Origin of the sequence: Amycolatopsis marina (assembly GCF_900111885.1) — a bacterium.
In the GTDB taxonomy this organism is placed as follows: Bacteria; Actinomycetota; Actinomycetes; order Mycobacteriales; family Pseudonocardiaceae; genus Amycolatopsis; species Amycolatopsis marina.
The window spans coordinates 55,016-102,989 of the sequence record NZ_FOKG01000021.1; the positions used below are offsets into that span (position 1 = coordinate 55,016).

At 70.2% G+C, this 47,974-nt stretch carries 41 protein-coding genes (1 of these 41 only partly in view); 25 read left to right on the plus strand and 16 right to left on the minus strand.

Features of this window, described 5'->3' with window-relative positions:
* The 5 genes from egtC to BM199_RS27160 all read left to right on the plus strand — a co-directional run.
* Nucleotides 1–493, plus strand: partial view of an ergothioneine biosynthesis protein EgtC gene (egtC, locus tag BM199_RS27140; protein WP_091677266.1) — the 3' portion only. The gene continues 272 nt to the left of window position 1, outside the view; only the last 493 of its 765 coding nucleotides appear in the window; its start codon lies off the left edge, out of view; its stop codon occupies nt 491–493.
* The gene (gene egtD / locus BM199_RS27145; RefSeq protein WP_091677268.1) at nt 490–1,473 is read left to right on the plus strand and encodes an L-histidine N(alpha)-methyltransferase; all 984 of its coding nucleotides are present in this window, start codon (nt 490–492) and stop codon (nt 1,471–1,473) included. Before egtC ends, egtD begins: the two co-directional genes overlap by 4 nt.
* Before the next feature lie 4 nt (nt 1,474–1,477).
* The gene (locus tag BM199_RS27150) at nt 1,478–1,951 is read left to right on the plus strand and encodes a nitroreductase family deazaflavin-dependent oxidoreductase (RefSeq protein ID WP_245788773.1); all 474 of its coding nucleotides are present in this window, start codon (nt 1,478–1,480) and stop codon (nt 1,949–1,951) included.
* Nucleotides 1,952–2,085: 134 nt separating this feature from the next.
* Entirely contained in the window at nt 2,086–3,714 is a 1,629-nt protein-coding gene (locus tag BM199_RS27155; RefSeq protein ID WP_425425600.1) for an alpha/beta hydrolase, read from the plus strand.
* Nucleotides 3,715–3,816: 102 nt separating this feature from the next.
* Nucleotides 3,817–4,719, plus strand: coding sequence for a GNAT family N-acetyltransferase (locus tag BM199_RS27160; RefSeq protein WP_091677271.1), 903 nt, complete (start codon nt 3,817–3,819; stop codon nt 4,717–4,719).
* Between the two features lie 140 nt (nt 4,720–4,859).
* On the opposite strand, the gene BM199_RS27165 is transcribed toward BM199_RS27160, so the two are convergent.
* The 4 genes from BM199_RS27165 to BM199_RS27180 form a co-directional block, all read right to left on the minus strand.
* Nucleotides 4,860–5,579, minus strand: coding sequence for a sulfite exporter TauE/SafE family protein (locus tag BM199_RS27165; RefSeq protein WP_091677377.1), 720 nt, complete (start codon nt 5,577–5,579; stop codon nt 4,860–4,862).
* Nucleotides 5,580–5,664: 85 nt separating this feature from the next.
* Nucleotides 5,665–8,532: an aconitate hydratase gene (locus BM199_RS27170; RefSeq protein ID WP_091677274.1), complete on the minus strand. Its 2,868-nt coding sequence runs from the start codon at nt 8,530–8,532 to the stop codon at nt 5,665–5,667.
* 227 nt (nt 8,533–8,759) lie between these two features.
* Entirely contained in the window at nt 8,760–10,262 is a 1,503-nt protein-coding gene (locus BM199_RS27175; RefSeq protein WP_245788775.1) for a flagellar basal body-associated FliL family protein, read from the minus strand.
* Nucleotides 10,259–10,750, minus strand: coding sequence for a hypothetical protein (locus BM199_RS27180; protein ID WP_091677277.1), 492 nt, complete (start codon nt 10,748–10,750; stop codon nt 10,259–10,261). The genes BM199_RS27175 and BM199_RS27180 overlap by 4 nt, the downstream gene beginning before the upstream one ends.
* A 289-nt stretch (nt 10,751–11,039) precedes the next feature.
* Here BM199_RS27180 and BM199_RS27185 point away from each other — a divergent pair, with 289 nt between their 5' ends.
* On the plus strand, nt 11,040–12,401 hold the full coding sequence (locus tag BM199_RS27185; RefSeq protein WP_091677279.1) for an NlpC/P60 family protein: 1,362 nt from the start codon (nt 11,040–11,042) through the stop codon (nt 12,399–12,401).
* Nucleotides 12,402–12,527: 126 nt separating this feature from the next.
* Here BM199_RS27185 and BM199_RS27190 read toward each other — a convergent pair whose 3' ends face one another.
* Nucleotides 12,528–18,092 carry an ATP-binding protein gene (locus BM199_RS27190; protein WP_091677282.1) on the minus strand — a complete coding sequence of 1,855 codons (5,565 nt, stop codon included), beginning with the start codon at nt 18,090–18,092 and terminating at the stop codon, nt 12,528–12,530.
* A 289-nt stretch (nt 18,093–18,381) separates the two neighbouring features.
* Here BM199_RS27190 and BM199_RS27195 point away from each other — a divergent pair, with 289 nt between their 5' ends.
* From BM199_RS27195 to BM199_RS27220, 6 genes are all read left to right on the plus strand, one after another.
* A complete protein-coding gene (locus BM199_RS27195; protein ID WP_091677284.1) occupies nt 18,382–19,059 on the plus strand; it encodes a TetR/AcrR family transcriptional regulator in 678 nt (225 codons plus the stop codon).
* A gap of 2 nt (nt 19,060–19,061) precedes the next feature.
* Entirely contained in the window at nt 19,062–19,724 is a 663-nt protein-coding gene (locus tag BM199_RS27200; protein ID WP_091677287.1) for an enoyl-CoA hydratase/isomerase family protein, read from the plus strand.
* Between the two features lie 9 nt (nt 19,725–19,733).
* On the plus strand, nt 19,734–20,333 hold the full coding sequence (gene mobA, locus BM199_RS27205; RefSeq protein WP_091677290.1) for a molybdenum cofactor guanylyltransferase: 600 nt from the start codon (nt 19,734–19,736) through the stop codon (nt 20,331–20,333).
* A gap of 111 nt (nt 20,334–20,444) precedes the next feature.
* Nucleotides 20,445–21,530 (plus strand): AAA family ATPase, encoded by a 1,086-nt coding sequence (locus tag BM199_RS27210; RefSeq protein ID WP_425425601.1) that lies wholly within the window; start codon nt 20,445–20,447, stop codon nt 21,528–21,530.
* Between the two features lie 13 nt (nt 21,531–21,543).
* Nucleotides 21,544–22,557: a DUF58 domain-containing protein gene (locus BM199_RS27215; RefSeq protein ID WP_091677292.1), complete on the plus strand. Its 1,014-nt coding sequence runs from the start codon at nt 21,544–21,546 to the stop codon at nt 22,555–22,557.
* Nucleotides 22,558–22,624: 67 nt separating this feature from the next.
* A complete protein-coding gene (locus BM199_RS27220; RefSeq protein WP_091677385.1) occupies nt 22,625–23,608 on the plus strand; it encodes a VWA domain-containing protein in 984 nt (327 codons plus the stop codon).
* A gap of 155 nt (nt 23,609–23,763) precedes the next feature.
* On the opposite strand, the gene BM199_RS27225 is transcribed toward BM199_RS27220, so the two are convergent.
* The 4 genes from BM199_RS27225 to BM199_RS27240 form a co-directional block, all read right to left on the minus strand.
* Nucleotides 23,764–24,240, minus strand: coding sequence for a tRNA (cytidine(34)-2'-O)-methyltransferase (locus tag BM199_RS27225; RefSeq protein ID WP_091677295.1), 477 nt, complete (start codon nt 24,238–24,240; stop codon nt 23,764–23,766).
* 102 nt (nt 24,241–24,342) lie between these two features.
* Nucleotides 24,343–25,323 carry a TAXI family TRAP transporter solute-binding subunit gene (locus BM199_RS27230; RefSeq protein ID WP_091677298.1) on the minus strand — a complete coding sequence of 327 codons (981 nt, stop codon included), beginning with the start codon at nt 25,321–25,323 and terminating at the stop codon, nt 24,343–24,345.
* Nucleotides 25,320–26,729, minus strand: coding sequence for a sensor histidine kinase (locus BM199_RS27235; protein ID WP_091677300.1), 1,410 nt, complete (start codon nt 26,727–26,729; stop codon nt 25,320–25,322). Before BM199_RS27235 ends, BM199_RS27230 begins: the two co-directional genes overlap by 4 nt.
* Before the next feature lie 3 nt (nt 26,730–26,732).
* Nucleotides 26,733–27,395: a response regulator transcription factor gene (locus BM199_RS27240; RefSeq protein WP_091677302.1), complete on the minus strand. Its 663-nt coding sequence runs from the start codon at nt 27,393–27,395 to the stop codon at nt 26,733–26,735.
* Nucleotides 27,396–27,585: 190 nt separating this feature from the next.
* Between BM199_RS27240 and fabG the strand changes: the two genes are divergently transcribed.
* Together fabG and fabI are read left to right on the plus strand one after the other, a co-directional pair.
* Nucleotides 27,586–28,290: a beta-ketoacyl-ACP reductase gene (fabG, locus tag BM199_RS27245; protein ID WP_091677305.1), complete on the plus strand. Its 705-nt coding sequence runs from the start codon at nt 27,586–27,588 to the stop codon at nt 28,288–28,290.
* A gap of 59 nt (nt 28,291–28,349) precedes the next feature.
* Entirely contained in the window at nt 28,350–29,117 is a 768-nt protein-coding gene (gene fabI / locus BM199_RS27250) for an enoyl-ACP reductase FabI (RefSeq protein WP_091677307.1), read from the plus strand.
* On the opposite strand, the gene BM199_RS27255 is transcribed toward fabI, so the two are convergent.
* On the minus strand, nt 29,114–29,866 hold the full coding sequence (locus BM199_RS27255) for a haloacid dehalogenase type II (RefSeq protein ID WP_091677310.1): 753 nt from the start codon (nt 29,864–29,866) through the stop codon (nt 29,114–29,116). The genes fabI and BM199_RS27255 overlap by 4 nt on opposite strands.
* Nucleotides 29,867–29,953: 87 nt before the next feature.
* Between BM199_RS27255 and BM199_RS27260 the strand changes: the two genes are divergently transcribed.
* On the plus strand, nt 29,954–30,556 hold the full coding sequence (locus BM199_RS27260) for a CGNR zinc finger domain-containing protein (protein ID WP_091677312.1): 603 nt from the start codon (nt 29,954–29,956) through the stop codon (nt 30,554–30,556).
* Between the two features lie 119 nt (nt 30,557–30,675).
* Here BM199_RS27260 and BM199_RS27265 read toward each other — a convergent pair whose 3' ends face one another.
* Nucleotides 30,676–31,062: a VOC family protein gene (locus tag BM199_RS27265; RefSeq protein WP_091677388.1), complete on the minus strand. Its 387-nt coding sequence runs from the start codon at nt 31,060–31,062 to the stop codon at nt 30,676–30,678.
* A 192-nt stretch (nt 31,063–31,254) separates the two neighbouring features.
* On the opposite strand from BM199_RS27265, the gene BM199_RS27270 reads away from it, so the two are divergent.
* Together BM199_RS27270 and BM199_RS27275 are read left to right on the plus strand one after the other, a co-directional pair.
* On the plus strand, nt 31,255–32,133 hold the full coding sequence (locus BM199_RS27270; RefSeq protein WP_091677391.1) for a proline dehydrogenase family protein: 879 nt from the start codon (nt 31,255–31,257) through the stop codon (nt 32,131–32,133).
* Nucleotides 32,134–32,185: 52 nt separating this feature from the next.
* Nucleotides 32,186–33,238 carry a ferrochelatase gene (locus BM199_RS27275; RefSeq protein ID WP_281245767.1) on the plus strand — a complete coding sequence of 351 codons (1,053 nt, stop codon included), beginning with the start codon at nt 32,186–32,188 and terminating at the stop codon, nt 33,236–33,238.
* A 30-nt stretch (nt 33,239–33,268) separates the two neighbouring features.
* Here the strand turns inward: BM199_RS27275 and BM199_RS27280 are convergent, their stop codons facing one another.
* Nucleotides 33,269–34,066, minus strand: a complete 798-nt coding sequence (locus BM199_RS27280; protein ID WP_091677318.1) for a hypothetical protein — start codon at nt 34,064–34,066, stop codon at nt 33,269–33,271.
* Between the two features lie 98 nt (nt 34,067–34,164).
* Here BM199_RS27280 and BM199_RS27285 point away from each other — a divergent pair, with 98 nt between their 5' ends.
* On the plus strand, nt 34,165–35,568 hold the full coding sequence (locus tag BM199_RS27285; protein ID WP_091677320.1) for a sigma 54-interacting transcriptional regulator: 1,404 nt from the start codon (nt 34,165–34,167) through the stop codon (nt 35,566–35,568).
* A complete protein-coding gene (locus BM199_RS27290; RefSeq protein WP_091677323.1) occupies nt 35,565–37,520 on the plus strand; it encodes a vWA domain-containing protein in 1,956 nt (651 codons plus the stop codon). The genes BM199_RS27285 and BM199_RS27290 overlap by 4 nt, the downstream gene beginning before the upstream one ends.
* A 274-nt stretch (nt 37,521–37,794) precedes the next feature.
* On the opposite strand, the gene BM199_RS27295 is transcribed toward BM199_RS27290, so the two are convergent.
* The 3 genes from BM199_RS27295 to BM199_RS27305 form a co-directional block, all read right to left on the minus strand.
* Nucleotides 37,795–38,037, minus strand: coding sequence for a hypothetical protein (locus BM199_RS27295; RefSeq protein WP_091677326.1), 243 nt, complete (start codon nt 38,035–38,037; stop codon nt 37,795–37,797).
* A 27-nt stretch (nt 38,038–38,064) separates the two neighbouring features.
* On the minus strand, nt 38,065–39,252 hold the full coding sequence (locus BM199_RS27300; protein WP_091677329.1) for a S8 family serine peptidase: 1,188 nt from the start codon (nt 39,250–39,252) through the stop codon (nt 38,065–38,067).
* A gap of 122 nt (nt 39,253–39,374) precedes the next feature.
* Complete coding sequence (locus tag BM199_RS27305; RefSeq protein ID WP_091677331.1) at nt 39,375–40,745, minus strand: cytochrome P450; 1,371 nt, start codon at nt 40,743–40,745, stop codon at nt 39,375–39,377.
* 96 nt (nt 40,746–40,841) lie between these two features.
* On the opposite strand from BM199_RS27305, the gene BM199_RS27310 reads away from it, so the two are divergent.
* Together BM199_RS27310 and mshC are read left to right on the plus strand one after the other, a co-directional pair.
* A complete protein-coding gene (locus tag BM199_RS27310) occupies nt 40,842–41,456 on the plus strand; it encodes a TetR/AcrR family transcriptional regulator (protein ID WP_091677394.1) in 615 nt (204 codons plus the stop codon).
* A gap of 57 nt (nt 41,457–41,513) precedes the next feature.
* Nucleotides 41,514–42,755 (plus strand): cysteine--1-D-myo-inosityl 2-amino-2-deoxy-alpha-D-glucopyranoside ligase, encoded by a 1,242-nt coding sequence (mshC, locus tag BM199_RS27315; protein ID WP_091677334.1) that lies wholly within the window; start codon nt 41,514–41,516, stop codon nt 42,753–42,755.
* Nucleotides 42,756–42,826: 71 nt separating this feature from the next.
* Here the strand turns inward: mshC and BM199_RS27320 are convergent, their stop codons facing one another.
* Nucleotides 42,827–44,455, minus strand: coding sequence for an ABC-F family ATP-binding cassette domain-containing protein (locus BM199_RS27320; RefSeq protein WP_091677396.1), 1,629 nt, complete (start codon nt 44,453–44,455; stop codon nt 42,827–42,829).
* Between the two features lie 255 nt (nt 44,456–44,710).
* Here BM199_RS27320 and BM199_RS27325 point away from each other — a divergent pair, with 255 nt between their 5' ends.
* From BM199_RS27325 to BM199_RS27340, 4 genes are all read left to right on the plus strand, one after another.
* On the plus strand, nt 44,711–45,298 hold the full coding sequence (locus tag BM199_RS27325; protein WP_091677336.1) for an ArsR/SmtB family transcription factor: 588 nt from the start codon (nt 44,711–44,713) through the stop codon (nt 45,296–45,298).
* The gene (locus tag BM199_RS27330; RefSeq protein ID WP_245788777.1) at nt 45,295–46,650 is read left to right on the plus strand and encodes an MFS transporter; all 1,356 of its coding nucleotides are present in this window, start codon (nt 45,295–45,297) and stop codon (nt 46,648–46,650) included. The genes BM199_RS27325 and BM199_RS27330 overlap by 4 nt, the downstream gene beginning before the upstream one ends.
* The gene (locus tag BM199_RS27335; protein ID WP_091677339.1) at nt 46,551–47,375 is read left to right on the plus strand and encodes a metallophosphoesterase family protein; all 825 of its coding nucleotides are present in this window, start codon (nt 46,551–46,553) and stop codon (nt 47,373–47,375) included. Before BM199_RS27330 ends, BM199_RS27335 begins: the two co-directional genes overlap by 100 nt.
* Nucleotides 47,376–47,502: 127 nt before the next feature.
* The coding region (locus tag BM199_RS27340) for a transposase (protein ID WP_483860449.1) at nt 47,503–47,974 on the plus strand (472 nt) is incomplete at its 3' end.

Consider the following 47,974-nt stretch of genomic DNA (forward strand, 5'->3'; position numbering starts at 1 on the left):
CACTCCCGGAATGCCGGTGTCGGAAGGCGCGTGTGCGCCCTTCGGAGCAGGTCGCTGGCTCTTCAGCCACAACGGGATCATCGCGGGCTGGCCCGACTCGATGGCCGAGCTCGCCGGAAAGCTGCCGATCACCGATCTGCTCCGGCTGGACGCGCCCACCGACTCCGCGCTGCTGTGGGCGATGCTGCACGACAGGCTGCGTAGTGGGCAGCCACCCGAGTCGGCCGTCACCGGCTTGGTGACCGAGGTCGAGAGGGCGGCGCCGGGCTCGCGGCTGAACCTGCTGCTCACCGACGGCGAGCGGATCATCGCGACGGCCTGGTCCCATGCGCTGTCGGTACGCGGGGACAGCAGTGGTGTCGTCATTGCCTCCGAGCCGTGCGACTCGGATCCGGAGTGGACTCCGGTCCCAGACCGTCACGCGGTGGTCGCCACTCGTGACTCCGTCGATCTCGTCCCCATCAACGCCGATCGGAGTAGCCGAACACCATGAACGAACGGGATCTGGACGTTCACCGCAGCGAGGCGGCCGTGACCACCGCGCTGCGGGCAGACGTGCGCGAGGGCCTCACCGCCACACAGAAGTGGTTGCCGTCCAAATGGTTCTACGACGCCAGGGGCAGCGAGCTGTTCGAGCGGATCACCAGGGTGCCCGAGTACTACCCCACACGGGCGGAGCGGGAGGTGCTGGAGGGTGAGTCCGCGGCGATCGCGGTGGCCACCGGAGCGCACACGCTGGTGGAGCTCGGATCGGGGTCGAGTGAGAAGACCCGGCTGCTGCTCGACGCGCTGACCGACTGGGCGGAACTGCGCACCTTCGTCCCACTGGACGTCTCGGAGACCGCGCTCGCCGACGCGACACGGGTCATCGCCGCCGCCTATCCACGCCTCGAAGTACGGGGCGTGGTCGGCGACTTCACCGAGCACCTCGGCCTGCTACCGGGTTCGCCGCCCCGGCTGGTCGCGTTCCTCGGCGGGACGATCGGCAACTTCCTGCCCGCGGAGCGGGCGAAGTTCCTGCGTTCGGTACGCGACGTACTGCAGGAGGGGGAGTGGTTGCTGCTGGGTACGGATCTGGTGAAGGACCAGGATCGGCTCGTCCGCGCCTACGACGACGCCGCCGGCGTGACCGCGGAGTTCAACCGCAACGTGCTGCGGGTCGTGAACGAACGCCTCGGCGCGGACTTCCGTCCCGAACTGTTCGACCATGTCTCCTACTGGGACGCGGAGAACGAGTGGATCGAGATGCGGCTGCGAGCCCGTGAAGGGATGCGGGTTCGCGTGCCGGGAGCGGACCTGGAGGTCGAGTTCACCGAGGGGGAACACATCCGGACAGAGATCTCGGCGAAGTTCCGCCCCGAGGGCGTTGCCGCAGAGCTGGCGGATGCCGGGTTGGCGCTGCGGCGATGGTGGACCGATCGACGCGGTTTGTTCGGGGTCTCACTCGCCCAGGCCGTGCGAATGATCGAATGAGCGGGTGAGGAACCCACTTCCGCGGCTCGCGCGCCTTGTCGGGACGCGCCCCGGTCTGATGCGGCTGGCCGGCGTGGTGGTCGCTGTGGATCAGCGACTGCATCGTCTCTCCAGGGGCAGGCTGAGCCTCGTGGCGATCGCGGGCCTGCCATCCCTGCGGCTGACGACCACCGGCCGCAAAACGGGACTGGACAGGCAGACCAACCTGCTCTATCTGCCGCGTGGCGACGAGTTCGTGCTGATCGGCTCCAACTGGGGCAGGCCGAACCACCCTGCCTGGGCCTACAACCTGCGTGCGCATCCGCGGGCCACGGTCGCGATCAGGGGTGGTGAGGTGCGGGTCCTGGCCCGCGAGGTGACCGGCGCCGAGTACGACCGGCTCTGGTCCGAACTGCTGGAGTTCTGGCCGGGGTACCGGATGGAGCGGGACGCGGCAGGACGCGAGTTGCCCGTCTTCGTGCTGACGCCGCTGCCCTGAGTGGACACAGAACCGAACCACCCTTTCGGCTGGAGTTTGGGCCGGGACTCCTGCGGCGCACCGCGACGTACGGCAGTGTCGATTCTCAGTAATCGTTCGGGTGCGTGTGGTGACGAGCTGGGAGGAAACCGGCAATGACGGCAGTGTGGGGTCGGACTCGGGCGCGGGCAGTGGTGTCGCTGCTGGCGGCGAGCACGATGGTTGCCGGAATACCGGCGACGGCGGGCGCCGTGCAGGCCGCCGGACCGGTGGCGGCAGAAGTCGGTGCCGTCGACGAGGTGTCCTGGGGGGCGTGCGACCAGGAAATTCTCGCAGGAGTGGCGGAGGACCAGCGGGACCTCTATTCCTGCGCGACCTACCGGGTGCCGATCGATCACGACAACGCCGCACTCGGCACCATCGACCTCGCGCTGCTGCGCAGGGCTGCGGCCGACCCCGAAGCGCGGATCGGTTCCCTGTTCGTCAATCCCGGCGGTCCAGGCGGCCCGGGGCGCACCATGCCGATGGGAGCGGAGCAGTTCTTCGAGCAGCCTGTGCTCGATCGATTCGACATCGTCGGCTTCGATCCACGCGGTGTCGGCGACAGCAATCCCGTGCGTTGCTTCACGACCGCGGAGGACGCCGAGGAGGTCCTCGGCGGCCAGGTCGCGGTGCCGGTCTCCCAACAGGAGATGTCTCGCACGCTCGCCGGCTACACCGACTACGCCAGGTTCTGCGACCGGAACTCCGGTGCCCTGCTACGGCATATGTCCACAAAGGCGGTGGCACGGGATCTGGATGTGCTTCGAGCGGCCGTGGGTGACGAGCAGTTGACCTACGTCGGCTTTTCCTACGGCACCCTGCTCGGCGCCACCTACGCGAACTTGTTCCCCCAGCGATCGAGGGCGCTCGTTCTCGACGGGAACGTGGATCCACAGCTGCGGACCAGCGACGGCCGCCGGTACGACCGCGAGCGGGCAGGCGGGTTCGAGGTAGCACTGGACGCGTTCCTGCGCGAGTGCGAGCGGGTGCGCGAACGCTGTGCGTTCAGCCCCGGCCAGCCACGGCAGAAGTTCGACGACCTGCGCGGGCATCTGCGCAGGCAGCCGATCCCGCTGCCGGGGGGCACCGACCTCGACCTGACGGCCTTCACGAACGGTGTGGCGGGAGCGCTGTACTCGGCACGGTCGCTGCCGAGCCTCGCGAAGGACCTGCAGACGTTGCACGACGTGGTCAGCACGCCGGAAGGGGTGAAGCCGAAGACGCTCACCGAGGATGACCTGCGGGTCGTGCTCCGGCAGGGCATCGATCCCCGGTTCGACGTACGGCCGGACAGCAAGTATCTGGCCGATGACTCCTACTTCGCCGTGAACTGCGCGGACAAGCGGTTCCGGCACACGCACGCCGACCTGCCCGCGATGGCGGGTCAGTGGGAGGACGAGTCCCCGGTCTTCGGCAGGGCGCAGGCCTTCGCGGACCCCGCCGGCTGCCCGGTGTGGCCCGGTGACGCCAAGACCGGCGCGTACCGCGGGCCGTGGAACGCCAAGACCGCGAATCCGGTTCTGGTGATCGGCAACTACTACGACCCGGCGACCCAGTACACGTTCGCCAAGCGGATGGCGAGCCAGCTGGGCTACGCCCGGTTGCTGCCCGTCGATGCCTTCGGCCACTGCGTTCTGGGTGACTCGGCCGGGGTGGACAGGGCGGCCACGGAATATCTCGTGGATCTCACGGTCCCGCCGTCGGGGCAGGTGTACGAGGCGGACAAGGCACCGTTCGACTAGATCGTTCCAATCCCCATGACGCCGGCCGGCCGAAATCCGGGTGCGGGCGGCCGGCCGAAATCCGGGTGCGGGCGGCCGGCTCGGGGGTGTGTGATCGCGGGTATGGCGATTGTGCTGGGCAGGCCGGGAGTCGGCGGACTGAGTGAGACTGTGGATGTGCTGCGCGAGTGGCAGTACGACGGGGCCCCGATGCAACTGCATCCGGGGGATGTCGGCTGGTTCTGGCGGTTCGGTGCGGAGGCGACGGCCGCGGCGGTGCGGACCTGGCGCCGGGACGGACGGATCCTCGCTGTCGGGCTGCTGGATGGACCGGAGTTGCTGCGGTTGACAGTCGCGCCCGAGGCTCTGCGGGACGAGGAGTTGACGCGACAGCTGGTTGCGGACGTATCCGAGCCGGAGCGCGGGGTACTGGCAGCGGGAAGGGCGAACATCGAGACGCCCGAGGGTGCGTTGGTGGCGGATGTGCTGCTGGAGTACGGCTGGAACGTCGACGAGCCGTGGACGCCCCTGCGCCGCGACCTCACGGAGCCGGTGCATGACCCGGACGTGCGGATCGAGGTGATCGGTCCGGAGCAGGCGCACGTGCGGACGGTCGTGCAGCGGGCGTCGTTCGACAGGTCGAGCTTCACCGAGGAGCACTGGCACGCGATGGCGGCCGGATCGCCGTATGCCGACGCCCGGTGTCTGGTCGCGTACGACGAGCAGGGCACCGCGGTGGCCGTGGTGACGGTGTGGTCGACCGGTCCGGGAAAACCCGGGTTGCTCGAGCCGATGGGCGTGCACCGGGACCATCGGGGGCACGGTCACGGCACAGCGATCAGCGTGGCCGCGGCGGCCGCACTCCAGGAACTGGGCTCGTCGAGCGCGATCGTCTGCACACCCAGCTCCAATGCCGCCGCGGTCGCCACCTACAGGTCAGCCGGTTTCCAGCCGCTGCCCGAGGTGCGGGATCACTACCGGGACGCCGCGCCGGTCACGGGTTCGTCGACGCTCGACCACCAGTAGAACGCGGGAGGAAGGGCGCCACCGTCGTGCGCCGGCTCGCCGGAATCTTCCGCGGCCGTAGCCGAGGAAGATCGACGCGGAGTACCGCTCGCGGCTGTCGACGGTCGCACCGGCGGCACCCCCACCCGGCACCGAGTTGCTCAACCGAACAGGCTGCGCACCAGCAGCACGAGTGCGCTGGCCATGGCGATGGTGACCACGGTGGCGCGGGTCCGGCCCGCGTCCAGTATCCGGCGGGCCGGCCCGGACAGGGCGAACCCGGCGACCAGGAAGGGCAGCAACACCGAACCGAACACCAGATGCGCGGTCTCGATCTGACCGCCGAGCCCGAGGCCGGCCAGCGAGATCACCGTGCCGACCGCGAAGCAGGCCGCGAGCGTCGCCCGGATCTGCCGTCCTGATGAATGCTGATAGAGCAGTGCGAGTGGCGGACCGCCGATCGAGGCGGCGGTGCCGAACGTGCCGCTGGCGACCCCGGCGAGCAGCAGCGGCCCCGGGGTCGGCGTGGGGCGCCACGAGGTCACCGACAGCAGTCCGCAGAGCAGCACCGAGGCACCGACGATGGCGGCGAACGGGCGGGGCGCCAGTGTCGCGACGGCGAGCACACCGAGGGCCGTGCCCGGCAGTCTGCCGAGCATCGCCCAGCCGACCCCGCGCCAGTCGATGTCGTGCCACTCCCTTGCCATGGAGAGCACGGCGTGGGCGGCGGCGATCAGCAGCAGCGGCACCGGTACGAGCTGGGGGTCGGCCAGCGTCAGCAACGGTGCCGCGATCAGGTTCATCCCGAACCCCGCTGCGCCCTGCACCAGCGCGCCGACGAGGACGACGATGCCGGCGAGCACCAGCGTCACCGACACCATCTGCACCACCCCACGGATGTCCCCAATGTGGCATTCGGGAACTTCAGCGTCCCGAATGCCACATTGGGGAACTACGGCACCTGTGTCAGGCGCTGGTCATCTTGCGCAGCACGTACTGCAGGATGCCGCCGTTGCGGTAGTAGTCGGCCTCGCCGGGAGTGTCGATGCGGACGACCGCGTCGAACTCCACGGTGGAGCCGTCCTCCTTGGTGGCGGTGACCTTGACCGTGCGGGGGGTCTCACCCTCGTTGAGCTTGGTGATGCCCGCGATGTCGAAGGTCTCCGTGCCGTCCAGGCCGAGCGACTCGACCGTCTCGCCCTCCGGGAACTGCAGCGGGATCACGCCCATGCCGATGAGGTTCGAGCGGTGGATGCGCTCGAACGACTCGGTGATGACCGCGCGCACGCCCAGCAGCGACGTTCCCTTGGCCGCCCAGTCCCGCGACGAGCCGGAGCCGTACTCCTTGCCGCCGAGGACGACCAGCGGGATGCCCTGCGCCGCGTAGTTCTGCGCCGCGTCGTAGATGAAGGCCTGCGGGGCGTCGTCCTGGGTGAAGTCGCGCGTGTAGCCACCCTGGACGTCGTCGAGCAGTTGGTTGCGCAGCCGGATGTTCGCGAAGGTGCCCCGGATCATCACCTCGTGGTTCCCGCGACGGGAACCATAGGAGTTGAAGTCCTTGCGTTCGATGCCGTGCTCGGTCAGGTACTTGCCTGCCGGGGTGTCGGCCTTGATCGCACCCGCCGGAGAGATGTGGTCGGTCGTGACCGAGTCACCCAGCTTCGCCAGCACCCGGGCACCGGAGATGTCGGTGACCGGCGCGGGCTCGGCCTGCATCCCGTCGAAGTACGGCGGCTTGCGGACGTAGGTGGACTCCGGGTCCCAGGAGAAGGTCTTGCCCTCCGGCGTAGGCAGCGACTTCCAGCGCTCGCCGCCGTCGAACACGTCGGCGTAGTCCTTGGTGAACATCTCCTGGGTGATCGAGGAGTCGATGGTCTGCTGGATCTCCTGCGGCGTCGGCCAGATGTCCGCGAGGAAGACGTCGTTGCCGTCGCTGTCGGTGCCCAGCGGCTGCGCCTCGAAGTCGAAGTCCATCGTGCCCGCCAGCGCGTAGGCGATCACCAGCGGCGGGGACGCGAGGTAGTTCATCTTCACGTCCGGGTTGATCCGGCCCTCGAAGTTCCGGTTACCGGACAGGACCGACACCACACTGAGGTCGTTTTCCTGCACGGCGGCCGAGACCTCTTCGGGCAGGGGGCCCGAGTTGCCGATACAGGTGGTGCAGCCGTAGCCGACCAGGTGGTAGCCGAGCTTCTCCAGGTAGGGCCACAGGCCTGCCTTGTTGTAGTAGTCGGTGACCACCTGCGAACCGGGCGCCATCGAGGTCTTCACCCACGGCTTGACCGAAAGACCCTTCTCGACGGCGTTGCGCGCGAGCAGTGCGGCGCCGAGCATGACCGAGGGGTTGGAGGTGTTGGTGCAGGAGGTGATCGATGCGATCACCACGGCTCCGTGGTCGAGCACGAACTCGCCGCGATCCTCCGACCGCACGGTGACCGGCTTGGAGACGCGGTCCTGGTCGGCGGGCACCGCCGAGTAGTGCACCGGGGCGCCGCTGGTGCCGTTGCCGCCGCTGGCGTAGGCGGGGGAGTCACTGGCCGGGAAGGACTCCGAGGAGGCCTCGTCCACAGTGGACTGCACACCCTCCGGCTGTTCCTGCTGCGGAATACCGGACCTGCGGTCCTGGTCGCCGGTCACCTCGGCCTTGGCGTAGTCACCCAGTGCGGCGCGGAACGAGGGCTTGGCGTCGGTCAGCGCGATGCGGTCCTGCGGGCGCTTCGGCCCGGCGATCGACGGGACCACGGTGGAGAGGTCGAGTTCGAGGTACTCGGAGAACTCGGGCTCACGGCTCGCGTCGTGCCAGAGACCCTGTTCCTTCGCGTAGGTCTCGACCAGGTCGACCTGCTCCGCCGAGCGGCCGGTGAGCTTGAGGTAGCGGATGGTCTCGTCGTCGATCGGGAAGATGGCCGCGGTGGAGCCGAACTCAGGGCTCATGTTGCCGATCGTGGCGCGGTTGGCCAGCGGGACAGCGCCGACGCCGTCGCCGTAGAACTCGACGAACTTGCCGACCACGCCGTGCTCGCGCAGCATCTCGGTGATGGTGAGCACGACGTCGGTGGCGGTCGCGCCGGGCGGGATCTCACCGGTCAGCTTGAAGCCGACGACGCGCGGGATGAGCATGGAGACCGGCTGGCCGAGCATCGCGGCCTCGGCCTCGATGCCGCCGACACCCCAGCCGAGGACGCCGAGGCCGTTGACCATGGTGGTGTGGGAGTCCGTGCCGACGCAGGAGTCGGGGTAGGCCTGCCCGCCCCTGGCCATCACCGTGCGGGCCAGGTGCTCGATGTTCACCTGGTGCACGATGCCGGTGCCGGGCGGTACGACCTTGAACTCGTCGAAGGCACCCTGGCCCCAGCGCAGGAACTGGTAGCGCTCACGGTTGCGCTCGTACTCGAAGTCGACGTTGCGCTCGAAGGCGTCCGCGCGGCCGAAGACGTCGATGATCACCGAGTGGTCGATCACCATCTCGGCCGGTGCGAGTGGGTTCACCTTGTCGGGGTCGCCACCGAGGTCGGTGACGGCCTCCCGCATCGTGGCTAGGTCCACCACGCACGGCACGCCGGTGAAGTCCTGCATGATCACCCTGGCCGGAGTGAACTGGATCTCCGTTGACGGGTCCGCCGCGGGGTCCCAGCCGGCGAGCGCGCGGATGTGGTCCGCCGTGATGTTGGCGCCGTCCTCGGTGCGGAGCAGGTTTTCGAGCAGGATCTTCAGGCTGTAGGGGAGGCGCTCGGAGCCCTCCACCTTGTTCAGGCGGAACACCTCGTAGGAGGCGTCGCCGACCTTCAGCGTGTCGCGCGCGCCGAAGCTGTCCTTGCTGGCAGGTGCAGTCACGTCTAACTCCATCGATGGACGGACCCGGTGAGAAGTCGTCTCGGTCAGTTCGGTCGGTTGTTCGGGTACCCGGCGAGTCTCGCGCACCACGTCCGTGTGTGCAGACGTGGGCTCGTGGATCTCGCCGGATACCCAAAACAGTACGCGTGTCCTTTTTTTACATCAAGGGGGACACGCGGCACCGGCCGCGGTGCGACGTCGATCACCGTTCTGCCGGTTTCCTCGGCTCAGTTCGCCATCCGCAGCATCGCTTGGAAGTCCTCGGGCTGGAGGCTGCGCAGTACCGTCATACCCAGCTCCGTGAAGGTGCGCACCGGGCTCACGTAGTGCTTTCCGTCCACCTCGGTGGTGACCACGCCGAGCCCCTGGTCGAGCAGTCCCTTGCCGAGATTGCTCAGCATCTGCACGGCCTCGGGCGGCAGTTCGGCGTCGGACTCCTTGCTGATCAGGGACGTGAGTTCGTCGGCGCACAGCCGCTGCGTGTCGCCGTCGATGTCCAGTTCGTAACACTCGCCGTTCTTGGTCAGGGTCAGCGTGCTCGCACCGCGGTTCTTGGTCATTTCCAGTGTGGTGATCGTGGCCCTGGTGGCCCCTGCGACCTCGGTGTTCTCGGTCTCCAGCCGCTTGACCGTCACACCGGTCGGCTCGGGATCCGTGCCGATCGCGTCGAGGATGGCCGGACCCGCGTCGTGCAGCACACCCATCTCGTCCGGCGGAAGGAGTTCGATCACCCTGCGGACGTCGGCGTTGAGGCCTGCCTGCAGTGTCTCCCTTACCGCCTCGTCCGGGGACGCGGCGCCGTTCGCCGGAATCGACTCGGCGGGCCAGGGGATGCGCTCCTCGAGGAGCGCGTAGTCCGCCATCGTGTAGAGCAGACTGGGATACCACTCGTCGTCCGCCTTGACCGTGGCGATCCGGATCGGCTCGCCGGTGTTGCGGACGAAGTCGGCGATGTCGACGGTCTCGGTCCGCGGTCCCTGCTCCAGTTCGGCCTGCTCGGAGCGGCTCAGCGCCGCGTCGATGAACTCGTCGGACAGCGGAACCGTGCTCAGGTCCGCGGTCACGGTCACCGTGCCGCCGGTCAGCTTGGTTATCGTGAGATGGTCGTTGACCCGCTCCTCCTGGCCGCTGTCGAAGACCAGATCCGTGGTCTCCAGACGGATACCGGTGAGCTGGGACGGGTCGGCGGACTCGTCGAGGATTCCGATCCGCTTGAGCTCCGCAGTGGTCTCCTCGAGCGGATCGGTGAACAACGCCGCCTCGGCCGGGACCAGCGTGCTCAGCAGGCCGACCACATCACCGTTGCCGAGCGAGCCGGCCAGCTTTTCCGCCGCTTCGGCGGGAGTGCCCGCCCCGGACGCCACCGAGTTCGTCTGGGAGACCGCGAACCAGGTCGCTCCGGCGCCGAGCGCGACGACCAGTGCGACGACCAGGCCGATCACCAGCCCGCGCCTGCCCTTGGGGGCCTGCGGTGCCCCCGGGCCCCAGGGACCCTGTGGGCCGTACGGCTGCTGCCCCTGGGGGAACTGCTGCCCCTGGGGGAACTGCTGTGTCCCGTACGGCTGCTGCGGATACGGCTGAGCCGGATACGGCTGTTGCGGGTACTGCTGGTGTCCGTGGTGCGGCTGCTGCGGCGCCGCACCGTACTGGCCACCTCCCGGCTGCTGGTAACCCCCTTGCTGAGGGTCTCCCTGATGGGGCCACTGGCCGCCCGGTCCTGGGTTCGTCACGTGCGTGTACCTGCTCTTCCGTCTGCTGGGCCGCGGGTGCGTCCGGCGACCACGAGAATGCCGAGCGCGCCGATCAGGGCAATGATCGAACCCGCAAGGCTGGTGATCGGACCCGCCGGTGCGATGCCCACCAGTCCGGCCGGGTCGGATGCTTGGACGGTCAGTATCCCCGCCGGGGTTCCCGCGAGTGCGGAGACGGCCAGTGTGAGCACTCCCGCACTTCGATCGAGACGCACCGCGATCAGTGCGACACAGAGCGCGCCGAGCGCGGGAATCGCGATCCACGTACGCAGCGTGACGACGAGAAAATCGTTGTCGACGAGTGCGAAATGATCCGCCAGACCTGCGGATTCATAGCTGTTGCGGGTCACATTTCCCGACCGCAACCACGGCAGGAAGCTGCCGAGAACGGTCACGGCAAGGCCGGCCGAGGTGAGCACGGCGAGCAGATAACGGCTGGTAGGCCGGGCTGGTGAGGTGGATCGCATTCGCCGCTCCCCGGAGTTTGTGGTCGGGACGGGGGTTGGACGTGCGCCGAGGCCGCCCGGTTCGCCCTTCTCGGACACGTCATATTGCGGACCCAAGCGGCATTGCCATCCCCCGGAATGGGGAATTGTGGCCCAAGGTGAGCAAGTTTCCCATGTTGCGCTTGGTAATGATGAGGCAGTAGTGGCACAGTCAGTTCGAATGCTTAGGCCGTTCGCGTCAGCGGGACCACTCATCTGGCGGTAGCGGGCTGGTCCGGAGGCAGGAGTCACGGGAGGTGGAGCTGTGCGGATGAGGCCGAGTGAGCAGCGCAGGGCTTCAAGAGGCGACCGTTGGACTTCCGGTGCCCTCGTGCTGCTGGTGGCCTGCGCCATCGCCGCGGGTTCGGGCACCGCGGTGGCCGTTCCGCCGCCCCCGCCGAACCCGAGTGACTCGGAACTGGAGGCGAGCCGCAACGCCGCGAACTCCAAGGCCGGAGCCGTCGGGCAGCTCACCAACCAGCTCGCGGAGGCGGAGTCGCGGTTGTCGAATCTGCGCGCTGAGGTCGAGCTGAAGATGGAGGAGGCCAACAAGGCCCTCGTCGACATGCGCACGGCCCAGGACGAGGCCACGCAGGCGGAGCGGGAGGCCACCGCCGCACGTTCGGCCTCGGACGCGGCCGCCGCGGCGATCGAGCGCTTGCGCGCGGATCTGGACAACTTCGTGGCGGGCAGCTACCAGCAGGGCAGCACCATCGGCTCGATGTCGGCCTACCTCGGTTCGGAGAGCCCGAAGGACCTGCTCGACCGGGCGCAGTTGCTCGACGCTGTCAGTGGCAGCCAGATGGACGCGCTCGGCAGCATGCAACGGGCGCGCGTCACGAAGTCGAACAAGGACGCCGCCGCGCGCAAGGCGCTGGAGATCGCCGAGCAGATGCGGGCCGAGGCGGAGCAGGCGAAGGAAGCCGCCGACGCCGCCCAGGAGGCCGCGGTCGCGGCGCAACAGAGCCAGGCCGCGCGCACCGCCGAGGTCGAGGCCGAGAAGGACGCTGTCGAGCGCCAGCTCTACGCCGCGCAGTCCAGGGTGAACGGCCTTGAGGGGCAGCGGCAGCGCTATGAGGACTGGCAGGCGCAGAAACGTGCCGAGGAGGCGGAGCGGGCGCGAAAGGCCGCGCTCGCGGCGGCGTCCTCCGCGAGCGGTAGCAGCGGGGGCGGTGCGCCACCGCGAAGCAGGCCGTCCGCACCGTCGGGTGCCGGGATCGAGACCGTCGTGGCGCGCGCCATGTCCCAGCTGGGAGTCATCTACGCCTGGGGTGGTGGCAACGCGTCCGGGCCGACCCGCGGCATTCGCGACGGGGGAGTGGCCGACCAGCACGGCGACTACCGGAAGATCGGCTTCGACTGTTCGGGGCTGATGATCTACGCGTTCGCCGGAGTCAAGTCCCTGCCGCACTACAGCGGCTACCAGTACAACTCGGGTCGGAAGGTGCCGCTTTCCCAGGCGCGGCGTGGGGACATGCTGTTCTGGGGCTACAACGGGGGCCGGATTCACCACGTGGCGCTGTACCTCGGCAACGGGCAGATGATCGAGGCCCCCCAGTCCGGGCTACGAGTGCGGGTCGTGCCGGTGCGCTACGGCGGCATCATGCCCTACGCGACCCGGCTGATCGGCTGACCGCACCGGGCCCTCGCCGGTGCGGTGGCTGAGGCCGACGAAGCCGTCCAGCGACATCGTGAAGTGGCAGAGCACCACATCCCGGCCGCCCCGCCCTTCTCCGCCTCACCACCGCACCGCTCGGTGTCAGCGCTTCATGCCCTGTTCGATGGCATCGATGATCCGTGGCCGCAGCTCGGCCGCGCTGATGATCGCGTCCACCGAGCCGACTTCGACCGCCCGCTGGATGCTGTGCACCTGGTCGAACTCCGCGGCGACCTCGCCGAGCTTCTCCGACCGGACGCTCGACTGGAGCTCGGCGAGGCGGGCGCTGCGCGCCGCCCGCTCGGCGCCACTGGCCGCCGACACCTGCGCCTGCAGCTCGGTCACCCGAGGGTCGGTCGCCGTGCGGTTGTTCACCTCGCCGGAGAACACCACGGCAGCGGCGGGCGCGCCGCCGAGCACCGAGGCGAACGAGCCCTCCAGGGCCAGCACGGTCATGTTCGGGTTGAGTGCCTTGGAGAACACCACGAACGCCCCGCCGTGGTAGCGGGAGATCACGCAGAAGACGATCGGGCCGTCGAAGTTGACGATCGCCCGGCCGATCTCCGCCCCGTACTCCAGCTGGAGCTTGCGCATCGACTCCGGTGAACCGTCGAACCCGGACAGGTTCGCCAGCACGACCAGCGGCCGGTTGCCGGACGCCGCGTTGATCGCCCGCGCGGTCTTCTTCGAGGAGCGGGGGAACAGCGTGCCCGCGGTGTAGGTGTCCGGCCCGTCGCTCGGCGGGAACCCGCGCCGCGGCACCGAGCGGGACTCGATCCCGACAAGGCAGATCGGCCAGCCACCGATGTGCACGTCCTGCACGGCCGAGGTGTCGGCGTCGGCCATCCCGGCCCACCGCTCCAGGATCGGGTGGTCCTGGTCGGAAAGGGCACGCATCACCGTTCGGATGTCGAACGGTTTCTTGCGGTCCGGGTTGTGTTCCGCGGAGAAGATCTCGCCGACGCGGGTGAAGTCACTGCCGACGACCGCGTGCGGGAACTCGGAGACGTCGCGGTCGGGCGGGTCGTTCGTGACCGCCTTCCGCGGTGCCGTCTCCCCGGGGGCGACGTAGGTGTGGTCGTAGTGCCGCATCAGCACGTCGCGGGCGGCAGGCAGGCTGGGTGCCCAGTACTGTGCCTGGCCGTTCGGCCCCATCACGCGGTCGTAGCCGCCGATGCCGAAGTTGTCCTCGGCCGAGACCCCGCCGGAGAAGTCCAGTGACTGCTTGCCGGTGAGCACCATCGCGGAGTCCGGTGTCATGACCAGGATTCCCTTGGTGTGCATGAGCATCGTCGCCTCGGCGTTCCAGTACGGCTGGGCGCCGACGTTGATCCCCGCGACCACGATGTTGATCTCGCCGCCGTTCTGGGTGAACGTGACGATCCGCTTGAGCGCCGCCGCGACCCAGTCCATGTTCTCCGTGCCCGACGACATCGAGATCCGCGCACCGGCTGACAACGCGAACCACTCCAGCGGGACGTCCATCCGCTCGGCGAGGTCGAGGGCGGCGATCACCCGCGAGCACTCCGGCTCCGACAGCGCACCGAGCGCCTTGGTCGGGTCACCGAGCAGCACCACGCGGGTGACTCCCTCGGGGTGGCGTTCGGTTGGTGTGGTGACCACGCCGGCGACGATCGCGGCGGTGTTCCTGCCCTTCGGCCGGTCCACCGGCACCAGCGTCCCGACGCCCGAGGTACTCGCCGCCGAGGGTGCGTCGGCGCTCTCGGGGAGATCGTGCTCGACGAAGCGGCCTTCCGGCCCGGCGAGCAACTCGGTCAGCTCGTAGGGATAGACGTTCCCGCGCCGGGCCGCGCGCAGCACCTTCTGGCGATAGTCGTTGAGCGGTTCGACCGGCTCCGTCGACGGCTCGCCGACATGCACGCGCGCGCCGTTGCCCGGATCCAGGGTGATCCGGACCGCGACCTCGGTCAGCTCGCCCGTCGCGGTGCGCTGGCGGGCCAGGAACTGGACCTCCTCCAACCCGGCGCCCGCGGTGGTCGGCAGGATGCGCTGGACCAGCGTGTTGAGCTCGTCGGGGGTCAACTCGGTCGACGGCCAGACGTACATCATGATCCGGTTTGTGTCGAACCGCTTGTTCTGCGGTCGCTGCGCCTGGATGTTGCGGATCGCGTCCAGGCAGGTCGTGATCGCGTCCTCCACCGCGGGCAGCGCGACCAGTCTGCCGTCGGTCTCACGCAGCGGGGTGAGGTCGCGGACCTGCCCCATCGCGATCAGCCGCTCATCGGCCGGGTTGCTGCGCGCCACGGCTTTGAACAGGTAGATCTCCTCGTCCGCGGACGGCAACCGGGTGAGATCGAACTCGCGCAGTCGCTGCAGCTGCAGGCGGCCGGCGATCTGCGGGTGCAGACCGCGGATCAGCCGGTCCTCGGCGAAGCCGGCGTCGTCGCGGCGGAAGGTGAAGTGGTGGTGCATCACCGCGCCGCTGGTGCCTGCGACGGTCGTGGTGATCCGGCGGACGCCAGCGGGCAGCGGGTGCGCGGCCATGAGCTCGCCGAGCCGTACCGCCATCGTGTCGGCGTCCGGCTGGTCCTCCCACGTGACGTAGAGGTCCGCGACCAGCTCGCGCTCCGTGTCGGCGGTGGCGAACGTGCCGACCGCCCCGACGGCCGCGGGAAGGGCGCCGATGTCGACGGCCGTGGTGACGACGCGCGTAACGCCGCCGGAGCCGATGTGCTCGGCGGCGACGAATCGGCAGCCCGCGGTCTCGTGCGTGGTGACCTCGGACAGCCCGCGGTTGCCGTAGTAGCGGCGGGTCAGCACTTCCAGCAGCGGCGCGTGGTCGGAGTCCGTCCGTCCGATCCGCTGCCCGATCAGCCGGACCAGCGGTTCCGAACTTGCCACCATGGCCTGAATCCGCTCGGCGCGGTCCGGTGCGTCCGGATCGCGGTCCAGATAACGCAGATCCTGCCGGACCGAGGCGTAGACCTTGGCGCGGTTGCGGCGCAGCAGCGGCTGGGCGAACCAGCGGAACACCACGCCGCGGGCGAGGTCCGACACCGCGGGGAAACGCACCTGTGTGGCCTCGATCAGATGCTCGAGGGTGAGTCCGGCGCGTTCGCTGAGCGCCTCGAGCGGCGGCGCCCCGGCCAGCCACTGCCGCAGCAGTTCCGACACCACCGCGACGTCGGTCGACATGCGCTGTTGCGCCAGGAAGATCCGAAAGACCGCGGACTCCAGTTCCGGGGTGCGGTCGAGATCGTCGACACCGTAGTGTCCCAGCGCTCGCTTCAGCTTGGCCTGGAAGCCTTCGGGGAGACCCGCACGTTCGACGTCGAGGCTCTGCAGATAGCTGTGGAAGTACTCACGCGGGCTGTGCACCGGGTTGCCGGGTTCGACTTCCAGTTCGCCGCCTGGCTTGTTGCGGCTCAGTTCCGACAGGTCGGCGAACACCGTCAGCAGGTCCAGTTCACCCGGTAGTTGCCTGCCACCGAGTTCGGCCCGTGCGGCCAGGTACCCGGACAGCACGCGCCTGCGGTCCTGCGGGTCGACGTCGAAGCCCAGCAGCAGGCTGCGCAGGTCCTGCAGGCCGCGCTCGGCGCGCTCGGCCGCCGACACGTCCGCGGGCTCGGCAGGCAGGTCGATCCGGACGGTCTCAGCGACGGACGCGGTGCCCGCGGTTTCCGCGCCGGCTGCCGTGTCTGCTGCGTCCTTCTCGGCAGCGAGGGGCTCCAGGCGCATCACCGGCGCGCCGGTCCCCACCTGGCTGCCCACCGACACGGGACATTCCCGTACCCGCGCACGGAACGGCGCGCGCAGCACCGTCTCCATCTTCATGCTCTCCAGCACCAGGATCGGCGCGCCCGACTCCACCTCGTCCCCGATCGACAGCGGCGTCGCCACCACCAGCGCCGGCGCGGGGGAGCGGACGACGCCGCCCTCGTCGAGGCTGATCCGGTGGGTGACGCCGTCGACCTCGACCAGGTGGATCGGTCCGTGCGTGGCCGACACCAGCCGGAAGCGGTGCCCGTTGACCACGATCTGACCGCTGTGCGCGTCGAACCGTTCGACCTCGACGTCCGCCGAGGTCACAGCGTCCACTGCGTCCGGGCCGCCCGCGGTGATGCAGACGCGGAAGCGTTTCTGCCCGACGCGGGCGACGTTCACGCGGTAGCCGATGCCACGCAGCTTGAGGTTCAGCGGGCGGCCGGTGTCGTGCCGCACCTGCGGGCGCCCGCCCCGCGCGGTGGACAGCAGCCGCTGCCGGGCGACCTCCTCCTCGTCCTGGTAGGCCTCGATCGCGGCAGCCGCGAGTGCGACGGCGGAGTGCCGATGGCTGACCAGTCCGCCTTCGGCGCGGACGCGGTCGATCCAGCCGGTGTCGGCGCTCGCGTCGATCACCTCCGGCTGCTCGAGCAGGTCGAGCACGAAGCTCTTGTTGGTCGCGCCACCCTCGATGATCACGGTGGTCTCGGCCATCGCGCGGCGCAGCCTGCCCAGTGCCTCGTCCCGGTCGCGCCCGTAGGCGATGATCTTCGCGATCATGGAGTCGAAGTCGGCCGGGATGCTGTCGCCCTCGCTGACGCCGGTGTCGACGCGGATACCCGGCCCCGCGGGCAGCGCCAGCCGGGCGATGCGACCGGGGGAGGGGGCGAAGTCGCGGTCCGGGTCCTCCGCGTTGAGCCGGGCCTCGACCGCGTGGCCTGTCTCGGCCGGCTGGGTGCCTTCGAGTTTTCCGCCGTTCGCCACGTGGAGTTGCAGCCGGACCAGGTCGGTGCCGGTGGTGATCTCGGTGATCGGGTGCTCAACCTGCAACCGGGTGTTGACCTCGAGGAAGGCGAACAGCTTCTCGCCAGGGTGGTAGAGGAACTCGACGGTGCAGGCGCCGCGGTAGCCGACGGCCACGGCGAGCCGCTCGGCCGACGCCTTCAGTTCCGCGACCTGCTCCGGTTCCAGAACGGGGGAGGCGGACTCCTCGATGATCTTCTGGTTGCGCCGCTGCACCGAGCAGTCACGGACGCCCAGTGCCCAGGCGGTGCCCTGTCCGTCGGCGATGACCTGGACCTCGACGTGCCGGGCGCCAGTCACCAGGCGTTCCAGGAAGACGACGCCGGAGCCGAAGGCGCGCAGTGCCTCCTGGCTGGTGCGTTCGTAGGCATCGCCCAGGTCCTCGGCCGACGTGACCTTCCGGATGCCGCGCCCGCCACCGCCCGCGGTCGCCTTGAGCATGAGCGGGTAGCCGATCTCGTCGCCGGCCCGCAGCGCGTCGGCGAGGCTGGCCACTTCGCCGCGGCTCCATGGCGCGACCGGGACGCCAACCTCCTCGGCGATCAGTTTGGAGCCGATCTTGTCGCCGAGCCTGCGCATCGCCTCCGCGCTCGGCCCGACGAAGGTGACGCCGATCTTCTCGCACAGTTCGGCGAAGGCCGGGTCCTCGGCGACGAAGCCCCAGCCCACCCACGCGGCGTCGGCCCCGGTGTCCACCAGCGCCTGTTCGAGCACTGCGTGATCGAGGTACGGCCGGGCCGAGGCGGGGCCCAGTGGGTACGTGATGTCCGCCTCGCGGACGAAGGTCGCGTTGCGGTCGGCGTCCGTGTAGAGGGCGACGGTCTCGATCCGCGTCCCGGTTTCCGCCGAGATGTCCCGGACGGCATGGATGAGCCGCATCGCGGCCTCTCCACGGTTGACGATGGCAACACGACTGAACACCGGCTGAGCCTCCCAAGTCCCCACGCACAGAAGGCGACGCCCGGGGCCTCGCCAGCGTCGCCTGTACCTGACGTACACCTTGCTCGATTACCGGTGGGTACACCAATGTCGTGCCCCGCGCATGCCGGAGCCACTGTGTTGTGGGAACCCCACAAAAGCGACCTGGGCCACAGTGGCGGGTCGGCGTTTCCCGCAAGGTCTGCCACAAAACCCGCCGTTTCGCCGCGTGTGCACCGCCGGATCGTGGGCGCAGGTTTTCTGGAGCAGCTGCTCTGTTACTGTCCAGGTCATGCCCCGGCCCCGTGTCCATGACCTGGAGAGACTGCTCGACACCGCTGAGCGGCTGGTCGCGGACGCCGGCGCGGAGCAGGTCACCGTGCGCGCCCTGTCCGCGGCGGCCGGCGTGCCGAACGGCACGATCTACCACGCGTTCGGTTCGATCGCCACGTTGCTCGGGCAGGTGTGGCTGCGGGCGGCCACCGCCTTCCTCGATCTGCAGGCCGAACTGGCGGAAAGGGCACTCGACGGCCGGTCCGCGAATCCCCACACCGCCGTCGCCGCCGTGGTGGCGGCCGCCGACGCCCCCGCCGTGTTCGCCGAGCGACGTCCCGCCGCGGCCAGGATGCTGCTCACGGTGAAGCGGGACACGCTGCTCGGCCCGCAACTGCCCGCCGACCTCGCCGACTCGCTGATCGCCCTCGACACCCGGCTGGTGGCCTTGCTGGTCCGATTGACGGACCTGGTGTGGGGCAGGCGGGACGGCGCCGCGGTCGAGGTCCTGACCACCTGCGTGGTGGACCTGCCGACCGCGTTGTTCCGCCGCGCGCTGACCGGTCCCGTTGCCGAGGGGGCGTCGCCGGTCGACGCACCCACGCGCGAGCGTCTCGCGGCGGCCGTGCGCGCGGTACTCACCGTCGCACCGCCGCCCTCCCTTACCCGCCGGAACTCACCCAACACAAAGGACTGAACGTGCCCGCACTGCAGCATCACGATTCCGTGTCCGTGCTCGACCTCGGAGCGGACGAGAACCGTTTCTCCCCCGAATGGCTCAAGACCGTGCATTCCCTGCTGGACACCGTCGAGGACGCCCCGAACCCGTCCGTGCTCGTGACGACGGGACACGGAAAGTTCTTCTCCAACGGACTGGACCTCGAGTGGCTGATGGCCCACGGTGACCAGGCCGAGCAGTACATCGCCGAGGTCCACGAACTGTTCGCCCGCGTGCTCACCTTCCCCGTGCCCACGGCCGCCGCGCTCAACGGGCACGCGTTCGGCGCGGGAGCCATGCTCGCCATGGCCCACGACTTCCGGGTGATGCGGGCGGACCGGGGATACTTCTGCTTTCCCGAGGTCGATATCAACATCCCGTTCACCCAGGGAATGGCCGCGCTCATCCAGAGCAAGACGACTCCCGCGGCCGCGGTCGCCTCGATGACCACCGGCAGGCGGTTCGGCGGAGGAGAGGCCAGGGACCTCGGCCTGGTGGACGACATCGCCGACGAGTCCGAACTGGTGGACCGCGCCGGTGATCGCGTTCGCGGGCTGGCCGGTAAGGACAAGGGCACGCTGGAAGCCATCAAGTCCACCATGTTCGCCTCAGCCGTTGCCGCGTTGCGTGGTACGGCCGGGTAGAACTGTGTGATGAACAGTCCGGTCGAACCCGCGGCGGCCGAGGGCCTCGCGGCGATCGTGCTCGCCGGTGGCGGAGCACGCAGACTCGCCGGCCTCGACAAGCCCATGATCGAGGTCGGCGGGCGGACGCTGCTGCACGGTGTGCTCGCCGCTGTCGGGCCCGCGGACCCGGTGATCGTGGTCGGTCCCGAACGAGCGGGGTTCCCCGGCGTGCGGTGGACCAGGGAGGACCCGCCGGGTGGGGGGCCGGTCGCCGCGCTCGCCACGGGACTGGAGTGCGTCCCGCCCGGTGCCACCGAGGTCGCCGTCCTGGCCGGCGACCTCCTCGGGGTGACCGCGTCGACCGTCCGCCGACTGCGCGCGGCACTCGGGGCGGGCGACGGCGCACTGCTCGTGGACGAGGACGGTCGCAGGCAGTGGCTGGCGGGGGTGTGGCGCCCGGTCGCACTGCGGGCCGCGCTGCCCGCGCGGCCGTCGGGTGCGGCGTTGCGCCGCGTTCTCGGCGGACTGTCCATCGTGGAGGTCCCAGCGCTGCGGGGCGAGACGTTCGACGTGGACACGCCCGCCGATCTCGACCGAGCCCGGCGCGGTGCCCGCGCCGACGACTGACCAGGCAGCACCTTCACAGCCGTCACACTGCGCATCCGGTTGGCTGTCCCTACTCTGGCCGCTCATGGCCGTGCCGCTGGGGACGGGTACGGTCGCACGGCGCAGGTGATCATGCAGCAGGTAGGAGGCACCGTGACCGAGCCCGGCTACTCCGACGGGACGACCGGCGGACAACCCGGCACACCAGCCAACGACGCGCAGTTGCTCGAACGCACCGTCTTCGAGGTGAAGCGGATAATCGTCGGGCAGGACCGGCTGGTCGAACGGATGCTGGTGGGGCTGCTGGCCAAGGGGCACCTGCTGATCGAAGGTGTTCCCGGTGTGGCGAAGACACTCGCCGTCGAGACCTTCGCGCGCGTCGTCGGCGGCAGCTTCTCCCGTGTGCAGTTCACACCGGACCTTGTGCCCGCCGATATCCTCGGCACCCGGATGTACCGTCAGACCAGCGAGAAGTTCGACGTCGAACTCGGTCCCGTCGTGGCGAACTTCGTGCTCGCGGACGAGATCAACCGGGCTCCCGCGAAGGTCCAGTCCGCGATGCTCGAGGTGATGGCGGAACGGCACGTCTCCATCGGTGGGCAGACCTTCCCGATGCCGGACCCGTTCCTGGTGCTCGCCACCCAGAACCCGATCGAGAACGAGGGCGTGTACCCGCTGCCCGAAGCCCAGCGGGACCGCTTCCTGTTCAAGATCATCGTCGAGTATCCCTCGGCCGAGGAGGAGCGCGAGATCGTCTACCGGATGGGGGTCGCCCCGCCGGAGCCGCACGAGGTCCTCACGCCTGCCGAACTGACCAGGCTGCAGGGCGTGGCGTCACAGGTGTTCGTGCACCACGCGCTGGTCGACTACGTGGTCCGGCTGGTTCTCACCACCCGCACCCCAGCCGAGCACGGGCTCGCCGACGTGGCGGGCTGGGTGTCCTACGGCGCCTCACCGAGGGCCAGCCTCGGCATCATCGCCGCGGCGCGTGCCCTCGCACTGGTCCGCGGCCGCGACTACGTCCTGCCCCAGGACGTAGTCGACGTCGTACCCGATGTGCTACGGCACCGGCTGGTGCTCTCCTACGACGCGCTCGCCGATGGCGTCCCGCTGGACCACATCATCACCAGGGTGCTGCAGACCGTGCCGTTGCCGCAGGTGTCGGCCCGCCCGCAGGGGGGCGGCCAGCCGGTCGGCGCGGGCGTGCCGGGCAGGTAGCGAAACGCGATCCATGGGTGGCACAAGCGACGCCGACGGCGGTCCTCGATTCCCGCATCGCCGGTCGGCACACGGTGAGACCCCGAAGCAGGCCGAGGCGAACGCGCGGCCGGACTGGGCTCCGCCGATCCTGCGCGGCGACCGGCTGGAAGCCGGTCTGCGCACGCTGGAGCTGGAGGTGCGGCGCAGGCTGGACGGACTGCTGCAGGGCAACCACCTCGGCCTGGTCCCAGGACCGGGCTCCGAGCCGGGGGAGGCAAGGCCGTACCAGCCCGGCGATGACGTACGCCGGATGGACTGGGCGGTCACCGCCCGCACAACCGTGCCGCATATCAGGGAGACCGTCGCGGATCGGGAACTGGAGACCTGGGTGGTCGCGGACCTGTCGGCGAGCCTGGACTTCGGCACCGCCTATTGCGAGAAGCGGGACCTGGTCGTCTGCGCGGTCGCGGCCATCGCGCATCTCACCGGCGGTGGGGGCAACCGCCTGGGGGCACTGGTCTCGACAGGGGCCACCACGACGCGGTTACCGCCGATGGGGGGTCTGCAGCACGCGCGCGGCCTCGTCCGCAAGATCGCCGAGACACCAAGGGCCGCCGAGGGAACCAGAGGCGACCTGGCGGGGGCCGTCGAGCAACTTCGCAGGCCGCCGCGCAGGCGCGGTCTCGCCGTGGTGATTTCGGACTTCCTCGGGGACATGGAGTGGCAGCGTCCGCTGCGGGCCCTCTCGGCCCGGCACGAACTGGTGGCGATCGAGGTGCTCGACCCACGGGACGTGGACCTGCCCGACGTGGGCACCGTGGTGCTCGCCGACCCGGAAACCGGCAAGCAGCGAGAGGTGCACGCCTCGGCGCTACTGCGCAAGGAGTTCGGCGCCGCGGCCAGGGCGCACCGCGAGGAGGTGGCGGCGGGCCTGCGCCGTGCGGGAGCGGGACATCTGGTGCTGCGCACCGACTCCGACTGGATCGCCGACATGGTCCGGTTCGTCGTGGCGCGCAAGCGCGGCTGGTCGGGGGGTGGCCGGTGAGGATGTCGCCGGACGGCACGGGGCTCGTGCGGCCGAGTGCGAAACGGAGCGAGGCAGGTGGGCTGACGTGAACCTGACTGGATTCGCCTCGCCGTGGTGGTTCCTGTTGCTGCTGGTCGTCGCAGCGGTGACCGTCGGCTACGTGCTCGCGCAGCGCGCCCGGCGCAGGCGCACCATGCGGTTCTCCAATCTCGAACTGCTCGACCGCGTCGCGCCGCGAAGCCAGGGTTGGCCCAAGCACGTTCCGGCCGCGTTGCTCATCGTGTCGCTGCTGCTGCTGACGTTCGCCCTTGCCGGGCCGACGGCGGAGCAGAAGGTTCCGCGGAACCGTGCCACGGTGATGCTGGTGATCGACGTGTCCCTGTCGATGGAGGCGACCGACGTCGCTCCGACCCGGATCAAGGCCGCTCAGGAAGCGGCCCGGTCCTTCGCCGAGGGGCTGACGCCGGGGGTGAACCTGGGGCTGATCTCGTTCGCGGGCACCGCGACGGTGCTGGTCGCGCCCACCACGGAACGTGGTGGCGTGGTCAGGGCGATCGACAACCTGAAACTGGCGCAGTCCACCGCGACCGGCGAGGGGATCTTCGCCGCACTGCAGGCCATCGAGGGCTTCTCCGCCGTCGTCGGCGGGGCGGAGGGGCCGCCACCGGCGCGGATCGTGCTGATGACCGACGGCAAGCAGACCGTGCCGACCGGCGATCCGTACGACCCCAGGGGCGCCTACACCGCCGCCCAGGCGGCCAAGCAGCAGCAGATCCCGGTGTCCTCGATCTCGTTCGGCACATCACACGGCACGGTGGACATCGAGGGCAAGGAGATCCCGGTCGAGGTGGACGACGAGTCCATGCGTGAGATCGCCCGCCTGTCGGGCGGGGACTTCTACAAGGCCGCAACGGCTGACGAGCTCAAACAGGTCTACGCGAGTCTCGGCGAGCAGATCGGGTACGAGACCAAGGACGCCGACGCGAGCAAGCCGTGGGTCGCGCTCGCCACGATCATGCTGATCGGCGCCGCCGGCTCGTCACTGTTCCTCGGACAGCGGCTGCCCTGAGTGCGCAGGAGGGTTGTTCAGAGGTCGGTGGACGGGGCCGCCCCGAGCCCCGCTGTGGCGTGCTGATTTGTGCCACATGGGGGCGGTCGTGGCTGCCGACCGCAGGTGAGGCACGGCACGACCCGCAGGTCGGCGGTGAACAACCCGACTTACGACTAGGACGCAGGCTCCCCGGCCCCGGCGAAATCGTGCTGGCGCCAGGCCTCGTACATCGCGACGGCCGCGCTGTTCGCCAGGTTCAGTGACCGGGATGACGGCAGCATCGGCAGGGTGACGCTGTCGGTGATGGCGTCCCCGGCGAGCACGGGCGAGGGCAGGCCCGTCGACTCCGGGCCGAAGAGCAGAACGTCTCCCGGCTGGTATCGCACATCGGTGTAGCGGCGGGTGGCGGCCGTGGTGAAGGCGTACACGTTGGCGGGGAGCAGGTGCGCCAGCGCGGAGTCGAGGTCGGCGTGCACCCGGACCAGCGCGAGGTCGTGGTAGTCGAGGCCGGCGCGACGCAGATGGCGCGCCTCCAGCGAGAAGCCGAGTGGTTCGATCAGATGCAACTCGCACCCGGTGTTCGCGGCCAGCCGGATCGCGTTGCCCGTGTTGGGCGGGATCTCCGGTTGGTAGAACACGATCCGGAACACGTCGTCACAGGCTTTCTGGTCGGCGACCCCACGGGACAGGGGACCACTCTAGGGGCGTCCGTTGATGTATAACGTCCTATACGGTGCCGCTCGTGGCGCCGGTCAGCCGTGTAGCACCCGGTACACCGCTGCCGCCCCTTCGTGAAGCGGCAGGGAAGCGGTGCCGATCAGGGTCCGGACGTCGAGGTACTGGGTGCCCGCGGCCTGCGCCGGAACAAGGTCGGCGGCACGGGTGGCCAACACCCTGGTGACTGCGCCGACGACGTCACCAGGCAGTGCGGCGGCGCAGACCAGCAGATTCGCCACGCCGATGGTCGACTGTCCGGAAATTCGCGGATACGCGTCCGCAGGCACCCGGACCTGCGCGTAGACCGGGCCGTGGGCCGAGCGCATGGCGGGCAGCAGGTCGTTCAGGGGGAGGAGGACCAGCGGGGTGTCCTCGCTGAGCTCGGCGAGAGCCTGCGTCGGTACGCCACCGGACCACAGGAGACTGTCGATCCCGCCGTTCCGCAGCGCGGCCACGGCGTCGGCAAGACCTCGGTGTTCGGCCTGCACGGCGAGACCCGCGACCCGGATCAGCCGGTCGCCGGTCACCGCGGCACCGGAGCCGGCGGCGCCCAGGGAGATCCGACGTCCCGCGAGGTCGCCGACCGATCGGATCGGGCCGTCCGCGCGGGCAAGCAGTTGCAGGTAGTTCTCGTACACCCGGCCGATGGCCCGCAGCGGCACCGGTGTGGAGAACGGTGCGGTACCGGCGACGGCGGCCTCGGCCGAATCCGCGAGGGCCAGGCCGAGGTCGGCCGTCCCGGCCTGCACGGCATGGATGTTGGCGACGCTCGCCTCGGTGGGCACGGCCGAGCAGTGCAGCCGCGGTTCGGCGCGGGTGATCTCGGCGGCGAGCAGGCGCGCGAACTCCAGGTAGAACCCGCCGCTTTCCCCGGCGGCGATCACGAGTTCCCGCTCGGGTCCCCGGTAGCCCCCACCTGAGCAGCCCGCGAGGAGTCCCAGCGCACCGGCAAGCGCCGCTCTTCTGCCGAATTCCGCTGGCCGCGGTGCGTGCTCGGTTCTCGTACGCCCTCTCATCGGCGTGTTCCGGAAGGGGCGAGCGGCAGTTCGATCGACACCGTGAGCCCGTGCGGTCGTGTCGCCCCGAGTTCGAGCCTGGCGCCGCGCGCGGCGAGTTGCCGCTGCGCGATGGCCAGGCCGAGGCCGGTCCCGCGCGGTCGCTGGGTCCCCGGTCCGCGCCAGAACCGCTCGGTCGCCCGCGTCAGCTGTGTTTCGGTCAGGCCAGGGCCGTCGTCGGCCACGGTCAGCGTGGCCGTTCCCGCGTCGGGCCGGTCCGAGCAGGAGATCCGCACCCGCGCCCCACGACCGGCGTAGGCGATGGCGTTGTCCAGCACGACGTCGAGCACCTGGGACAGCTCCGATTCGGGAAAGTCGACCAGCAGCGGGTCGGTGGCGGCCTCGGGATCCAGCCGGACGCCCGACCGATCGGCCGCGGCGGACCAGGCGTCGACGCGTTCGGCGACCACGGTCGGGACATCGGCGGGCGCCTCCTCGGCACCGATCCCGGCCGCGAGCCGGGTCGTGGCGCTTTCCGCGACGGCCAGCGCCAGCAGACCGTCCAACAGCGACTCCAGCCGGTCCACTTCGGTCACCGTCGCGTGGTAGGCCTTGGTGCCGGGCTCGTCGACGTGTCCGGCGAGCGAGTCGACCCGCAGGCGCAACGCGGCCAGCGGGTTGCGCAACTGGTGCGACGTGTCCGCGATGAGCCGCCGCTGCTGCTCGGCCGCGGCGACCACGGCGTCGGACATCCGGTTGAACGACGTTGCCAGCGCTCGCAGCTCCTGCGGACCCGCGCCCGCGGGCACCTGCGCCCTGCGTCCCTCGGCGACCGTGTGCACGCCGCGTTCCAGCGCGTGCAGCGGGCGCAGCACCCACCGCGCGAGCAGCATCGCCAGCAGCACGAACGCCAGCCCGGCCAGCAGCGCGCCGGCCACGACCGTGGCCCATCGCAGTCCCACGTCCCGCGCGGCGGCTTCGACGGACGCGCGGAGCACGACGGCCCCGGAGACCCTGGTCCCGGTGCCGACGGGACGTGCGAACAGGATCGGCTCCGCCGACCAGGGCAGGATGGTCGGCGGGCGCGGGCCGGGCTGGTTGCGGACCGCGCCCGCGACGAGGGCGCGCACCCGCGGATCCGCTGTGGACAGTCCGGCCTGCACGAGGGGGAGGCCCTGCCGGTCGGTCACGACCACCCCCTCGCGGTAGAGGTCGCTGTAGCGCTGGGCGTCGGCGGCGAGCGCGGCCACGTCGCCGGACTCCACCGCGACCTGTGCCAGCTCGGCGAACCGGTCGAGATCCGCGGTGCGCCCGATCAGCAGTTCCTGCGTTCGTTGTCCCGCGGTGCTGGCGAGCAGGGGTGTGGCGAACCCCGCCACGGCGGCGAGCGCGAACGCGACGAGGACGAGCAGGAGCCTTCGGCGCATCGCTCACTCGCCGAGCCGGTAGCCATAGCCGCGGATGGTGACGATGAGCCCCGGCGCGTCGAGTTTGGCGCGCAGCTGGGTGAGATGCACGTCGAGCGAGCGCGACACGGCGAGGTGGGCGTCGCCCCACACCTCGTCCATCACCTGCTGTCTGCTCACCGCCATCCCCGGCCGGGCGGCGAGCGCCGCGAGGACGTCGAACTCCTTCGCCGTCAACGACACCGCTCGCCCGCTCGAGTGCACCGTCCTGGCTGCGAGGTCGATCTCGACGGCGCCGATGCGCACCGGTCCCGGCTCCCCGCCGGACTGCCGATGGGTGGTGCGGCGCACCACCGCTTCCATCCGCGCGAGCAACTCGGCGAGCCGCACCGGTTTGGTCAGGTAGTCGTCGGCGCCCAGTCGGAGCCCCCGCACCACCGAGCGTTCGTCACCGCGAGCGGTGAGCACCAGCACCGGGACGGCCGACACCTGTCGGATGCGGTGCAGCACGTCGAGCCCGTCCATGTCGGGCAGGAAGAGATCGAGCAGCACCAGATCGGCGTCGCGGTGGCGGGAGAGGGCGTCCGTGCCGCGCGCGACCCTGGTCACCCGATGACCGGGGGTGCGCAGGCTCTCCGCGAGCGCGTCGGCGACACCGTCGTCGTCCTCGACGAGGAGCAGTCGCACCTCAGCACCTCCTGTCGCCAGCGTGGTCCGCCTGGTCAGGTGGCCACCTGCATCGAGTGTGTCCTACACCATGCCGGGTTACTCGGGGGTATCGGCCGCGCGGACGCGACTGGGGAAGCGGGAGCCGATAGCCTCAGCGCGACCCGTCCGCGGCAGGCGGTGGACCCCCAGCGATTTCGAGGAGTACTACGTGGCACGTTCGGTTCTGGTCACCGGTGGTAATCGTGGCATCGGTCTTGCCATCGCACGTGATCTCGCCGAGCAGGGCCACAAGGTCGCGGTGACCCACCGCGGCTCCGGGGCGCCCGAGGGGCTGTTCGGCGTGCGGGCCGATGTGACCGACACCGAGCAGGTGGACGCCGCCTTCAAGGAGGTCGAGGAGCACCAGGGCCCGGTGGAGGTGCTGGTCTCCAACGCGGGAATCACCGACGACACGCTGCTCATGCGGATGAGTGAGGACCAGTTCACCCGCGTTGTGGACGCCAACCTCACCGGGGCGTACCGGGTCGCCAAGCGCGCCTCGCGCGGCATGCTGCGCGGCAAGTGGGGTCGCTTCGTGTTCATCTCGTCGGTCGTCGGGCTGACGGGTTCGGCCGGGCAGCTCAACTACGCCGCCAGCAAGGCCGGTCTCGTCGGCCTGGCGCGCTCGCTGGCCAGGGAACTGGGCTCGCGCAACATCACCGCCAACGTGGTGGCGCCCGGGTTCGTCGGCACCGACATGACCGACGCGCTGGGTGAGGACCGCAAGAAGGAGATCCTCGCGCAGATCCCGTCGGGCCGTTACGCGGATCCGGCGGAGATCGCCGCCGCCGTGCGGTTCCTCGCCTCCGAGGAGGCGGGCTACGTCAACGGCGCGGTGTTGCCGGTCGACGGCGGCCTCGGCATGGGCCACTGAATCACCGAGTCGCCAAGCGACTGACGACAATCAGCAACAACCCCAGAACTGGAGGACAGGTGTCCGGACTGCTCGAAGGCAAGCGACTGCTGATCACCGGGGTGATCACCGACGCCTCGCTCGCGTTCCACGCCGCGAAGATGGCCCAGGAGCAGGGGGCCACCGTGGTGCTCACCGGTTTCGGCAGGCTCTCCCTCGTGGAGCGGATCGCCAAGCGCCTGCCCGAACCGGCCCCGGTGATCGAACTCGACGTGCAGAACCAGGAACACCTGGACACACTGGCCGACCGGGTCCGCGAGCACGTCGACGGGCTCGACGGTGTGCTGCACTCGATCGGTTTCGCGCCGCCGTCGTGCCTCGGTGCTCCGTTCATGGACGCGCCGTGGAAGGACGTCTCCACCGCTGTCGAGGTCTCCGCGTACTCGTTCAAGTCCCTCGCGGAGGCCACGCTGCCGCTGCTGGGCCAGGGCTCGTCGATCGTGGGCATGGACTTCGACGCCAGGGTCGCGTGGCCCGTCTACAACTGGATGGGCGTGGCCAAGGCGGCGCTCGAGTCGGTGAACCGATACCTCGCCCGTGACCTCGGCCCGCAGGGGATCCGGGTGAACCTGGTGACGGCGGGTCCGATGAAGACGATGGCCGCGAAGTCCATTCCCGGGTTCGGGGAGCTGGAGGAAGGCTGGGGCGACCGCGCGCCGCTCGGCTGGGACAGCTCCGACCCCACGGCCACGGCCAAGACCGTCTGCGCCGTTCTCTCGGACTGGCTGCCCGCGACCACCGGCTCGATGATCTGGGTCGACGGCGGCGTGCACGCGCTCGGCGTCTAGCCGGCGGAGCGCACGTCTTGGGATGTCTCCAATGCCTCATTGGGGACATTCTGAGCAGGCGCCGGCACGCCGAGTTGGTCGGCCAGGTCGGTGAGACCCCGGGCGTACAGGTCGAATCGATCCGAGGGTGCCGGTGGGTCTCCGACAGGTCGGGCAACGTAGGCGGTGCGCAGGCCGACGGTCTGCGCGGCACGTAAGTCCCAGGCGTGGGCGGCGACCATCAACAGCCGCTCCGGTCGCACTGCGGACACGGTGACAGCAAGCTCGTAAACGGACGGGGCAGGCTTGTAGCTCTGCGCGTCCTCAGCGGAAAGTGCCTGGTGCCAGCGCAGTCCCGCGTGGGCGTTGAGTCCCAGCAGTGCCGTCCGGCTGGCGTTGGACAGGCCGATCAGCGGGAAGCTCTGCGCGAGCCGGGCAAGTCCGGACACGGTGTCGGACCAGGCAGGCAGGCGTCGGCCGGACAAGGCCAGCGTGGCGACGGCCGCCGGGTCGCTGATCGCGGCGGCCTCGGCGACGAGCTGGGCGGCCTCGTGGTCGAGAGCGTCGCTCGCGGCGTAGGCGCGGCGGCCGTCCAGGATTCGTCGTTGCTCGCCGTCGACGTGGGTGTGCCACAGGCGCACCAGTTCGTCGACGGCGGGATCGGTGAGCGAAGGCGCGAGGGCGCGGATGCCGGCGCGGATCCCGGCGGGTTCGTCGACGAGTGTGCCGAGCACGTCGAACACGACGGCGTCGATCTCAGCGGCTGGCATGTGCGGTCTCCCGGGCGTCTGGCCCTTACGATCCTGTAAGGGCTAAACTGGCTGTTAGCTATGATCCTATCGGGAGGGCGGTAAGGGATGCAAGTTGCGTTAGACGATTACGCCTGGGCGGCGGGCATCGCGACCGACCTGATCAACACCACCGCCGAGGTGTGGCGCGGTGACGACCACCTGCCCGACCAGGCCGCCCTTGTCGCGTTCACCGAGGAGGGTCAGAAGGCTCGACCCGATGGCAGGGGCGAGCTTCCCGGACTCGCCCGCCGCGCCCGGCCCGCCGACCTCGTCGCGGTTCACGCGCTACGCGGCACGGTGCGCGCCCTGGTCGATCACCCCGACCGGGACAATCTCGTTGTCGGCGCCAGCGCGCTGACCTCCTCCGCCGGCGCTGTCACCCTCGTGCCCGATCCCGTGCGCGAGCGCCGCACCCGCTGGGCCGTGTCACTCCGCGAGGGGGCAACTGTCGTGGACGCGCTCTCGGTGATCTGTGGCGTCGGCATTCTCGGCGTCGTGCACACGCTCGACGAAGAGCGGTTCCGCCAGTGTGGCGCGCCCACCTGCCGTGGCGCGTTCATCGACACCACCCGGCCGGGCCGGCGCCGTTACTGCATGCCGGGTCTGTGCGGGAACCGCACCAACGTCGCCAACTACCGCGCCCGGCAAGCCGGGAAGCCGCAGTCCTGAGAGTCGCACTTTCGCGGGAAAGTGCGGTCGGGGACAGTTGGCGCCGATGCCGATCTTGCATGGTGGTACTTGCAGGCGCTCCCTCGCTGGAAGGTGAGCGGCCGCCAGTGGCATTTCGATCAGGGGTGGCGACTCGCGAGGACGCAGAACTCGTTCCCCTCCGGGTCGGTGAGTACTATCCAGCTCTCCTCGCCCTGGCCGACGTCCGCGCGCCGGGCGCCCAGTTCGAGCAGGCGGCGGACCTCTTCGTCCTGATCCCGGTCGGTGGGGTTGACGTCGATGTGCAGCCTGTTCTTGACGGTTTTGCCCTCCGGTACGGGCGCGAACGTCAACGTGGGTGGCACGGGGCCACGGCGAGCCTTGCCTTCGCGCGCCAGCGGGGAGCCGATGGTGACAACTTCGTCGTCCTCGTCTTGTACCTCGTAGTCCAGGACCGAGCACCAGAACCGGGCGAGACGGTGCGGATCGGCACAGTCGATCGCAAGCTCGGTGAACTTGCTGGTCATGTCAGGACCCTCCCAGTCGAGTAGCGGCTCCACCAAGGACCCACGCTAATCGTCGCGATCGGCATGGAGGTCGTCGAGGTCCGGCCCCGGGTCCTAGTTGGTCCACAGTAGACTCATTGGTCCGGACGGTGTTCCTGCTCGTTCGGTCCGTGTCGGCGGCGCACAGGTCACGGTAGCGTGTGGACCGTGAACATGCGGATTGATCGAGTCGCGCTCTTCCATCTCGCCACGAGCACGATGCTGGAGCGCGCCGTCCGTGCGGTGCCGCCCGCCGAGTCCGTGGCCTGGCGCGCGGCGGCTCGGTACGTCGCGGGAACGACTGCCGAGGATGCCGTGCGGACCGTGCACGAGCTGCGGCAGCGCGGAGTCGCGGGCAGTATCGACCAGTTCGGTGAACAGGTCGGCGATGCCGCCGAGGCCGAGCGGGTCGCCGAGGACTATCTCCGGCTCGCGGGCGAGTCGCACGCCATGGCGGACGACGCGTGGCTTTCGGTCGATCTGTCCCACCTGGGACTCGACGTCGATGCGGACTACTGCGCCGACAAGCTGACGGCGATCGCCCGCAAGCTCCCGCCAGGGCGGCGAATCCAGGTGGGCGCGGAGGACCACGACCGGGCCGACGCGGTACTGGGCTGTGTCCTGGCGACCGCGGGCAACGGCCTCGCGGACCGCGTCGGAGCCACGGTGCAGGCGAATCTGCGGCGGTCTGATCGCGACCTCGACCGGCTCGTCGAGGCCGGCGTCCACGTGCGACTGGTGAAGGGTGCTTACGTCGAGCCCGCCGGGCGGGCACTGCCCTACGGCGAGCCCACGGACATCGCCTTCACCCACCTGGCCCATCGGCTGGCGGAGGCGGGCGCGGACTTCGCGCTCGCGACACACGACGGAGTGTTGCGCGAGGCGCTGCTGGCCGCGCTCGGTCCACGGCCCGTGGAGCAGTTGCTCGGGGTTCGGCCTGACGTGGTGGACGATCTGGTCGCCCGGGGTGTCCCGGTCCGGGTGTACGTGCCGTTCGGGGACAACTGGTTCCGGTACTGGATGCGCAGGCTCGCCGAGTCAAGGGGCAGTTGAGCGCACACCCCCGGATCTGCGCGAGCCCGGTCACAGCGCGAAGATGGACACCGTGAGTGAACTTCCCTATGACGCGGTGCTGTGGCTGTCCTTCGGTGGTCCGGAGGGCCCGGACGAGGTGATGCCGTTCCTGGAGAACGTGACTCGCGGCAGGGGAGTACCGCCAGAGCGGCTGGCGGAGGTCGCCGAGCACTACCACCATTTCGGCGGGGTCTCGCCGATCAACCGGCTCAACCGCGACGCGATCGCGGCCGTGCGCAAGGAGTTGGCGGGGCAGGGACTCGACCTCCCGGTGTACTTCGGCAACCGGAACTGGCGCCCGCTGGTCGAGGACACCCTCGCCGAGATGGCTGCCGCAGGCGTGCGGCGCGCGCTGGTCTTCCCGACCAGTGCGTACGGCGGGTACTCGGCCTGCAGACAGTACGACGAGGACATCGTGCGAGCCAGGATCGCCGTGGGGAAGGGCGCTCCGGAGCTGACGAAGCTGCGGCAGTTCTTCGATCACCCGCTGTTCGTGTCGGCGTTCGCCGACGGCGTCCGGGCCGCACACGCCGCACTCGGCTCACAACGCGACGTCCGGACGATCTTCGTCGCGCACTCGATCCCGGAGAGCGCCGACCTCGCGGCTGGGCCGCCCGGTTCGGGGGGCCGCAGGTATTCGCAGCAGATCGCCGAGGCGGCGAGGCTGGTCGCGGCCGAGGCAGGCGTGGCGGACTACGACGTGGTGTGGCAGTCCCGTTCCGGCCCGCCCACGGTGCCCTGGCTGGAACCCGACATCGTGGACCACCTCGACACGGTGCACGAGCAGGGGGCCGACTCGGTGGTCGTCTGCCCGGTCGGGTTCGTTTCCGACCATCTGGAGGTGGTCTGGGATCTCGACAACGAGGCCGCGGAGCGGGCCGCCGAACTCGGGTTGGGCTTCGCCAGGGTGCCGACCCCGAACGGGGACTCCCGCTTCGCCCAGCTCGTCGTCGAGCTGATTCGCGAGCACTGCACCGGTGCCCCACCCCGTGCCCTCTCGGACTTCCCCACCGCGGGCTGCACGGTCAACGGCGCGCCCTGCGCCATCGGCTGTTGCGAACCCCCGAAACGCCGCGCACCCTGACTTGGCAGTTCCGGTGGCCGAGTTCGCAGTTCAGACCTGCCGGTCGGCGTCGCCGCTGAGCACGCGCACTGCCTCGGTCACGGCAGCACACCGGGCCGTCCGGACCGCGTCGGACAGCGGGCGCAGTGCCTCGGAGCGCTGTGCGGTGGCCGAGGCCGAGAGCGCGCCGCCCGGTTCGTCGCTCAGCGCGAGGGCGAGGATCGCCTCGACCTCGTCCGCGCGTTGCAGGACGAGCAGGCAGCGCCCCGGCATCGGGGCGGGCCAGCCCGGCTTCGGCGCCGAGCGCAGGCGTGCCTTCAGCTCGCCGCGCACCCCGGGGCGATCCCGAGCGACGTCCAACTGCTGCAACGTTCCCGCGCTGACCCGGACCGCGTCCGTGAGCAGGTGCTCGGCCTCGCCGATGCCGACGAACTCGGGCGCGGTGCCCACGGGAACCGGATACACGGTCCATCGCAGCAGTCCCTCCGCGATCGGCTGGGGCACGACAGCGCAGCCCGCCGAGGGGAACAGGGCGGCCTCGCCCGCATGCAGTGCCCCCTCCGTGAACGGACCTCCGCCGCCGAGCCCCCGCACGTCGCCCGGGACCGGCAACGCCAGCCGGGCGTCTGCCGCACCGATTCCGCGCAATGCTCCGAGCAGCTGCGCGGGTTGCACCGGAACCGCGCCGGCCACGGGGAGGTCGAGCCGGTCCGCCGTTTCGGCGTCGGCCGCGACCACCTCGTGCGCCTCGCCCCATGCGGCGAGCGCGTCGAGGGCGTTGTCGGCGGCGGCGGCACCGTTCAGCCACGCCGAGGACCAGACCGAGAGGGTCGCACTGGGACAGCACACGGCGATTCAGCGTAGAGGTCGCCTCGGCGCTGCCGGTACCCGGTGGGTGGAGTTGCTCCACGTCGACGCCACGCCGAACGGTCAGTAGCGTCGCGGGAGTGAGCAACAGTTCCGCACCCGCACACCTGCCCCGGACCGTCGGCGCACTCCGCGAGGCCGGCCACCCCCCGCGGGGCGTGAAGACCGAGATCCACGAAAACCTGCTCGCCGCGCTGCGGGCGGGACGAGACCCGTGGCCCGGAATGGTGGGGTTCTCCAGAACCGTGCTGCCACAGTTGGAACGGGCGCTACTGGCCGGGCACGACGTCGTGCTGCTCGGCGAGCGCGGCCAGGGCAAGACCAGGCTGCTGCGGACATTGGCCGGCCTGCTCGACGAGTGGACACCGGTGATCGAGGGGTCGGAGCTGGCCGAACACCCGCTGCGGCCGATCACGCCTGCCTCGCTGCGCAGGGCAGCCGAACTCGGTGACGATCTCCCGGTCGAGTGGCTCCATCGCGACTCCCGCTACACCGAGAAGCTCGCCACGCCGGACACGTCGGTCGGTGACCTGATCGGTGACGTCGACCCGGTCAAGGTCGCCGAGGGGCGCAGTCTCGGTGACCCCGAGACCATCCATTTCGGTCTGGTGCCGCGCTCACATCGCGGAATCGTCGCGATCAACGAGCTGCCCGATCTCGCCGAACGAATTCAGGTCGCGCTGCTGAACGTGATGGAGGAGCGCGACATCCAGGTTCGGGGCTACACCCTGCGGCTGCCGCTGGACGTCTTGCTGGTGGCGACCGCGAACCCGGAGGACTACACGAACCGCGGCCGGATCATCACGCCGCTCAAGGACCGGTTCGGCGCCGAGATCCGCACGCACTATCCGCCCGACCTCGATGCGGAGATCGGGGTCGTGCGGCAGGAGGCCCGGCTGGTCGCCGAGGTCGGTGAGCCGTTGCTGGAGGTGCTGGCGCGGTTCGTGCGCGGCCTACGTGAGTCCACTGTGGTCGATCAGCGGTCGGGGGTGTCGGCGCGGTTCGCCGTAGCCGCCGCGGAGACGGTGGCAGCGGCCGCGTTGCGGAGGTCGGCGCTCACCGGGGAGGAGCCCGCCGTCGCGCGGCCGGTCGATATGGATTCGGTGCCCGCCGTGCTGCGCGGAAAGCTCGAGTTCGAACCGGGCGAGGAGGGCAGGGAGACCGAACACCTGACGCACCTGTTGCGCAGGGCGATCGCCGAGACGGCGCGCGCACGGTTCGCCGGTCTGGACCTGAGCCCGCTCGGGAACGCGGTCGCCGACGGACATCTCGTCGCCACCGGCGAGCGGGTTCCGGGGAAGGACATCCTCGCCGCACTGCCGGAGTTGCCCGTGCTGCACGAGGTCGCGCAGCGTGCCGGGGTCGGCGCGGACGAGCCTGCGAGCCGGATCGCCGCCGCGATCGAGCTGGCGCTGGAATCGCTCTACCTCGCCCGCAAACTCGCCAAGGACGCCGACGACCACACGACGGTGTACGGACCATGACCGCTCCCGGGTACTCCTACGGCCCCTGGCACGAGGGACCCGATCCGCTTGCGCCGCCGACCGACCTTCGAGAGGCGTTGGACGAGATCGGCCAGGAGGTGATGGCCGGTGCGTCACCACGCGCGGCGCTGGAGGAGTTGCTGCGCAGAGGCACTCAGGCCACGGCCGGACTGGACGAGCTGACCCGGCGGGTGTGGCAGCGCCGCGCGGAGATCCAGCGCAGGCACCGCCTTGACGGGACCCTGCTCGAGGTGCGGCGGCTGCTCGACGAGGCCGTGGCAGCCGAGCGCGCAGCGCTGTTTCCCGACCCGTCCGACGACGCACGCTTCCAGGAGGCCTCGCTGGACGCCCTGCCGTCCGGCACGGCGGCGGCGGTGCGGGAGCTGGGCGGGTACGAGTGGCGCTCGGAGCAGGGCAGGGAGAACTTCGAGCGGATCCGTGAGCTGCTCGGCAGGGAACTGCTGGACTCCCGGTTCGAGGGGATGAAGAACGCGCTGCGGGACGCCGGCAGCGCGGACGTGGAGCGGATCAACCAGATGCTGGCCGATCTGAACGCGTTGCTCGCCGCACACGCTCAGGATCTCGCCGACGTGCCGGAACGGTTTGCCGAGTTCATGCGCAGGCACGGCGCGTTATTTCCCGAACGGCCGAGAACGGTCGACGAGCTCATCGACGTGCTCGCGGCCAGGGCCGCGGCCGCGCAGCGAATGCTCAACTCGATGTCTCCCGAGCAGCGGGCCGAACTGGCCGAACTGGCCCAGCAGGCGTTCGGCGACCCGAGACTGGCTGAGCAGCTCTCGGCGCTGGACGCGCAGCTGAAGGCACTGCGGCCGGGGCAGGACTGGGAGTCGGCCGCGCGGATGCGCGGGAACGACCCACTCGGTCTCGGTGAGGGTGTGCGGGCCATGTCCGATCTCGCCGAGCTGGACGCACTGGCCGAGCAGCTGTCGCAGTCGTATGCCGGTGCCCGGCTGGAGGACATCGACGCCGACGCGCTGGTTCGCCAGCTCGGCGACGATGCGGGCGTGGACGCGCGCAGACTCGCCGAACTCGACCGGGAGCTGCGCGGGCAGGGGCTGTTCGAACGCACGGCGGACGGATCGCTGAGGTTGTCGCCGAAGGCGTTGCGCCGCCTCGGCGAGACGGCGCTGTCCGACGTGATCCGGACACTGCGCGGACGCGCCGGGCAGCGGGAGACCGCGTCGGCGGGTGCCGCGGGCGAGCTGACCGGTTCGAGCAGGCCGTGGCAGTTCGGCGACACGCAGCCGTGGGAGGTGTCGCGCACGGTCCGCAACGCTGTGCTGCGCACCGCCGCCGGTGGCGCGGGACGGGGCAGGCGACTCGACGTGTCCGACGTGGAGGTGGCCGAAACCGAGCACAGGGCGCGGGCAGCGGTCGCGCTCTGCGTGGACACGTCGTGGTCGATGGTCCAGGAGGGCCGCTGGCTGCCGATGAAGCGCACCGCCCTCGCGCTGCAGCAACTGATCGCCACCCGGTTCCGGGGAGATGCCCTGCAGTTGATCACGTTCGGGCGCTACGCCGCCACGGTGGAGCTGGCCGAGCTGGTTGGCATGGAAGGAGCGTGGGAACAGGGCACGAACGCCCACCACGCACTCCTGCTCGCGGGCAGGCACCTGCGCGGAAACCCCGGTTCCCGACCTGTGGTGCTCCTGGTCACCGACGGAGAGCCGACGGCACATCTGGAACCGGACGGAACCGCCGAGTTCGACTACCCGCCTGCCCCGCGCACGCTGGCGAAGACCCTCACCGAGGTGGACCGGCTCGCGAAACTCGGCACCTCCCTCACCGTCTTCCGGCTCGGTGACGACCCCCGGCTGACGTCGTTCGTGGATCTGCTCGCCCGGCGCGCGAAAGGCCGGGTGGTGGCGCCGGACCTCGGTGGTCTCGGGGCGGCGGTCGTCGACGACTACCTGCAGACGCGCAGGGGCTGACTCCGCCGCACCGCGGTGGGTTTCGTGGCTGGCGGGGACCGATGACCGCCCGGCCGACAACCGCCCGAAGAACGTGCGCCTCTCGGCGATCACCGATCCCGACGGCAACAGGATCACGTCCATCGGGAACTTCCGGGTGCGGTACTGATTCGGTCCGCTGCTCGGCTGCGGATGTGGTTTCCGGAGGTCGAGCAGAACTCGACCCCACCGTCGACGTGCAGGAGACCGCGCGGCCTCCCGCACGCCCGGTGCCCCCGGGTCTGGTCTGTCCGGCCTACTGGGGTCCGTCCCCCGGTGGCAGCTGGTAGCCACGGTCGAACTCGACGTCGACGACTCCGGGCACATCCTTCAGGGAACCGAGCGCGTCATCGTGCACCCAGCCGGTGACGGTGCCGATGACGTCCTGCACGTCCTGGACGCGCAGGCCCGCGGAGCGCAGGGTGGCCACGACGGCACCGATCCGGTCGAGGTTGTCGTCGGCGATCGAGACGATCACCCTGTGGTCGTCCTCGGCCATCTGGCCTCCCTGCGGCGGCCCGGACCGTTACCGGGGTGCGAAGACGAGTCCAGCACCGATGTCGGTGGAAGGCAAGGGCAGCCTGCGTGCGCTCTGCCCGAGCCTGGCCCACAGCTCCCAGCCCCGTGCGCCGTAGTGCTGGGAGAGGAGCGCGGCGATGCCCGCGACGTGCGGGGTCGCCATGCTCGTCCCGCTGATCCGCCGGTGCCGGGTCGGCATGGGCCAGCTGGAGTGCACGTCCACACCAGGGGCCGCGATGTCCACGGCGCGTTCCGGGTCGACGCTGCCGCAGGAGAAGTCCGCGACCGCGCTGTGCACGTCCAGTGCCCCGACCGCCAGGATCGAAGGGCAGTTGGCAGGGTGCCCGATCGGTGAGATCACCCCGGAGGCCCGCCTGCTCTCGTTGCCCGCCGCCGCGATGATCAGGGTGCCCTTGGCGACGGCGCGGCGGGCGACGCGCTCGAAAGTGGGGGAGTGCGGGTCGCCGGGACGGACGGCCGCGCCGAGCGACATCGACACCACCGCGCAGCCGTGCATGATCGCCCACGCGATCCCGGCCAGGATCCCGCCGTCGCTCCCGGAGCCCGCGTTGCTGAGCACCTTGCCCGCGTAGATCTCCGTCTCGGGCGCCACGCCGTAGCCGGGTCCGGTCTCCGGTTCTCGTGGCCCGCAGGCGGTGCCGATGCAGTGGGTGCCGTGCCCGTGCCCGTCCGCGACGTCCTCGCCGGTGATGAAGGACCTGGTCTGCACGACGCGGCCGGCGAAGTCCGGGTGCTCGACGTCGAACCCCGTGTCGAGGACGGCCACTCGCACACCGGCGCCGGTCGCCGGGCTGTCCGGAGCTCCCACCGCCTGCAGGCCCCACGTGAAGGTGGTCTCGTCCACCGCCCCGGGCTCCACGGCGGGGGCCGCGGGAGTGATCGCGTGCACCGTGCGTTCCCGTTCCACACCCGCGATCGCGCCGCGTTCCTGGATCGCGTGGGTCAGGGCGTCCGCCTGGTCCGCGCCCGCCGTGATGACGGCGACCCCGAGTTCGTGGAGCAAGAGCCCGTCGAGGCCCGCCGACAAGGCCACCGCGTCACCGGCGAGATCCGCGGTGCTCGCGGTACGTATACCGGCCACGCGCGCCATGGCGCGAACTCCCTCATCGGCGGCGTCCTCCTCGAGCAGGACCAGGTACCGGCCGGTTGTTCCGTCGCTCACCGCGTCGGTCATCGGAGCCACCTTCTTTGCCTCTGGGGATGGGGTGTCATCTCCAGGATCGAGCGTGGCGGAGCAAATGTAACCTAGATCACGTCACTATTGCGTTACGATCGGCTACTTAACGTTACAGTAGGTTACTGGCGGGAGTGTGCGATCACCCGGGCGCCACGTCCGGGCACCATGGTGATGTGCCGGGCCTTGGCGGGCTCCGGACGCGGGCGGTCCGGGGTGATCCGGTAGCGGCTCAGTACGGCCCGCAGCATCACCGTGGCCTCCATCAGGGAGAACCCGGCTCCGAGGCAGCGCCGAACGCCGCCGCCGAACGGCAGCCAGGTGCCGGCGGACGGACCGGCTCCGAGGAACCGTTCCGGACGGAACTCCGTCGGATCGTCGTGGTGCGCGGGATCGCCCTGCACCAGGACGATCGATGGCATCACGGTGTGTCCCGCGGGAATGCGGTAGCCGCCGATGACCACGTCGGTGGTCAGCTTGCGCGCGACCTCGGAGATCACCGGGTGCAGGCGCATCGACTCCTTGGCCACGGCCTCGAGGTACTTGTCGTCCTCCTGTGTCCGGCCGTCCGCCGCGCGGACCGCCTCGTCCAGCAGGGCGGGATGGCGGGCCAATTCGTGCAGCGCCCAGGCCAGGGCGGTGGCGGTGGTCTCGTGACCGGCGAGCAGGAGCGTGACGAGCTGGTCCCGCAGCTCGACGTCGGACAGCCGCTCACCTTCGACGGTCACCAGCAGGAGCCGGGAGAGCACATCGCCGCGATGCTCCAGGTCGCCCGCCCGCCTTCGTTCGGCGATCTCGGCGTAGAGCAACTCGTCGACCCGCTGCTGACCGCGGGCGTACCGGCGCCACGGGCCGTACCGCTGCAGCTTCGGGTTGTGCCAGCCGAGGATGTCGATCGGTCCCACGTCGACGAGCCGGCCCAGCAGTGCCCTGAGCTCGTCCAGGCGCGGCCCCTCCGCGACGCCGAACACCACTCTGAGGATGACCTCGAGCGTGAGCGCCTGCATGCTGTCGTGGGTGGGGAAGGGGCGGCCGACGGGCCAGCGCGCGACCTCCGCGTCGGCGAGTTCCTCCACCAGGTTCCGGTAGCCGCGCAGCGCCGCGCCGTGGAACGCGGGCATCAGCAGCTTGCGGGCGCGCAGATGCTGGTCCTCGTCGGTGAGCAGCACGGAATGCGCCCCCATGACCGGCTTGAGGATCACGTTTCCCTCGCCCGCGTGGAACACCGTGCTCGAGCCACTGAAAATCGCGCGGATCAGCTCCACGTCGGCGATCTCGACCACCGACCGCTCGGGATAGATGCGCAGCCGAACGACATCGCCGTAGCGCTTGCGCAGCCGCGGCAGCCAGGTGTGTCTGCGGGTGCTGAACAGCAGCGTCTGAACCGCCATCGGCAGGCGCGGACCCGGCGGCGGGGGCGCGGAAGCCGGATCCGCGGAGCCGATCGCGGCGAGCGCGCCGGTCGCGGTGTTCGCAGTGTTCGCGGTGGTCATGGTGCGGCTCCTCGGCGAGCGTCGGACCCATCCATTTACACACCCGTATAAGTGCTGTGTCAAGGGTCACCGTCCTCGCGCCTCTATGCTGTGCCGGTGGGGCACCGGGAACAGCTGCTGGTCGCGGCACGAACACTGCTGCAGGAGCGGGGCTACGCGCACATCACCGCGCGCGACCTCGTTGCCGAATCGGGCACCAACCTGCACTCGATCGGCTACCACTTCGGTTCCAAGGCGGGGCTGCTCAACGCGGCGATCGGCGAGGTGTTCGAGGAGTGGACCGAGCAGCTCGCCCGGATCGCCATGGCCGACGCCTCGGCTTCACCGATCGAGCGCGGCCGGATCACCTGGGTCGCGATGCTGGACAGCCTCGCGGAGAAACGCGCACTGCTGCTGTCCTACGTGGAGGCGCTCGCACAGGCCGAACGAACACCGTCGCTACGCGAGCAGTTCGCCGAGCAGTACCGCCGATGCCGCGAGCGGGTCGCCGCGCTCGCGGCCCAGTCGCTCGGCGGCGACGTCCGGCCCGACGACCCCCGCTGCGTCGCGCTGGCCGGTTTCGTGATCGCGGTCTGCGACGGTCTGTCCGTGCAGTGGCTCCTGGACCCCGAAGGAGCCCCCGACGGCGAGCACCTGTCACAGGGGCTCGCGATGATGTGGGCGGCCTCGGCCACGTTCTCGGCGTCGTCGGTTCAGTCGGCGCAGTCCTGACCTGGGCTGGTTCCACCAGGTGGGCACCCGGGGAGGAACGGGACCTAGGGTTGAGTCATGCAGACTTGGTCATCCGTCGCCCTTCCCAGAGTGCCAGGAACTCCTCCGCCGCTGCGGTTGTTCGACACCGCCTCAGGTGAGGTCCGGCCGACAGCACCGGGATCGGTGGCGCGTATGTACGTCTGCGGCATCACGCCGTACGACGCGACGCACCTGGGGCACGCCGCGACCTACCTCGCCTTCGACCTGGTTCATCGGTTGTGGCTCGATGCCGGGCACGAGGTGCACTATGTGCAGAACGTGACCGACATCGACGAGCCGCTGCTCGAGCGAGCCGAACGGGATCAGGACGACTGGGTCGTGCTGGGAATGCGGGAGACCGCGTTGTTCCGGGAGGACATGGAGGCGCTGCGCGTGCTTCCGCCGCGCGAGTTCGTCGGCGCCGTCGAGAGCATCCCGGAGATCATCGAGGTCGTCGCCAAGCTGCTGGCGGACGGGAGCGCGTACCGGGCCGACGATCCCGAGCACCCGGACATCTACTTCGATCACCGGGCCACCGGCCGGTTCGGGTACGAGTCGAACTACGACGCCGAGACGATGGCCAAGTTCTTCGCCGAGCGGGGTGGCGACCCGGACCGGCCCGGCAAGCGCGACCCGCTGGACGCCCTGCTGTGGCGGGTGGCCCGCCCCGGCGAGCCGTCATGGGAGTCGGAACTGGGCGCGGGACGGCCCGGCTGGCACATCGAGTGCAGCGCGATAGCCGTCAACCGGCTCGGCATGGGGTTCGACGTCCAAGGCGGCGGTTCCGACCTGGTGTTCCCGCACCACGAGTTCAGCGCCGCGCACGCGGAGGCGCTGACCGTCGACCATCCGTTCGCCCGGCACTACGTGCACGCCGGGATGATCGGCCTCGACGGTGAGAAGATGTCGAAGTCCAGGGGAAACCTCGTCTTCGTTTCGCGGCTGCGGGCCGGCGGGGTGGACAGCGGCGCGGTCCGACTCGCGCTGCTGGCAGGGCATTACCGCGCCGACCGCGCGTGGACCGACGAGCTGCTGGCCGAGGCCGAGGCCAGGCTGGACCGCTGGCGTAAGGCCGTCGCCGCCCCGGGCGGACCCTCCGCCGAACCGGTGATCGCCCGGCTCCGCGACCACCTCGCCGACGACCTCGACACCACGGCGGCGCTCGCGGCGATCGACGCGTGGGCCGACGAGGCGCTGCGCGGGCGCGGCGGCGACGATGACGCTCCCAACCGCATCCGTGACGCCGTCGACGCACTCCTGGGAGTCCGCCTGGCCTGACTTGGCAGTTCCGGCGGCCGACTTGGCAGTTCCGGGGCGCGAGTGTGCAGTTCCGTCGGCCGAGTTGGTGGTTACCGCGCGCTCCCGGTCCGTACCTCGGCGCCCCGCCCGAGTTCCAGCCGGTCGCCGTCCCAGCCGCGCCGCAACCACCGGTCGTGGGAGGCGACGACCACAGCGCCGGGCGCGCTGCCGAGTGCCTCGGTCAGTTCCTCGGTGAGGCTCAGCGAGATGTGGTTGGTCGGCTCGTCGAGCAGCAGTACCTGCGGTGGTGCTGCGATGAGTGTTGCCAGCGCCAGCCTGCGCCGTTGCCCCACCGAGAGGTTGCCCAGCTCGCGGTCCAGATCCCTGACCCCGAGCAGGCCGAGGTCGGCCAGCGCGGGTGCGTCGTCGCCCGCGACCGAGCGGTAGAGCTGACGCGATGTCATCGCCGGGTCCGGGAACCGGACGTCCTGGTCCAGCATTCCCACCCGGACCGTGGGGGAGCGGTGGACCAGCCCGCGTGCCGGCCGCAACCGCCCCGCGAGCACCGAGAGCAGGGTGGACTTGCCTGTGCCGTTGCCGCCGGTGACCAGCAGCCTGCTCCCCGCGCCGAGCGCGAGGTGTTCGATGCGCGGCAACCTGCCCGGTATCTCGACGTCGAGCACCGTCAGTGCGTCCTGCTCACCGGTCTCGCCGGTGAGGGGCGCGGCGAACCGCAGCGGCGCAGGGGGCTTCGGCGTCCGCGTGCGTTCCAGCTCGTCCAGCCGCGACTGCGCGTTGCGAACCCTGCGCGAGATCTGCCGCTGGACCCGGCCGCCCTTGTAGTCGTAGGCCATTTTCGCGTTGTCCCTCGGCGCACGGTCGTGGCTGATGGCGCGGGCCGTCACCGCCACGGACTCGCGCAGTCGCCGCAACTCGTCCTGCTCCTCGGCGAACCGTTGTTCCCAGCGCAGCCGCTCGGCGCGTTTGGCCAGCAGGTAGTCGCTGTACCGGCCGCCGTAACGCGCAGGCCCTCCGGCGGCGGGGTCGAGGTCGACGATGTCGGTGCAGACCGCGTCGAGGAAGACGCGATCGTGCGAAGACTGGACCACGACCCCGGGTAGCGAGGCGAGGTGTTCCTCGAGGAACACCATCGCGTCGTCGTCGAGGTGGTTGGTCGGCTCATCCAGCAGCAGTGCCGACGGCCTGCGGACCAACAGGGCCGCGAGCCCGAGGCGGGCGCGTTGCCCGCCCGAGAGTGTGCCGAGTTCGCGGTCCGGAGCGACGGCGCCGAGACCGAGACCCGCACTGACCAGTGCCGCCCTGCGGTCCGCGTCCCAGAGGTCGTGCGACTCCGCCCACTCGAGAGCGTGCCCGTACTCGACCAGTGCCACGTCGTCGTCCGGGCGCGCGGCGAGGTGCTCGGCCAACCGGTCGAGCCGTGCGGCCATGGCACGCGTCTCGGCCAACGCGTCGTCGATGACCGCCGAGACGACCGTCGTGGCCGGGTAGGGGAGTTCCTGGTCCAGGAAGCCGATATCCGACACGCCGGTCACCGTTCCGGCCTGCGGGAGTTCACGACCGGCCAGCAGCCGGAGCAGGGTGGACTTCCCGGTGCCGTTCTCGCCGACGAGGCCGATCCGGTGACCGGCTGCGGCGGTGAACGACAGTCCGTCGAAGACCACCCGGTCGCCGTAGGCGAACGCGAGGTCGGTGGCACGGAGAAACAGGGAGTGAGACAGGGGGATCACGATCCTTGGCGCGTGGGTGACCCGCCGGGCACTGTCGGGCCGGGAGCGGAGGGCTCAACCGGAACGTGGCCTCGGGCGCGGGTGGGCTCGCGGGATCAGTGGTCCATGATGCGCCGAGTTTAATGCCGCATCCGTATTGTCAGTCAACCGCTTTTTCCTGGTGCGCCTCCCGCCGTTGACATTGTTCCCCGCCGACGGCAAGCTGAAAGAGAACTTTTGAAATAACTCTTTCAGGACTGGGGTGGCATGAACGGACTTCCGGAACGCAGGCGGGTGCGGGACGCCGAACTGATGCGCGCGTTGGCCCATCCGCTGCGCGCGGCGCTGCTCGACCACCTGATGGCCGTCGGACCGCGAACGGCCAGCGAGTGCGCGGAAGCGGTGGCTTCCTCCGCCTCCAACTGCAGCTGGCACTTACGCAAGCTGGCGGAGTTCGGACTGGTGGAGCCCAGCGCGGCCGAGGACGGTCGGCAGCGCCCGTGGCGGGCCTGCCAGGTCGGGCTGGAGTTGGGTGAACCAGGGCCGGACCCGGCCCTGCGGTCCGCTCGGCTCGCCGCGGTCGGCACGATGCTCGGCACCGAGCAGGTGCTGACCCAGCGGTACCTCGACGCGGTCGAGGATCTTGACCCGAAGTGGCGCGACAGCGGCGGCCTGAACAGCTACGCACTGACCGTGACGCCGGAGGAACTCACCGAACTGGTGGCGTCCGTCGACGCGCTGATCCGGCCCTACGTCGGCACGATCCGCACCGAAACGCCCGACGGCGCGCGTCCGGTGCACGTCGGCCTGCGCGCGTTCCTGCGCATCGAGGCGGACGGTGAGGGGGCGTCGTGAACCGTACCGGTGTCCTGCGGCAGCGCGGGTTCGTCCGGCTGTGGACGGCGGCGTTCTTCTCCGAGACCGCGGAGTGGATGTTGCAGGTCGCGCTTCCCGTGCTGGTGTACCAGCTGACCGGGTCGGCCGCGTCCACGGCCACCAGCATGATGTTCGGCCTGCTGCCCGCGGTGCTGATGAGCCCGTTGGCTGGCGTGCTCGCCGACCGGTACGAGCGGCGGGTGGTGCTGTGCCTGGTCTGCGCCGGACAGGCGGTGGTGGCGGTACCCCTGCTGATCGTCGACGGCGGTGGCGCACTGCCGGTGGTGTTCCTGGTGATCGCGGCGCAGGCGTCACTCGCGGCGTTGTTCGAACCCGCCCGCAACGCCCTCGTGCCCGATCTCGTCCCGGCGGACGAACTCACCGCGGCGAACGGCCTCATGGGAATGAACAGCAGCGTGGCCCGGCTCGTGGGCGCTTCGCTCGGTGGCCTGCTGCTCGGCTTCGCCGGTCTGCACTGGGTGATGGCCGCTTATCTCGCCGCGTTGGTGCTCGCCGGAGCATTGCTGCTGCCCCGTTTCCCCGCCCGGGCGGGCACTCCGGACGCGGGCGCCCACCGGCAGGCGATGGTGCGGCAGTGGCTCGCCGGGCTGGCCGCGATCCGCGGCGACAGGACCCTGCGCATCACCGGGGTCACGCTGCTGTTGTCGGCGATCGCGCAGGGCATGTTCCTGGTGCTGTTCGTGCTCTTCGTGCTCCGCACGCTGGGCGGTGGCGAACCGGAGGTCGGGCTGCTCCGTGGAGTGCAGGCGGTCGGCGGGCTGGCGGCGGGGCTGCTGGTCGCGACCGCGCTGCGGCGGGTCCGCCCCGCGGCCCTGCTGGGCTGGGGCACCCTGAGTGTCGGCCTGCTTTCCGTGCTGATCTGGCACCTGCCCGCGATCACCACGGAGTTCTGGTTGTACGTCGGCCTGTTCGCCCTCGTCGGTGCGCCGGGCGTCATCTCGGCGGCGGGCCTGATGTCCGTGCTGCAGACGACGGCGGGAACCGAGTTGGCCGGGAGAGTGTTGAGCACCGGCTTCGCCGCGATGGCAGCGGGTATGGCGGGCGGAATGCAGCTGGCCGGGATGTTCGCCGACCGGGTCGGGCTCCCCGGCCTGCTCACGGTCCAGGCGGCCCTGCACGTGCTCGCGGGATTAGTGGCGCTGGCGTTCCTCGTGCGCGGTCGGCGCAGCGTCGGAACGGACACACCGGAGAAGGCGGATACGGTGGAGTCGTGCCACACCTGCTCGCCACCAGCGACCTGCACGTCACCCACAGGGGAAACGAACCCCTCCTCGACGACGTCCGCTCCGAAAGCCGCGACGACTGGCTGATCGTCGCCGGAGACGTCGCCGAGCGGATGGACGCGGTGATCGAGACGCTGCGCACCCTGCGGGAACGGTTCGCGAAGGTGATCTGGGTGCCCGGCAACCACGAGCTGTGGACGACGAAGAACGATCCGGCGCGGTTGCGGGGGCAGGCGCGCTACGACGAACTGGTCCGCCGGTGCCGGTCGATCGACGTGCTCACCCCGGAGGACGAGTTCGCCGTGTGGACGTACGGCGAACGCCCGCTCACCATCGCACCGCTGTTCCTGCTCTACGACTACTCCTGGCGCACGCCGGAAGCCGACGGCAGACCGTTGGCCGAAGCCCTCGATCAGGCGAGGGACGCGGGAGTCGTCTGCACCGACGAGTTCTTCCTGCACCCGGACCCGTTCGCGAGCCGCTCCGACTGGTGCGTCGAGCGGCTCAAGATCAGCGAGGAACGCCTGGGCGTGATCCCGCCGGCGCACGGCACCGTCCTGGTCTCCCACTGGCCGCTGCACCGCCATCCGACCGAACCGCTGTACTGGCCGGAGTTCGCCATGTGGTGCGGCACCTCGCAGACCGAGGACTGGCACCTGAAGTACCGGGCGGAGATCGCTGTGTACGGCCACCTGCACATTCCGCGCACCACCCACCGGGACGGCGTGCGGTTCGAGGAGGTGTCCCTCGGCTACCCACGCGAGTGGCGCAAACGGGCCCGCGGCCCCGTCCCGCTCCGCACGCTCCTCTGACCCCGGCGGCGGGATGTCCCCAATGAGGTTTTCTCAGTGGGTTGATCTTGGGGTGTGTGGTAGGCGGAGAGCCTCTGGTAGTGACTGGGTTTGCTGAAGACCAAGTCTGAGGAACCAGAGGCTCTCCGTGATTACGTATCGTGCCACGCTGGATGTCGCGCGCCCGATCGGGCAGTTTGTGGCGCAGTTGCTGACCGAGCATCGCCGGGCGGTGGGGACCCGGCGGGGGCGCCGTGCGCTGGGGCCCTTCGCCCAGGCGGTGCTGGTCCTGCGCTGGTTCCGTGACGCCACCCCGGTAGCGCGGCTGGCTACCGATTCCGGGATCGGTGTCGCCACCGCTTACCGCTACCTGCACGAAGGCATCACCGTGCTCGCCGCCCAGACCCACGACCTGCCCGAGGTACTCACCGAACGGCTGGCCGCCGGAGACACCCACCTCATCCTGGACGGCACCCTGATCCGCACCACCCGCGTCGCCGGGACCGTGATCAAAACCAAAGGCCGCACCGCCGGACAACCAGTACACCGCTGGTACTCCGGTAAACACCGCGCCTTCGGCGGCAACATCCAGTTCCTCGCCACCGCCGACGGATTCCCCC

Coding starts and splice junctions, on each gene's coding strand:
- BM199_RS27295 (WP_091677326.1), bottom strand. CDS start 38,037: ATGGCCGAGGACGACCACAGGGTGATCGTCTCGATCGCCGACGACAAC.
- BM199_RS27305 (WP_091677331.1), bottom strand. CDS start 40,745: ATGACCACCGCGAACACTGCGAACACCGCGACCGGCGCGCTCGCCGCG.
- BM199_RS27290 (WP_091677323.1), top strand. CDS start 35,565: ATGACCGCTCCCGGGTACTCCTACGGCCCCTGGCACGAGGGACCCGAT.
- BM199_RS27230 (WP_091677298.1), bottom strand. CDS start 25,323: ATGAGAGGGCGTACGAGAACCGAGCACGCACCGCGGCCAGCGGAATTC.
- BM199_RS27215 (WP_091677292.1), top strand. CDS start 21,544: ATGGGTGGCACAAGCGACGCCGACGGCGGTCCTCGATTCCCGCATCGC.
- egtD (WP_091677268.1), top strand. CDS start 490: ATGAACGAACGGGATCTGGACGTTCACCGCAGCGAGGCGGCCGTGACC.
- BM199_RS27235 (WP_091677300.1), bottom strand. CDS start 26,729: ATGCGCCGAAGGCTCCTGCTCGTCCTCGTCGCGTTCGCGCTCGCCGCC.
- BM199_RS27325 (WP_091677336.1), top strand. CDS start 44,711: ATGAACGGACTTCCGGAACGCAGGCGGGTGCGGGACGCCGAACTGATG.
- BM199_RS27265 (WP_091677388.1), bottom strand. CDS start 31,062: ATGACCAGCAAGTTCACCGAGCTTGCGATCGACTGTGCCGATCCGCAC.
- mobA (WP_091677290.1), top strand. CDS start 19,734: ATGAACAGTCCGGTCGAACCCGCGGCGGCCGAGGGCCTCGCGGCGATC.
- BM199_RS27165 (WP_091677377.1), bottom strand. CDS start 5,579: ATGGTGTCGGTGACGCTGGTGCTCGCCGGCATCGTCGTCCTCGTCGGC.
- BM199_RS27210 (WP_425425601.1), top strand. CDS start 20,445: ATGCAGCAGGTAGGAGGCACCGTGACCGAGCCCGGCTACTCCGACGGG.
- BM199_RS27195 (WP_091677284.1), top strand. CDS start 18,382: ATGCCCCGGCCCCGTGTCCATGACCTGGAGAGACTGCTCGACACCGCT.
- mshC (WP_091677334.1), top strand. CDS start 41,514: ATGCAGACTTGGTCATCCGTCGCCCTTCCCAGAGTGCCAGGAACTCCT.
- BM199_RS27180 (WP_091677277.1), bottom strand. CDS start 10,750: ATGCGATCCACCTCACCAGCCCGGCCTACCAGCCGTTATCTGCTCGCC.
- BM199_RS27260 (WP_091677312.1), top strand. CDS start 29,954: ATGCAAGTTGCGTTAGACGATTACGCCTGGGCGGCGGGCATCGCGACC.
- BM199_RS27255 (WP_091677310.1), bottom strand. CDS start 29,866: ATGCCAGCCGCTGAGATCGACGCCGTCGTGTTCGACGTGCTCGGCACA.
- BM199_RS27160 (WP_091677271.1), top strand. CDS start 3,817: ATGGCGATTGTGCTGGGCAGGCCGGGAGTCGGCGGACTGAGTGAGACT.
- BM199_RS27185 (WP_091677279.1), top strand. CDS start 11,040: ATGAGGCCGAGTGAGCAGCGCAGGGCTTCAAGAGGCGACCGTTGGACT.
- BM199_RS27270 (WP_091677391.1), top strand. CDS start 31,255: ATGCGGATTGATCGAGTCGCGCTCTTCCATCTCGCCACGAGCACGATG.
- BM199_RS27155 (WP_425425600.1), top strand. CDS start 2,086: ATGACGGCAGTGTGGGGTCGGACTCGGGCGCGGGCAGTGGTGTCGCTG.
- BM199_RS27300 (WP_091677329.1), bottom strand. CDS start 39,252: ATGACCGACGCGGTGAGCGACGGAACAACCGGCCGGTACCTGGTCCTG.